The sequence below is a fragment of the Micromonospora sp. CA-249363 genome (genome assembly GCF_050950185.1).
Taxonomy (GTDB): domain Bacteria; phylum Actinomycetota; class Actinomycetes; order Mycobacteriales; family Micromonosporaceae; genus Micromonospora.
Genome location: NZ_CP192020.1, coordinates 6,036,747 through 6,091,143, shown reverse-complemented (window position 1 = coordinate 6,091,143; position 54,397 = coordinate 6,036,747). Strand labels below are relative to the sequence as shown.

Annotated in this window: 59 protein-coding genes and 1 pseudogene (1 of these 60 running past the window's edge); 28 read left to right on the top strand and 32 right to left on the bottom strand. The window is 70.9% G+C overall.

Annotation, left to right across the window (positions count from 1 at the left end; all coding sequences use genetic code 11):
- Positions 1–1,232, bottom strand: partial view of a glycosyltransferase family 2 protein gene (locus ACQPZK_RS27210; RefSeq protein WP_433535662.1) — the 5' portion only. 280 nt of this gene lie to the left of the window's left edge; only the first 1,232 of its 1,512 coding nucleotides appear in the window; its start codon is at positions 1,230–1,232; the stop codon falls past the left edge of the window.
- 250 nt (positions 1,233–1,482) lie between these two features.
- Here ACQPZK_RS27210 and ACQPZK_RS27205 point away from each other — a divergent pair, with 250 nt between their 5' ends.
- The 5 genes from ACQPZK_RS27205 to ACQPZK_RS27185 all read left to right on the top strand — a co-directional run bounded on the left by ACQPZK_RS27205 (position 1,483) and on the right by ACQPZK_RS27185 (position 5,654).
- Complete coding sequence (locus ACQPZK_RS27205) at positions 1,483–2,397, top strand: ABC transporter ATP-binding protein (protein WP_433535661.1); 915 nt, start codon at positions 1,483–1,485, stop codon at positions 2,395–2,397.
- Positions 2,390–3,295, top strand: coding sequence for an ABC transporter permease (locus ACQPZK_RS27200; RefSeq protein ID WP_433535660.1), 906 nt, complete (start codon positions 2,390–2,392; stop codon positions 3,293–3,295). Before ACQPZK_RS27205 ends, ACQPZK_RS27200 begins: the two co-directional genes overlap by 8 nt.
- Positions 3,295–4,209, top strand: a complete 915-nt coding sequence (locus ACQPZK_RS27195) for an ABC transporter ATP-binding protein (protein ID WP_433535659.1) — start codon at positions 3,295–3,297, stop codon at positions 4,207–4,209. Before ACQPZK_RS27200 ends, ACQPZK_RS27195 begins: the two co-directional genes overlap by 1 nt.
- A gap of 4 nt (positions 4,210–4,213) precedes the next feature.
- On the top strand, positions 4,214–4,924 hold the full coding sequence (locus ACQPZK_RS27190) for an ABC transporter permease (protein WP_433535658.1): 711 nt from the start codon (positions 4,214–4,216) through the stop codon (positions 4,922–4,924).
- An 85-nt stretch (positions 4,925–5,009) separates the two neighbouring features.
- Complete coding sequence (locus tag ACQPZK_RS27185; RefSeq protein WP_433535657.1) at positions 5,010–5,654, top strand: hypothetical protein; 645 nt, start codon at positions 5,010–5,012, stop codon at positions 5,652–5,654.
- Between the two features lie 47 nt (positions 5,655–5,701).
- Here the strand turns inward: ACQPZK_RS27185 and valS are convergent, their stop codons facing one another.
- The 5 genes from valS to ACQPZK_RS27160 form a co-directional block, all read right to left on the bottom strand.
- Positions 5,702–8,317: a valine--tRNA ligase gene (valS, locus tag ACQPZK_RS27180; protein ID WP_433535656.1), complete on the bottom strand. Its 2,616-nt coding sequence runs from the start codon at positions 8,315–8,317 to the stop codon at positions 5,702–5,704.
- Positions 8,318–8,396: 79 nt separating this feature from the next.
- Positions 8,397–10,277 (bottom strand): ABC transporter ATP-binding protein, encoded by a 1,881-nt coding sequence (locus ACQPZK_RS27175; RefSeq protein ID WP_433535655.1) that lies wholly within the window; start codon positions 10,275–10,277, stop codon positions 8,397–8,399.
- Positions 10,274–12,256 carry an ABC transporter ATP-binding protein gene (locus ACQPZK_RS27170; RefSeq protein WP_433535654.1) on the bottom strand — a complete coding sequence of 661 codons (1,983 nt, stop codon included), beginning with the start codon at positions 12,254–12,256 and terminating at the stop codon, positions 10,274–10,276. The genes ACQPZK_RS27175 and ACQPZK_RS27170 overlap by 4 nt, the downstream gene beginning before the upstream one ends.
- A gap of 37 nt (positions 12,257–12,293) precedes the next feature.
- Positions 12,294–12,803, bottom strand: coding sequence for a methylated-DNA--[protein]-cysteine S-methyltransferase (locus ACQPZK_RS27165; RefSeq protein ID WP_433535653.1), 510 nt, complete (start codon positions 12,801–12,803; stop codon positions 12,294–12,296).
- Positions 12,800–14,296 (bottom strand): DNA-3-methyladenine glycosylase 2 family protein, encoded by a 1,497-nt coding sequence (locus ACQPZK_RS27160; RefSeq protein WP_433535652.1) that lies wholly within the window; start codon positions 14,294–14,296, stop codon positions 12,800–12,802. The genes ACQPZK_RS27165 and ACQPZK_RS27160 overlap by 4 nt, the downstream gene beginning before the upstream one ends.
- Before the next feature lie 264 nt (positions 14,297–14,560).
- On the opposite strand from ACQPZK_RS27160, the pseudogene ACQPZK_RS27155 reads away from it, so the two are divergent.
- Together ACQPZK_RS27155 and ACQPZK_RS27150 are read left to right on the top strand one after the other, a co-directional pair.
- A pseudogene (locus ACQPZK_RS27155) lies at positions 14,561–15,076 on the top strand (hypothetical protein); the annotation flags it as partial.
- A 332-nt stretch (positions 15,077–15,408) separates the two neighbouring features.
- The gene (locus tag ACQPZK_RS27150) at positions 15,409–16,143 is read left to right on the top strand and encodes a Type 1 glutamine amidotransferase-like domain-containing protein (protein ID WP_433535651.1); all 735 of its coding nucleotides are present in this window, start codon (positions 15,409–15,411) and stop codon (positions 16,141–16,143) included.
- 5 nt (positions 16,144–16,148) lie between these two features.
- On the opposite strand, the gene ACQPZK_RS27145 is transcribed toward ACQPZK_RS27150, so the two are convergent.
- The 6 genes from ACQPZK_RS27145 to ACQPZK_RS27120 are packed head-to-tail and all read right to left on the bottom strand — an operon-like array spanning position 16,149 to position 18,887.
- Positions 16,149–16,496, bottom strand: coding sequence for a hypothetical protein (locus ACQPZK_RS27145; protein WP_433535650.1), 348 nt, complete (start codon positions 16,494–16,496; stop codon positions 16,149–16,151).
- Between the two features lie 29 nt (positions 16,497–16,525).
- On the bottom strand, positions 16,526–17,080 hold the full coding sequence (locus ACQPZK_RS27140; protein WP_433535649.1) for a nucleotidyltransferase domain-containing protein: 555 nt from the start codon (positions 17,078–17,080) through the stop codon (positions 16,526–16,528).
- Positions 17,077–17,646 (bottom strand): exonuclease, encoded by a 570-nt coding sequence (locus tag ACQPZK_RS27135; protein WP_433535648.1) that lies wholly within the window; start codon positions 17,644–17,646, stop codon positions 17,077–17,079. The genes ACQPZK_RS27140 and ACQPZK_RS27135 overlap by 4 nt, the downstream gene beginning before the upstream one ends.
- The gene (locus tag ACQPZK_RS27130; RefSeq protein ID WP_433535647.1) at positions 17,643–18,134 is read right to left on the bottom strand and encodes a hypothetical protein; all 492 of its coding nucleotides are present in this window, start codon (positions 18,132–18,134) and stop codon (positions 17,643–17,645) included. The genes ACQPZK_RS27135 and ACQPZK_RS27130 overlap by 4 nt, the downstream gene beginning before the upstream one ends.
- Before the next feature lie 8 nt (positions 18,135–18,142).
- Positions 18,143–18,460, bottom strand: coding sequence for a hypothetical protein (locus ACQPZK_RS27125; protein WP_433535646.1), 318 nt, complete (start codon positions 18,458–18,460; stop codon positions 18,143–18,145).
- 4 nt (positions 18,461–18,464) lie between these two features.
- Positions 18,465–18,887: a YbaB/EbfC family nucleoid-associated protein gene (locus tag ACQPZK_RS27120; RefSeq protein WP_433535645.1), complete on the bottom strand. Its 423-nt coding sequence runs from the start codon at positions 18,885–18,887 to the stop codon at positions 18,465–18,467.
- 152 nt (positions 18,888–19,039) lie between these two features.
- Here ACQPZK_RS27120 and ychF point away from each other — a divergent pair, with 152 nt between their 5' ends.
- Positions 19,040–20,125 (top strand): redox-regulated ATPase YchF, encoded by a 1,086-nt coding sequence (ychF, locus tag ACQPZK_RS27115; protein WP_433535644.1) that lies wholly within the window; start codon positions 19,040–19,042, stop codon positions 20,123–20,125.
- Between the two features lie 24 nt (positions 20,126–20,149).
- Here the strand turns inward: ychF and ACQPZK_RS27110 are convergent, their stop codons facing one another.
- The 5 genes from ACQPZK_RS27110 to ACQPZK_RS27090 form a co-directional block, all read right to left on the bottom strand.
- Complete coding sequence (locus ACQPZK_RS27110) at positions 20,150–20,536, bottom strand: squamosa promoter-binding protein 15 (protein ID WP_433535643.1); 387 nt, start codon at positions 20,534–20,536, stop codon at positions 20,150–20,152.
- Between the two features lie 100 nt (positions 20,537–20,636).
- The gene (locus ACQPZK_RS27105; protein WP_433535642.1) at positions 20,637–20,810 is read right to left on the bottom strand and encodes a hypothetical protein; all 174 of its coding nucleotides are present in this window, start codon (positions 20,808–20,810) and stop codon (positions 20,637–20,639) included.
- Positions 20,811–20,880: 70 nt separating this feature from the next.
- Complete coding sequence (locus ACQPZK_RS27100; protein ID WP_433535641.1) at positions 20,881–21,282, bottom strand: arsenate reductase ArsC; 402 nt, start codon at positions 21,280–21,282, stop codon at positions 20,881–20,883.
- Entirely contained in the window at positions 21,279–22,016 is a 738-nt protein-coding gene (locus ACQPZK_RS27095; RefSeq protein ID WP_433535640.1) for an aquaporin, read from the bottom strand. Before ACQPZK_RS27095 ends, ACQPZK_RS27100 begins: the two co-directional genes overlap by 4 nt.
- Complete coding sequence (locus tag ACQPZK_RS27090; RefSeq protein WP_433535639.1) at positions 22,013–22,384, bottom strand: ArsR/SmtB family transcription factor; 372 nt, start codon at positions 22,382–22,384, stop codon at positions 22,013–22,015. The genes ACQPZK_RS27095 and ACQPZK_RS27090 overlap by 4 nt, the downstream gene beginning before the upstream one ends.
- A gap of 94 nt (positions 22,385–22,478) precedes the next feature.
- On the opposite strand from ACQPZK_RS27090, the gene ACQPZK_RS27085 reads away from it, so the two are divergent.
- Together ACQPZK_RS27085 and ACQPZK_RS27080 are read left to right on the top strand one after the other, a co-directional pair.
- On the top strand, positions 22,479–22,910 hold the full coding sequence (locus tag ACQPZK_RS27085; protein ID WP_433535638.1) for an ArsI/CadI family heavy metal resistance metalloenzyme: 432 nt from the start codon (positions 22,479–22,481) through the stop codon (positions 22,908–22,910).
- Positions 22,911–23,020: 110 nt separating this feature from the next.
- Positions 23,021–23,791, top strand: a complete 771-nt coding sequence (locus ACQPZK_RS27080; RefSeq protein ID WP_433535637.1) for a class I SAM-dependent methyltransferase — start codon at positions 23,021–23,023, stop codon at positions 23,789–23,791.
- 35 nt (positions 23,792–23,826) lie between these two features.
- Here ACQPZK_RS27080 and ACQPZK_RS27075 read toward each other — a convergent pair whose 3' ends face one another.
- Both ACQPZK_RS27075 and ACQPZK_RS27070 read right to left on the bottom strand, forming a co-directional pair.
- A complete protein-coding gene (locus ACQPZK_RS27075) occupies positions 23,827–24,231 on the bottom strand; it encodes a hypothetical protein (protein WP_433535636.1) in 405 nt (134 codons plus the stop codon).
- Between the two features lie 68 nt (positions 24,232–24,299).
- Complete coding sequence (locus ACQPZK_RS27070) at positions 24,300–24,674, bottom strand: VOC family protein (RefSeq protein WP_433535635.1); 375 nt, start codon at positions 24,672–24,674, stop codon at positions 24,300–24,302.
- Between the two features lie 63 nt (positions 24,675–24,737).
- On the opposite strand from ACQPZK_RS27070, the gene ACQPZK_RS27065 reads away from it, so the two are divergent.
- Positions 24,738–25,238, top strand: a complete 501-nt coding sequence (locus ACQPZK_RS27065) for an SRPBCC family protein (protein ID WP_433535634.1) — start codon at positions 24,738–24,740, stop codon at positions 25,236–25,238.
- Between the two features lie 83 nt (positions 25,239–25,321).
- On the opposite strand, the gene ACQPZK_RS27060 is transcribed toward ACQPZK_RS27065, so the two are convergent.
- From ACQPZK_RS27060 to ACQPZK_RS27050, 3 genes are all read right to left on the bottom strand, one after another.
- Positions 25,322–26,053 carry a class I SAM-dependent methyltransferase gene (locus tag ACQPZK_RS27060; RefSeq protein ID WP_433535633.1) on the bottom strand — a complete coding sequence of 244 codons (732 nt, stop codon included), beginning with the start codon at positions 26,051–26,053 and terminating at the stop codon, positions 25,322–25,324.
- Between the two features lie 220 nt (positions 26,054–26,273).
- The gene (locus tag ACQPZK_RS27055; protein WP_355050625.1) at positions 26,274–26,636 is read right to left on the bottom strand and encodes a PH domain-containing protein; all 363 of its coding nucleotides are present in this window, start codon (positions 26,634–26,636) and stop codon (positions 26,274–26,276) included.
- A 40-nt stretch (positions 26,637–26,676) separates the two neighbouring features.
- Positions 26,677–26,985, bottom strand: a complete 309-nt coding sequence (locus ACQPZK_RS27050) for a 4a-hydroxytetrahydrobiopterin dehydratase (protein ID WP_433535632.1) — start codon at positions 26,983–26,985, stop codon at positions 26,677–26,679.
- Positions 26,986–27,168: 183 nt separating this feature from the next.
- Here ACQPZK_RS27050 and ACQPZK_RS27045 point away from each other — a divergent pair, with 183 nt between their 5' ends.
- Positions 27,169–27,609, top strand: coding sequence for a (deoxy)nucleoside triphosphate pyrophosphohydrolase (locus ACQPZK_RS27045; protein ID WP_433535631.1), 441 nt, complete (start codon positions 27,169–27,171; stop codon positions 27,607–27,609).
- Positions 27,610–28,044: 435 nt separating this feature from the next.
- On the opposite strand, the gene ACQPZK_RS27040 is transcribed toward ACQPZK_RS27045, so the two are convergent.
- From ACQPZK_RS27040 to ACQPZK_RS27020, 5 genes are all read right to left on the bottom strand, one after another.
- Entirely contained in the window at positions 28,045–29,112 is a 1,068-nt protein-coding gene (locus tag ACQPZK_RS27040; protein ID WP_396804774.1) for a succinate dehydrogenase/fumarate reductase iron-sulfur subunit, read from the bottom strand.
- Positions 29,109–31,037, bottom strand: a complete 1,929-nt coding sequence (locus tag ACQPZK_RS27035; RefSeq protein WP_433535630.1) for a fumarate reductase/succinate dehydrogenase flavoprotein subunit — start codon at positions 31,035–31,037, stop codon at positions 29,109–29,111. The genes ACQPZK_RS27040 and ACQPZK_RS27035 overlap by 4 nt, the downstream gene beginning before the upstream one ends.
- Before the next feature lie 12 nt (positions 31,038–31,049).
- A complete protein-coding gene (locus ACQPZK_RS27030) occupies positions 31,050–31,856 on the bottom strand; it encodes a hypothetical protein (RefSeq protein WP_355050620.1) in 807 nt (268 codons plus the stop codon).
- A 232-nt stretch (positions 31,857–32,088) separates the two neighbouring features.
- Positions 32,089–33,495 (bottom strand): TldD/PmbA family protein, encoded by a 1,407-nt coding sequence (locus ACQPZK_RS27025; protein ID WP_433535629.1) that lies wholly within the window; start codon positions 33,493–33,495, stop codon positions 32,089–32,091.
- A 182-nt stretch (positions 33,496–33,677) separates the two neighbouring features.
- Entirely contained in the window at positions 33,678–35,114 is a 1,437-nt protein-coding gene (locus ACQPZK_RS27020) for a TldD/PmbA family protein (RefSeq protein ID WP_433535628.1), read from the bottom strand.
- Between the two features lie 537 nt (positions 35,115–35,651).
- Between ACQPZK_RS27020 and ACQPZK_RS27015 the strand changes: the two genes are divergently transcribed.
- The 8 genes from ACQPZK_RS27015 to ACQPZK_RS26980 all read left to right on the top strand — a co-directional run bounded on the left by ACQPZK_RS27015 (position 35,652) and on the right by ACQPZK_RS26980 (position 43,072).
- Positions 35,652–36,695: an ABC transporter ATP-binding protein gene (locus tag ACQPZK_RS27015; protein WP_433535627.1), complete on the top strand. Its 1,044-nt coding sequence runs from the start codon at positions 35,652–35,654 to the stop codon at positions 36,693–36,695.
- Entirely contained in the window at positions 36,692–37,750 is a 1,059-nt protein-coding gene (locus ACQPZK_RS27010) for an ABC transporter ATP-binding protein (RefSeq protein WP_433535626.1), read from the top strand. Before ACQPZK_RS27015 ends, ACQPZK_RS27010 begins: the two co-directional genes overlap by 4 nt.
- Positions 37,747–38,754: an ABC transporter permease gene (locus ACQPZK_RS27005; protein WP_433535625.1), complete on the top strand. Its 1,008-nt coding sequence runs from the start codon at positions 37,747–37,749 to the stop codon at positions 38,752–38,754. The genes ACQPZK_RS27010 and ACQPZK_RS27005 overlap by 4 nt, the downstream gene beginning before the upstream one ends.
- A gap of 11 nt (positions 38,755–38,765) precedes the next feature.
- Positions 38,766–39,752: an ABC transporter permease gene (locus ACQPZK_RS27000; RefSeq protein ID WP_433535624.1), complete on the top strand. Its 987-nt coding sequence runs from the start codon at positions 38,766–38,768 to the stop codon at positions 39,750–39,752.
- A gap of 146 nt (positions 39,753–39,898) precedes the next feature.
- Positions 39,899–41,641, top strand: a complete 1,743-nt coding sequence (locus tag ACQPZK_RS26995; RefSeq protein WP_433535623.1) for an ABC transporter substrate-binding protein — start codon at positions 39,899–39,901, stop codon at positions 41,639–41,641.
- 102 nt (positions 41,642–41,743) lie between these two features.
- Complete coding sequence (locus tag ACQPZK_RS26990) at positions 41,744–42,031, top strand: hypothetical protein (RefSeq protein WP_433535622.1); 288 nt, start codon at positions 41,744–41,746, stop codon at positions 42,029–42,031.
- A 27-nt stretch (positions 42,032–42,058) separates the two neighbouring features.
- Positions 42,059–42,604, top strand: coding sequence for an ATP-binding protein (locus ACQPZK_RS26985; protein WP_433535621.1), 546 nt, complete (start codon positions 42,059–42,061; stop codon positions 42,602–42,604).
- A gap of 42 nt (positions 42,605–42,646) precedes the next feature.
- A complete protein-coding gene (locus ACQPZK_RS26980) occupies positions 42,647–43,072 on the top strand; it encodes an NUDIX domain-containing protein (RefSeq protein ID WP_433535620.1) in 426 nt (141 codons plus the stop codon).
- A 61-nt stretch (positions 43,073–43,133) separates the two neighbouring features.
- On the opposite strand, the gene ACQPZK_RS26975 is transcribed toward ACQPZK_RS26980, so the two are convergent.
- On the bottom strand, positions 43,134–43,898 hold the full coding sequence (locus tag ACQPZK_RS26975; RefSeq protein WP_433535619.1) for a DUF427 domain-containing protein: 765 nt from the start codon (positions 43,896–43,898) through the stop codon (positions 43,134–43,136).
- A 238-nt stretch (positions 43,899–44,136) separates the two neighbouring features.
- Between ACQPZK_RS26975 and ACQPZK_RS26970 the strand changes: the two genes are divergently transcribed.
- A complete protein-coding gene (locus tag ACQPZK_RS26970; RefSeq protein ID WP_433535618.1) occupies positions 44,137–44,430 on the top strand; it encodes a hypothetical protein in 294 nt (97 codons plus the stop codon).
- A gap of 30 nt (positions 44,431–44,460) precedes the next feature.
- Here ACQPZK_RS26970 and ACQPZK_RS26965 read toward each other — a convergent pair whose 3' ends face one another.
- Positions 44,461–45,204, bottom strand: a complete 744-nt coding sequence (locus ACQPZK_RS26965; protein WP_433535617.1) for a helix-turn-helix domain-containing protein — start codon at positions 45,202–45,204, stop codon at positions 44,461–44,463.
- Between the two features lie 150 nt (positions 45,205–45,354).
- On the opposite strand from ACQPZK_RS26965, the gene ACQPZK_RS26960 reads away from it, so the two are divergent.
- The 4 genes from ACQPZK_RS26960 to ACQPZK_RS26945 all read left to right on the top strand — a co-directional run bounded on the left by ACQPZK_RS26960 (position 45,355) and on the right by ACQPZK_RS26945 (position 47,902).
- Entirely contained in the window at positions 45,355–45,522 is a 168-nt protein-coding gene (locus tag ACQPZK_RS26960; protein WP_433535616.1) for a hypothetical protein, read from the top strand.
- Positions 45,512–46,684 (top strand): helix-turn-helix domain-containing protein, encoded by a 1,173-nt coding sequence (locus ACQPZK_RS26955; RefSeq protein WP_433535615.1) that lies wholly within the window; start codon positions 45,512–45,514, stop codon positions 46,682–46,684. The genes ACQPZK_RS26960 and ACQPZK_RS26955 overlap by 11 nt, the downstream gene beginning before the upstream one ends.
- A gap of 69 nt (positions 46,685–46,753) precedes the next feature.
- Positions 46,754–47,395: a DUF7003 family protein gene (locus tag ACQPZK_RS26950; protein WP_433535614.1), complete on the top strand. Its 642-nt coding sequence runs from the start codon at positions 46,754–46,756 to the stop codon at positions 47,393–47,395.
- Between the two features lie 132 nt (positions 47,396–47,527).
- A complete protein-coding gene (locus ACQPZK_RS26945) occupies positions 47,528–47,902 on the top strand; it encodes a DUF805 domain-containing protein (RefSeq protein ID WP_433535613.1) in 375 nt (124 codons plus the stop codon).
- 100 nt (positions 47,903–48,002) lie between these two features.
- On the opposite strand, the gene ACQPZK_RS26940 is transcribed toward ACQPZK_RS26945, so the two are convergent.
- The gene (locus ACQPZK_RS26940) at positions 48,003–48,836 is read right to left on the bottom strand and encodes a hypothetical protein (protein WP_433535612.1); all 834 of its coding nucleotides are present in this window, start codon (positions 48,834–48,836) and stop codon (positions 48,003–48,005) included.
- Positions 48,837–48,880: 44 nt separating this feature from the next.
- A complete protein-coding gene (locus ACQPZK_RS26935; RefSeq protein ID WP_433535611.1) occupies positions 48,881–51,025 on the bottom strand; it encodes a prolyl oligopeptidase family serine peptidase in 2,145 nt (714 codons plus the stop codon).
- An 86-nt stretch (positions 51,026–51,111) separates the two neighbouring features.
- Here ACQPZK_RS26935 and mshB point away from each other — a divergent pair, with 86 nt between their 5' ends.
- From mshB to ACQPZK_RS26920, 3 genes are all read left to right on the top strand, one after another.
- Positions 51,112–52,038, top strand: a complete 927-nt coding sequence (gene mshB / locus ACQPZK_RS26930; RefSeq protein ID WP_433535610.1) for an N-acetyl-1-D-myo-inositol-2-amino-2-deoxy-alpha-D-glucopyranoside deacetylase — start codon at positions 51,112–51,114, stop codon at positions 52,036–52,038.
- Between the two features lie 17 nt (positions 52,039–52,055).
- Positions 52,056–52,493, top strand: coding sequence for a hypothetical protein (locus ACQPZK_RS26925; RefSeq protein WP_433535609.1), 438 nt, complete (start codon positions 52,056–52,058; stop codon positions 52,491–52,493).
- Between the two features lie 80 nt (positions 52,494–52,573).
- Entirely contained in the window at positions 52,574–53,038 is a 465-nt protein-coding gene (locus ACQPZK_RS26920) for a hypothetical protein (RefSeq protein WP_433535608.1), read from the top strand.
- Between the two features lie 245 nt (positions 53,039–53,283).
- Here the strand turns inward: ACQPZK_RS26920 and ACQPZK_RS26915 are convergent, their stop codons facing one another.
- Positions 53,284–54,327, bottom strand: coding sequence for a GNAT family N-acetyltransferase (locus tag ACQPZK_RS26915; RefSeq protein ID WP_433535607.1), 1,044 nt, complete (start codon positions 54,325–54,327; stop codon positions 53,284–53,286).
- Positions 54,328–54,397 lie beyond the last annotated feature (70 nt).

The window sequence follows — 54,397 nt, the reverse complement described above, 5'->3', positions numbered from 1 at the left end:
GGCAGGAAGATCTCGTCACCGGTCTCCCGGCGGCGGGCGACCACGTCCAGGCGGGCCTTGCGGACCTGCGCGGTGGAGTCGAGCACCTCGGGGGCGATGTCGTCGATCGGGAGCACCAGCACGTCGCGTTCGTCGTCGGCGCGGAAGCCGATCGGCTGGTCCGCGGAGCGCAGCTCGGCGGCCACACTCACCGTGACGGTGTGGTCGTCCGGCTGGAGCGCGTCGATCCTGCCGTGCCCGGCGATGCCCGCCTCCCAGCGGGCCAGCCGCCGCAGGTCCGCGACGCGTCCCCGCTCGACCAGGTACGCCACGGCCCGCTGCAGCGGCGGCAGGCCAGCCGCGACCCCGGGGGCGAACCGCTCCTGGATGATGCTCTGGGCCTCGGCGGCGACCTGCTCCACCCAGTCCTCGGGAGCGTCCAGGAGCCGCTTGCCGCGGAGCCGGTTGAGCATCTCGTTGCGCAGCCACCGTCGGTGCAGCCGGTCGCGCAGTGGCCCCGGCTCGGTGTGGGCGTCGACGACGTCCAGCGCGTCACGCACGCTCGCGAAGTAGCTCGCCGGCTCCAGCCGCGCCGCGGTGACGTTCTTGGCGTCCGGCCGCTGCGTGTGGTGGTAGCAGGTGTAGTCGGACAGCACGCAGGTACGGCGGGACGCGAAGTAGGCGCGTACGACGAGCGAATGGTCCTCGAGTCGCCGTTTGCCGCCCTCCGGGAACCGCAGCTTGTGCTCGTTGAGGAAGGCGCGGCGGAACAGCTTGTGACAGGTCAGGCTGTCGATCAGCGGCGCGTTCTCCAACGTGGCGTCGAAGCGGTTCTTGCGGAACAGCTCCCGGGGCACACCGCGCCCGTGCCCGGCCATCTTCCCGATCACCAGGTCCGCGTCGTACGTCGTGGCGCAGTCGTAGAGCCGTTCCAGCGCCTGGTCGGCGAACCAGTCGTCGTCGTCGGCGAAGAACACGTACTCGCCTCGGGCCCGCTCGATGCCGATGTTGCGCGGGCGCGACGGCCAGCCCGAGTTCTCGATGTGCACGACCTGGATGTGCGGGTGCTCGGCGGCCAGCCGATCCAGCCGTGCGCCGGTGTCGTCGCTGGAACCGTCGTCGACGAAGATCGCCTCGAACTCGTCGGCCGGTAGCGACTGGCGCAGCAGCGAGGCCACCAGCTTCTCGATGTGCGGGCCGGTGTTGTACGCGGGCACCACGACACTCACCTTGGGGACGCCAACCTCGACCATCACGATCCTTCCCGCGTCGGCGGTCGAATATCCCCCGGAACACTGCCCGGTGAACGGGAAGTGAATCGTGCCACCCCGCACCGGACTTTCCGGCGGCGGGGTCTGACCGAGCGTACGACCGGCGCAAACGTCCACACAACCGGCGACGCCCTCATGAAGCAGACCCTAGGGGTCTGCCGAGGCGAGGATCAGGGGAGCGCCGGGGGCGCGCCGGTGTCGGTGGGAGGTATCGACTCCCTACGCTGGCCTGGTGACACTGATCGCGACCCAGTCGCTCACCAAGACGTACGGAGGTCGGGTCACCGCGCTCGCCGACCTCACCGTCGCCGTCGAGCCCGGGATCATCGGCCTGGTGGGGGCGAACGGCGCCGGCAAATCCACCTTGATCAAGATTCTGCTCGGCCTGATCGCCCCGACCAGCGGGCAGGTCAAGGTGCTCGGCATCGACCCGACCACCGAACCGGCGGCGGTCCGCGCCCGCGTCGGCTACATGCCCGAGCACGACTGTCTCCCACCCGACCTGTCCGCCGCCGAGCTGGTCACCCACCTCGGGCGGATCAGTGGCCTGCCGCGCACGGTGGCCCGCGAGCGCGCCTCCGAGGCGCTGCGTCACGTCGGGCTCTACGAGGAGCGCTACCGGCCGGTGGGCGGCTACTCCACCGGCATGAAGCAGCGGGTCAAGCTGGCCCAGGCGCTGGTGCACGACCCCGACCTGTTGTTGCTGGACGAGCCGACCAACGGTCTGGACCCGGCCGGGCGGGACGCCATGCTGGCGCTGGTGCACCGGATCGGCACCGAGTTCGGCATCTCCGTCCTGGTGTGCTCGCACCTGCTGGGCGAGGTGGAGCGGATCTGCGACACGCTGATCGCCATCGACGGCGGCCGGCTGCTGCGCGCCGACCACATCTCCGCGATGACCTCGGCCACCGACGTGCTGGCCGTCGAAGTCAGCGAGGGCACCGAGGAGTTGGCCGCCCGACTCGCCGCGCTCGACCTGCCGGTGGCGCGCGACGGCCGGCTGCTGCTCGTACCGCTCGCCGACGACAGCACGTACGACCTGATCCTCGGCGCGGTCGCCGAGCTGGACCTGCCGCTGCATCGGTTGGATCAGCGCCGGCACCGGGTGGCCGAACTCTTCGCGACGAGGGAGCTCACCCATGCCTGAGCCGTCAGCCGCCGTCCGGTCCGCGCCGGCCGGTGTCATCCACGACATCGGCTACCAGCGCTACGAGGGTCCTCGCCTGGGCCGCCGGCACGTCTTCGGTGCGCTCTACCTGCACGGGCTGCGCACCATCTTCGGGCTCGGGCGCAGCGCCAAGGCCAAGATCTTCCCGTGGCTGGTGATCGGCATCGTCACCCTCGTCGCGGTGGCCCTGGCCGCCGTACGCAGCCAGCTCGGTGAACCGGTCGCCACGTACGCCCAGTTCGCCGACGCGATGAGCTGGCTGGTCCTGTTCTTCGTCGCGGTGGCCGCACCGGAGCTGGTCTCCCGCGACCTGCGCAGCGGTGTGCTGCCGCTGTACTTCTCCCGTCCGCTGCCGCGCGCCGACTACGCGATCGCCAAGCTGCTGGCGCTGGTCACCGGCCTCTGGCTGTTGCTCGGTGGGCCGCAACTGATCATGTTCCTGGGCGCCGCGTTCACCACCAAGGACGGGCTCAAGGGTGTCTGGAACGAACTGCTCGACCTGCTCCCCGGCCTGCTCTACGCCGGGCTGTGGGCGGTGGTGTTCGCCTCGGTGGGGCTGCTCGTCGCGTCGCTGACCGGCAAGCGTGCGTTCGCCGCCGGTGGGGTGGTCGCCGTCTTCCTGATGACCACGCCGATCGTCGGCACGCTGAGCATCCTGCCGTCGCGTACGGCCAACGAACTGGCCGGGCTCGCCTCGCCCACCACGCTGGTCCAGGGGGTGGGCGTCTGGTCGCTCGGTGACCTGCTGGTCCCCGAAAACCAGGACGGCGGCCCGTCGATCGGCGGGTTCGGCCCGGTCTACGCCCTGGTCGCGGTGCTGCTGGTCGCCGGGGCGACCACCCTCCTGCTGGCCCGTTACCGGAAGGTCGCCTCCTGATGAGCAGCACGCTGAGCCTGACCGGGGTGTCCCGGTGGTACGGCAACGTGGTGGCCGTCAACGACATCAGCATGATCCTCGGCCCCGGGGTGACCGGTCTGCTCGGCCCGAACGGCGCCGGCAAGACCACGCTGCTGCACATGATGGCCGGATTCCTCGCCCCGTCGCGTGGCACGGTGACCCTCGACGACGAGCCGACCTGGCGTAATCCCGCCGTCTACCGCCGGCTTGGGCTGGTCAGCGAGCGGGAGGCGGTGCAGAGCTTCCTCACCGCGTACGAGTTCGTGCTCGCCAGCGCCAAGCTGCACCGACTGGCCGATCCGGCGGCGGCGGCCCGACGCGCCATCGACCTGGTCGAGTTGGAGTCGGCGCAGGATCGCCGCATCGGCACGTACTCCAAGGGCATGCGACAGCGCGCGCGGGTGGCCGCGGCGCTGGTGCACGACCCGCAGGTGCTGCTGCTCGACGAGCCGTTCAACGGGATGGACCCGCGCCAGCGGCTGCACATGATGGAGCTGCTGCACTCCCTCGGCGACTCCGGCCGGACGATCCTGTTCAGCTCGCACATCCTGGAGGAGGTCGAGCAGGTCTCCGGCACGGTGCAGGTGATGGTGGCGGGGCGGCTGGCCGCCTCCGGCGACTTCCGGACGATCCGTCGGCTCATGACGAACCGGCCGCACGTCTTCGCGGTGCGCTCCACCGACGACCGGGCGCTGGCCGTCGCCCTGATCGCCGAGCCGTCGGTGAGTGCCGTCGAGCTGGACCGCGCCGGCCTGACCGTGCGCGCCGGCGACTACGGCGCCTTCACCCGGGCGCTGCCCCGGATCGCCCTGCGGCAGGGCATCCGGGTGCGTCAGCTGGTGCCGTCCGACGAGTCCCTGGAGAGCGTCTTCTCCTACCTGGTGGAGGCCTGAGAACATGTCGACCATTACCTGGATCACCGCGCGCGGGCTGTTCGGCCGGCGGCGGTTCCTGCTGCTGCTTCCACTGCCGCTGGTGCTGCTCGGCCTGGCCGTCCTCTGCCGCTCCCTGGGTGTGGACCCACGCCAGTGGGGCCCGCCGGTGCTGGTCGGCCTCGGCTTGGCGGTGGTGCTGCCGGTGGTGGCCCTGATCATCGGCACGGGCGTGCTGGGCGCGGAGATCGACGACGGCACCGTCGTGCACATCCTCACCAAGCCGCTGCCGCGCTGGCAGATCGTGCTGCCGAAGCTCGCGGTCGCCACCGGGGTCACCGCCGCCACCGTCGCGGTGCCGCTCTACGTCGCGGGCGTGCTTGCCGATTCGGTACGCCTCGGACTGGCCCTCGCCGCCGCGTCCGCGCTCGGCGCGCTGGCCTACTCGGCGCTGTTCCTCGCGCTCAGCCTCATCACCCGGCGTCCGGTGCTGCTCGGCCTCGTCTACGTGCTGATCTGGGAGGGGCTGCTGGGGAACTTCGTCAGCGGCACGAAGGTGCTCTCCATCCAGCAGTACGTGATCGCCCTCGCCGACCGGCTCGCGCCCAGCGGGCTGCTGGAGACCAGCGTGTCGGTGCCGGTCGCCACCGTGATGACCGCGCTGGTGAGCGTCGGCTTCACGGTGCTGGCGATCGACCGCCTGCGATCGTTCAGCGTGGCCGGCGAGACGAGCTGAGGCGTGCCGGGTCCGGCCAGCCCTCCGGCGACGGGTAGGGCTGGCCGGATGGACCGGGCGGGTGCCACCGACGAGGCTGGTGGACGTGACTGTCGAAGCGGAGCGCAGACCCTTGGCTGACCCGTACTCCCGGAGCAGCCGGCCGTGGCTGGTCAGCCTGGCCGCTGCCGGCCTTGCGTGCGCGACGGTCGCGACGGCCGCCCAGGGCAGCGGCCGGTTCCACTGGTGGGCGGTGTTCATCCTCGTCCCGGCCGCCCTGATCGCGTCCAGCGGCGGGCCGTTGCTGGCCCGGGGTGGTGGCCGGGCCTTCGGCGGTTACCTGCTCGTGTGCGTCGGCACCCTGGTGTTCGCGGTGGGCGCGCTGCTGATGTTCGGCGTGATGGGGCGGGGCTGGCCGCTGATGGTGGTGCTGCCCTGTCTGGCCGTCGCCGGCACCTACGGCTGGCGGGCGGCCGACCCGCTCGCCCGTGGCCTGCACCGGGCGGTGGCGCTGCTGGCGCTCACCGGTGCGCTGCTCGGTGTGACCCTGCAACTGATCCAGGTGGACCTGATCCAGCCGGAGACCGGCTGGTGGGGTGGGTTCCTGATGCTGGCCGGGGTCATCGTGCTGGGCAACGCGGTCGAGCTGGCCCGGCATCGGATGCCGTACCGGCTCCAGGCGATCACGCTGCTGGTGGGGCCCGCGGTGGTCGCGTTCCTGCTCGGGCTGCGCTTCCTGCGCGGCTGGTGACGGCCGGCCCGCCGCCGCCCCCGGGGGGTGGGCGGCGGCGGACCCGGTCAGAACGCGCAGGCGATCACGAGCTCCGGGGTGCGGTCGGGGAGCAGGTCGAGCTTGCCGATCCGGCCGGCTGCCCGCAGGTCGTCGGCGACCAGGGTGAGCTGCTCCAGCAGCGCCGCCGGGCCCAGTGCCTCGGCCAGCGGCACCTCCGCCTTCATTGACAGCTTCCGCTCCGACTTGGCCCGCCGCACCTGGCCCAACGCGTCCCCGGCCAGCCGCAGCAGCGCGGGCTCGCCCGTTCCCTCGATCGCTCGGGCCACCTCGTAGGTGGTGGGCCAGGGGGCGCGGTGCACCGACCCGTACCGCCACCACGACCAGATCTCCTCGGTGACGTACGGCAGCACGGGGGCGAACAGCCGCAACTGCACCGACAGCGCCGAGGCCAACGCGGCCCGAGCCGAGTCGGCAGCCGCTCCGGTGCCGTACGCCCGCTCCTTCACCAACTCGATGTAGTCGTCGCAGAACCGCCAGAAGAACGCCTCGGTCACCTGGAGGGCGGCCGTGTGGTCGTACCCGTCGAAGGCCGTGCTCGCGGCACTGACCACCGTGCCCAGTTCGGCGAGCATGGCCCGGTCGAGCGGGGCCGTCGCCGACGCGCGCAGCGCGTCCGCGGCGCCCAGGCCGAGCGCGAACTTCGACGCGTTGAGCAGTTTGGTGGCCAGCCGGCGGCCGACCTTGATCTGCGCCGGGTCGAAGGCCAGGTCCATGCCGGGCTTGCCGCTGGCCGCCCAGTAGCGCACGGCGTCCGAACCGTGCTGCTCCAGCAGCGCGAGTGGGGTGACCACGTTCCCCTTGGCCTTGGACATCTTCTTGTGGTCCGGATCGAGGATCCAGCCCGACAGCACGGTGTCCCGCCAGGGCAGCACCCCGTGCTCGAAGTGCGAACGGACCACCGTGTCGAAGAGCCAGGTCCGGATGATCTCCTGCCCCTGCGGGCGGAGGTCCATCGGGAAGACCTGCGCGAACAGCTCCGGGTCGGTCTCCCAGCCGCCGACGATCTGCGGGGTCAACGACGACGTCGCCCAGGTGTCGAGCACGTCCGGGTCGCCGACGAAGCCGCCCGGCCGGCCGCGCTGCGACTCGTCGAAACCGGGCGCCGGGTCACTGGACGGGTCGACCGGCAGCGCCGACTCGTCCGGCGTGAGAGGGTGGGACCAGTCCGGCTCGCCAGTGTCGTCGAGCCGGTACCACAGCGGCACCGGCACTCCGAAGAAGCGCTGCCGGCTGACCAGCCAGTCGCCGTTCAGGCCACCCACCCAGTTGTCGTAGCGGTGTTTCATGTGCGCCGGCACCCAGTTCAGCTCCGCGCCCCGGGCCAGCAGCGTCGCCCGCAGGTCGGCGTCCCGTCCGCCGTTGCGCAGGTACCACTGGCGTGTCGAGACGATCTCCAGTGGCCGGTCACCCCGTTCGTAGAACTTCACCGGGTGGGTCACCGGACGCGGCTCGCCGACCAGGTCACCCGCGTCGGCCAGCATCCCGACGATCTCCCGGCGCGCGCCGTTGACGCTCTGCCCGGCGAGCGCCGCGTACGGGGCCGCGGGCACCCCGGCCGGCGGCTCGGGCAGCAGCCGACCGTCCCGGCCGATCACCACGCGGGTGTCCAGCTGTAGCTCACGCCACCAGGTCACGTCGGCCAGGTCACCGAACGTGCAGACCATCGCGATGCCGGTGCCCTTCGCGGGATCGGCGAGCGGGTGCGCGCGCACCGGCACCTCGACGTCGAACAGCGGGCTGCGCACGGTCGCGTCCACCAGGTCGGCGTACCGCTCGTCGTCGGGGTGGCAGACCAGCGCCACGCAGGCCGGCAGCAGCTCCGGCCGGGTGGTGTCGATGAGCACCTCGCGCCCGCCGGGCCCGGTGAACCGCAGCCGGTGGTACGCGCCGGGACGTTCCCGGTCCTCCAGCTCGGCCTGCGCGACCGCGGTGGCGAAGCCGACATCCCACAGTGTCGGCGCCTCCGCCTGGTACGCCTCACCCCGGCGCAGGTTGCGCACGAATGCCCGCTGGCTGGTGGCGCGGGCCACCCGGCCGATCGTCGTGTACGTCAGGGACCAGTCCACCGAGAGCCCGAGCCGCCGCCAGAGGGCCTCGAAGATCTGCTCGTCGGCGACCGTCAGCCGCTCGCACAGCTCGATGAAGTTGCGCCGCGAGATCGGTGTCGGGTCACGGCGCGCGGCGTCGTCGACCGGGGTGGCCGGGGGCCGCCACACCGGGTCGTACGCCAGGGCCGGGTCGCAGCGCACCCCGTACACGTTCTGCACGCGACGCTCGGTGGGCAGCCCGTTGTCGTCCCAGCCCATCGGGTAGAAGACCGCCTTGCCGCGCATCCGCTGGTAGCGGGCGACGGTGTCGGTGTGCGTGTACGAGAAGACGTGCCCCATGTGCAGCTCGCCCGATACGGTGGGCGGCGGGGTGTCGATGGAGTACACGTCCGCCCTGCGACCATTCCGGCTCGGCGCGTCCGACGCCGCGCCGCGACCCGGAACAGTCGTCTTCGAGCGGTCGAACGCGTACGTGCCCTCCTCCTGCCAGCGCTGCGCCCAGCGCTCCTCGAGCCCGTCCAGACTGGGACGCTCGGGAACGCCGGCGCGGGCCGTCCTCGCCGTATCGGTCATCTGCCGATCGTAGGCATCAGCAGGGTGCCGGGCCACGCAGTTGCCGATCGCCGTCGCGGTGGCCGGCCGGGCGCGTGGCTCAGACGAGCGAGTCGCGCCACTGCCGGTGCAGGGCGGCGTACCGGCCGCCGGACGCGGCGAGCACGGCCGGCGGGCCGTCCTCCACGACCCGACCGCCGTCGAGGACCAGCACCCGGTCCGCCGTCTCCACAGTGGAGAGGCGGTGTGCGATCACCAGCGCCGTCCGGTCCCGCAGGATGGTGCCGAGCGCGTGCTGCACCAGCCGTTCCGTCGGCACGTCCAACGAGGACGTCGCCTCGTCGAGGATCAGCACGGTCGGGTCGGCGAGGAACGCCCGGGCGAACGCGACAAGTTGCCGCTGGCCGGCGGAGAGCCGGCCGCCGCGCCGGTGCACCTGCGTCGCGTACCCGTCGGGCAACGCGGCGATGAACTCGTGCGCGCCGATCGCCTGGGCGGCGGCCCGTACCTCGGCGTCGTCGGCACCCGGCCGGCCGAACCGGATGTTCTCCGCCACCGTGCCGCTGAACAGGTGGTTCTCCTGCGTCACGAGCACCACGGCGCGACGCAGATCGGCGTCGCACACCGCGCGCAGGTCGATCCCGTCCAGCAGGACCGTGCCGGCGTCCGGGTCGTGGAACCGGGCCACGAGCTTGGCGATCGTCGACTTGCCCGCGCCGGTCGGCCCGATCAGCGCGACCGTCTGCCCGGCCGGCACCCGCAGGTCCACGCCGGCGAGGATGGGGGTGTTCGCCCGGTAGCCGAACGAGACGCCCCGGAAGGTCAGCTCGCCGTGACCGGGGCCGCGCGGCAGCGGCACCGGCCGGGCCGGCTCGGCGACGCCGGGCCGTTCGTCGAGCACCCCGGCCAGCTTCTCGAGGGCGGCCGTCGCCGACTGCAACGAGTTGTAGAACTGGCTCAGCTCCTGCATCGGCTCGAAGAAGCGTCTCAGGTAGAGCAGGAACGCGGCGAGCACACCGATCTCGGTCCGCCCGCCGAGCACCCGCCACCCGCCGTAGCAGAGCACGACCGCGACCGTGAGGTTGCCGATCAGCTTGATCGCCGGCGAGTACGTGGCGATCAGCCGGAACGCGTGCAGGCTCGTACGCCGGTAATCGTCCCCGAGGGCCGCGAAGATCCGCTGGTTGCGGGGCTCCCGGCGGAAGGTCTGTACCGCCCGGATGCCCCGCATCGACTCGACGAAGTGCACGATGACCAGCGCGACGGCCTCCCTCGTCCGTCGGTAGGCGGTGGCCGACGCCCGTGCGAACCAGCGGGAGAGCCAGAACAGGAACGGGAACGCGAGCAGCGTCACCGCGGCCAGTGGCAGGTCCAGCCAGAGCAGGATGGCGGCCACCGACAGGATCGACAGCGCGGCGAGCACCAGGCTGTCGATCCCCCCGTCCACCAACTCGGCGATGCTGTCCAGGTCGCTGGTGAGGCGGGACACCATCCGACCCGACGTGTACCGCTCGTGAAAGCCCACCGACAGGCGCAGGAAGTGCCCGAACACCCGCTGCCGCAGGTCCAGCAGGACGGCCTGGCCGATGCGGGCGGAGAGGGTGAGGAAGCCGCGCCGGGCCGCGTACTCCGTCACGGCGGCCACGGCGAACGCCCCCGCGACGGCGACCAGCGGGGTGGCGTTCCCAGCGCGCAGCGGAGCGATGGCCCGGTCGATACCGACCATGACCAGGTAGGGTCCGGCCATCGCGGCGGCGTTCTGCGCCAGCAGCAGCCCGACGGCAGCGGTGAGCCGCCCCCGGTGCGGGCGCAGCAGGTCGGCCAGCAGGGCCCGGCTGTGCCGACGCAGCCGGGCGACGGCCTCCGGAGTGTTCTCCTCGGCTCTGCTCCGGTCGGCCTCCGGGTCGGTGGCCGTCCCCCGCCAGCGGGCCAGCTCCGGCTCCCCGGCGGGAGACGGATCGGCCTGCTCCGGAGACGTCACGAGCGCACCAGCCCCCAGCCGTCCGAGGTGGACGCGCCGGGCCCCGCCGGCCCGACACACCCGGGCTCTGTCCCGGCGGTCCGCACGGCAGCCGGTTGCGCGCCGGCCGGCGGTACGGGTGGTGGCCCGGCGGCTCCCGCATGAGCCGGTGGCTCGGTGGCCCCCGCGTGTGCTGGTGGCTCGGCGGCTCCCGCGCGTGCTGGTGGCTCGGCGGCGAGCAACGCCCGGTAGGCGGGCACGGTGGCGAGCAGTTCCGAGTGCCGGCCGACCGCGGCGATCCGGCCACCGTCGAGCAGGGCAACGCGGTCGGCCAGCGCGATCGTCGACGGCCGGTGCACCACCAGGAGCGCGGTGCTGGCCCGCAGCACCTGCCGTAACGCCGCCTCCACCAGCGCCTCGGTGTGCACGTCGAGGGCGGACAGCGGGTCGTCGAGCACCAGCAGCGCCGGACGACCGAGCACCGCCCGGGCCAGCGCCAACCGCTGCCGCTGACCGCCGGAGAGCGACAACCCCTGCTCACCCACGCGGGTGGCCAGGCCCCACGGCAGGTCGTACGCGAAATCGGCCTGTGCCAGCGCGAGAGCCGCGCGGACCTCGTCGTCGTCGGCGTCCGGGCGGCCCAGGGTGAGGTTCTCCCAGACCGACATGGAGAAGAGGGTGGGTTCCTCGAACGCCACCCCGACCAGCCGGCGCAGCGAGGCCAACCGCAGGTCCCGCAGGTCGTACCCGTCGAGGGTGATCCGGCCGCCGGTCACCTCGTGCAGTCGGGGTACCAGTGAGAGCAGGGTGCTCTTGCCGCAGCCGGTGGCACCGACCAGGGCCAGCGTCTCGCCCGGCTCGATGGTCAGGTCGATGTCGTGCAGGACGCTCGTGGCCGCGCCCGGGTAGCGGAAGGCGACCCGCTCGAAGCGGAGTCGACCCTGGACCGCGTCCCGGCTCAGCGTGAGCGCATGGGGAGCGTCCACGATCTGCGGCGGAGTGTCCAGCACCTCCTGGACACGGTCCGCGGCGGTGGCCGCCTCCTGGCCGTTGGCGATGATCCAGCCCAGCGACTGCACCGGCCAGATGAGCATCAGTTGGAGGCTGGCGAACGCCACCAGCTCACCGAGGGTGAGCACGCCCCGCGCGGCGGCGGCCGCCCCGGCGACCAGCACCACGCCCAGCGTCAGGTTGGGCACCAGGTCGAGCAGCGCCGCGGTGTTCGCCAGCAGCCGGCCCTTGCCCACGCCGGTGTCGTGCAGCGTCCGGGCCCCGTCGGCGAAGCGGGCGGCCAGCTCCGGCCCCCGCCCGTACGCCTTCATGGTGCGCAGGCCCTGCGCGGTCTCCTCGACCAGCGTCGCCACGTCGCCCTGCTGGTCCTGCATCCGCCGGGACGCGGTGTGGTAGTGCCGACCGAACCGGCGGGTGATCAGCAACAGTGGCACGGCGCTGGCCGCGACCAGCAGGCCGAGCGCCACGTGCAGGTGGATCAGCAACAGCACCACCACCACGTAGGTGGTGAGGTTGAGCACCAGGAAGAAGACACCGAACGACAGGAACCGGCGGATCACCGACAGGTCGCTGGTGATCCGGGAGAGCAGTTGGCCGGACTGCCAGCGGTCGTGGAAACTGGCCGGCAGCCGCTGCAGGTGGGCGTAGACGTCGGCGCGCAGCGCCGCCTCCATGCCCACCGCCGAGGACGACTGCACCCACCGGCGGATGAAGATGAGCACCGCCTCGACCACGCCGAGCAGCAGCGCCAGACCACCGAGCTGGAGCAGGCCCGCGGGCTCGTGGCGAGCCACCGGCCCGTCCACCACGCGCTGCACCACCAGGGGTACGGCGATCCCGGCGGCCGTTCCGGCGAGCCCGGCGACCAGCAACCAGACGAACTCGGCGGCGTACGGGCGCAGGTAGCGGCGCAACCGCCAGAGGTTGTGCACGGGGTGGCGGCCCGCGGCGACCGGGGCGGCCCGGTCGCCGTCGCTCTCCACAGGCACTACCCGACGGTAGCGTCATTGGGTGCCCGTGTAGTTGTCAGCTTGCCGTCAACCGCCGCTCATGACCGAGAAGCCACTTCTTCACGTCCAGCCCCCAGCGGTAGCCACCGAGGCTCCCGTCGGTACGCAGCACCCGGTGACAGGGCACGAAGAGTGCCGCGGCGTTACGTGCGCAGGCCGCCGCCGCAGCCCGCACCGCAGGGGGCCGACCGGCCAGCGCCGCGTACCCGGTGTAGGTGACCGGCGCGCCCGGCGGCACGTCCCGCAGCACCTGCCAGGCGTGCGCCATGAACTCGCCGCCGGTGTGCTGCCGTACCGGCACCGAGTCGATGGCGGCGAGATCCCCGTCCAGGTAGGAGCGCACGGCCACGGTGGTCGGGCCGAGGTCGGCGCGCTGTCGTACGGGTGCGCGCAGACTCGGGTGGATCAGGGCCGGCAGTGCCTCCGGATCGGGGGTGAAACCGGCCGCCAGGACCTGACCGTCGCCGTCGGCGAGGATGCTCAGCGGACCGGTCGGGGTGGTCAGGACGGTGCTGTCGATGCTCATGCCGCTCTCCAGAGTCTGATCGTGGCGTAGGACCGCCAGGGGCGCCACCGTTCGGCGTGCGCGTCGAGGGTCGTGTCGGGTAGGCCGAGCGCCACCGCGCCCCGGCGGATCGCGAGGTCGGTGCCGAGGAAGACGTCGGGGTCGCCGAGCGCGCGCATGGCGAGGTAGTCGGCGGTCCACGGCCCGATCCCGGGCAGCGCGAGCAACTGTCGCCTGGTCTCCTGACGGTCGCCCCCCGGCGCCAGGTCGAGACCGCCGTCCACGACGGCGCGGGCAAGCGAGCGAATGGTCTCCAGCCTCCGCAGAGGCATCCCGAACCCCCCATCCGGAATCCCCAATACCTCCTCCGCCGTAAGAAACCCCCGCAGCTCACGCTCGGACTCACCCCGCAGCTCACCCCGTTGATCATGAAGTTGTTGTCGCGACACGCCGTCGTCGGTGGCAACAACTTCATGATCGACACGGGTGGCCAGGAGGCGGGTCAGCGTGGTTCTCGCGGAGCGCACCGAGACCTGCTGGCCGACTATCGCGCGGACGGCCATCTCGAAACCGTCCACCGCGCGGGGGACGCGGATGCCGGGCTCCGCCGACACCGTCGGCGCCAGGGCCGGGTCCGCCGCCAGCGTGGCGTCGACCGCCTCCGGGTCCGCGTCGAGGTCGAGCAGACGTCGGCAGCGGGCCACCGCGGGGGCGAGGTCACGCAGGTCGGTCAGGCGCAGCGACGCCATCACATGCCCGTCCGCCGGGGTCAGGGCCACCTGGCCGGGGCCGTGGGGCAACCGCAACCCCCGGCGGTACGTCCCGTCGCGTACCTCCTCGACCCCGGGAAGCGCGCGCACCGCGAGGAAGTCGAGCAGCGCGGAGGCGTGCAACGGCGGACGGTACGCCAGCCGGAGCGTGATCGTCCCCGCCCCGCTCGCCGCCAGGTGTCGGCCGCGAGCGGTACGCAGCTCCGAGGGGGCGCTCGCGTACACCTCGCGGACCGTGTCGTTGAACTGCCGCACGCTGCCGAAGCCGGCGGCGAACGCGATCTCGGCCATCCCCAGTCCGGTCGTCTCGATGAGGATCCGGGCGGTCTGCGCCCGCTGGGCCCGGGCCAGCGCGAGCGGCCCGGCTCCCATCTCGGCGCGCAGCATCCGGTGCAGGTGCCGTTCGGTGTAGCCCAGGCGGGCGGCCAGCCCCGGTACGCCGTCCCGGTCGACCACCCCGTCGGCGATCAACCGCATCGCCCGGCCCACCACATCTGCGCGGACGTCCCACTGCGGCGAGCCGGGCGCGGCGTCCGGACGGCAGCGACGGCAGGCACGCAACCCGGCGCCCTGCGCGGCGGCGGCCGACGGGAAGAACCGGACGTTCTGCCGCTTCGGGGTGACCGCCGGGCAGGACGGCCGGCAGTAGATCCCGGTCGACGTCACGCCGGTGTAGAACCAGCCGTCGAACCTCTGGTCACGGCTGTCCACCGCCCGGTAGCACCGTTCGAAGTCCATCTCCACGCCACCGATGATGCCCCGCTGCTCAAGCCCTCGGCTGGCGGAAATCAGACCTGACCCTGCCGCCCCACCGGTGGCGTCCCCGGCCGGGATGTCTCCCGGCCGGGGTGTCTCCCGGTGATCAAGAGGTTCGCGTCACGACACGCAGTGTCCCGTGACGCGAACCTCTTGATCACCGGGGGAATGAGGAGGGGTGGGGGATTTCCGCCCGGAAGTGTCGGTCGTGGCGGGTAACGTCCGGCCACCAACTCAAGAAGGGGGGCGGCGATGGCGAGCGTTGCGGGTTGGGTGGCGGCGTCGACACAAGGCTCGATTCCGCCGCTGCCCCGTGCCGTGGTGCAGTCCTTCTACCGCCGGATGCGGGCCGTGGCGCCGGCCGCCGTCGGCGCCATCGAGCGGGACCGGTCCGCCGACCAGGCGGAGCCGTTCGCCGACACCGCCTGCGGCCGGCTGGTCCGGTCGCTCGACGAGGCCGGTCTGCGGGCACTCGGCATGTGGACGCACCACTGGTGCATGCGTTTCTACGACGACGACACCACAGTCGGCCGTCGGCTGATCGGCGAGATCGCCGCTCGCCCGGGGCTGGGCTGGACGGCCGACGAGGTGCGCTGGATGCTGCGCGAGTCGGTTTCCGCAGGCCCGGCGGCAGCGGACCGCTTCACCCTGCCGCGCGCCGCGTCCGCGCAACTGCCCGCGTCCGAGCGACCGTTCGACGACCTGCCCGCCGCCGAGATCGAGCCTCCGGCCGGGGGCGCAGCGGTGAGACGCGTGCCCGATCCGCAGGCGACCTCCTCGGGCGCGTCGAGCACCACCGCCGACCCGGCCAGCGCGCGGCCCGCCCTCATTCCCCGCCAACGCCGCGCCGGCTGAGCGGGGTTGGGCCAACGCCGCGCCGGGTGGGCCAACGCCGGGCCGGTTGGGCCGGCACTGCGCCGGTTGGGCCGGCACTGCGCCGGTTGGGCCAGCACCGCGCCCATTGTGCGGGTTGGGCCGACGCCGCGCCGGCTGATCGACGGAGGTCGGGCAGGTCGACGCGCCCGAACGGTGGTAGCCGCTCGGGCAATGATCGACTACGGCAGGATGGACGCCAGCCCACACCGTCGGAAGGATCGCTCATGCCCGCCAGCGAACCCACCATCCTCGCCACCAGCATGGGCTTCTTCCGTGGTGACCGGGGGCCGTCCGACCTGCGTCCCGGCCCGATCTTCGAGCTGGCCGCCGAGTTGGCCGAGGCCGGCCCGCAGCCACGGATCTGCTACCTCGGGCAGGCCGTCGGTGACCAGCCGACGTCGTTCACCGCCGTCTACGGGGCGTTCGCCGACACGCGGTTCCGCCTGTCGCACCTGGCGCTGTTCCCGATGCCGAACGTGGACGACGTTAGAGCCCACCTGCTCGCACAGGACGTGATCTGGGTCGGCGGCGGCAGCGTCGCCAACCTCGTCGCCGTCTGGCGCGTGCACGGGCTGGACGAGATCCTGCACGAGTGCTGGCAGGCCGGCGTGGTGTTGGCCGGCGTCTCCGCCGGTTCGATCTGCTGGCATGTGGGCGGCGCGACCGACAGTTTCGGCCCCCGACTGCGGGGCTACACCGAGGCGTTGGGTTGGCTGCCGTACGGCAATGGCGTGCACTACGACAGCGAGGGCCAGCGCCGGCCGCTGATGCACGAGCTGGTCGGCGACGGGACGCTGCCGACCAGCCACTGCACCGACGACGGCGTCGGCCTGGTCTACCGGGGGACCCGGCTGGTCGAGGCGGTCGCCGACCGCGAGGGCGTCTCGGCGTACGAGGTGAGCCGTCACGCGGACGGCGGTGTGCGGGAGACGGTCATCGCGCCCCGCCTGCTCCACTGAGAGGGTCAGACCCGATCCTCGAATGCGGCGCACACGGTCGCCCGTACCTGCGGCCCGTCGATCGCCCGCAGCAGCTCACGGGCGAGGGCGATCTGGTGCGACTCGTCGACCGCCCGGTCCATCGGGGTCAGCTCCACCCGCCAGCGGAAGTAGAGGTAGTCGTCCTCGTCGGTGGCGGCCAGCCGCGGGTCGGCGTCCTCGTTCGGGTTGATCTCCAGCAGGTTGCCCCGGACGTCGACCGAGTCCCGGCGGTAGGGCACCGCGTCGGGCAGCCGGGTGCGGATCAGGTCGAGCAGCTCCGCCGCCGTCAGCGGGGCGTCGACCATGATGAGGAACTGCAACGTCGTCTGCACGTCTGCCACCTTGCCAGATGCCGGAGCGCTCAATCGAGCGGGAGGAACGGTCCGTTGTCGAACTTGCCGCCCCGGCGCAGCACGGAGAACTGCACCTTGTGCGGCACGTGCGTGTCCATGAGTTCGCGACGCAGGTGGGTGAAGTCGGTGCCCAGGTCGAAGCTGGCGAGCTGACCGTTCTCGTTGATGCGGCGCAGCATCGTCTTGCGCAGCCGGGTGCCGTCCGGTGCCCGGGCCAGAGAACGTTCGGCCAGGTCGAAGAACGTCTTGTCGTCGACGATGAGCGCCACGTCGATGTCGGAGTCCGGGCGGGCGGTGCCACGTACGCGGCTGCCGTGGGCGACCAGGTCGCCGTCCGGGAGCCCGGCCTGACGTTGGGTCTGCCGGGCGCCTCGGGCGAACCGGGTCCACTGCCGTTCGGTGAAGCCCTGCGGGATCCGCCGCGCCGCCCGGGTGGTCGCCGCCTCGGCCGTCTCGCCCGCCACATCGTCGGCTCGCCGCATCATGCTCCGGGCAGCCTGCGCCACGATGCCCCGGGCGGCGGTGGTGGCGCCGTCCGGTAGGTCCCGCCGACGACCGGTCATTGCGACCCACCCGACTGCCGGCGGCGCAGCACGGCGTCGAAGACCTGGGCCAGCTCCGCGGCGTCCTCGCCCGCGTGGTGGGTGTGCGGCACGTCGTGCAGGCCCAGCTCGTGCTTGATCTTGCCCTTACGCGTCTGGACCCACTCGCTGCCGGTCAGTCCCATCCAGTAGCTGCGCAGGTCGACGCCGGAGCCGGTGGCGCCGAACGGGCTGTGACCGACGAAGCGTACGAAGTACCAGTGCACGAACATGCCGTCCCAGACGGCGGGCGCGGCGAGGAAGACCGGGCGGCCGATCCGGCGCAGCCCGTTGACCCAGGCCGCCGCTGCCGCCATCGCCTCGGGCGCGGTGGGCGCCTCGCGCAGCAGGCGGTCCCGGTCCAGACCCGACACGGCCAGCGCCGCCGGTACGAACTCGTCGGAGATGGGACGCAGCTCGGTGTAGAACGTCAGGTCCGGGCGACCGGCCACGGCCATACCCAGCGAAATCATGCTGTACGGCCCGGGGATCGGCCCGTCCGCCTCCACGTCGACGCCGACGTACAGCTCGGGCAGGGGAGAGGTCATCCCAGGACCACCCCGATGGCCTGGTCGATCAGCATGTTCAGGACGATGTCGGTGAGCTTCTTGAAGACGGGGATCTCCAGCAGGGAGGCGCCGAACGTCGGTGCCGCCGTCGCGATCGCCTGGATGATCTGCACCAGCAGGATGATGAGCTGGACGATCACATTGATCTTCAGGGCGAGGACGATCAGCGCGCACACGAAGAGCGTCGCCGCCACCATCTGCGCGCCGGTGCCGCCGTCCCGCAGCACCGCCATCGCCGAGCCGCTGGCATCCCAGCGCTCCTGGAACGCGGTCAACGCGTCGCCCTGGTTGCCGGTCAGCACCCGCTGCGCGGCCGCCGTACCCTCCGCCGCCGCGTCGTGCAGCGAGTCGGCCATCTCCATCCACATCTGGCCGAGCTCGAACATCTTCGTCTCGTCCGACTTGGGCCAGGTGTAGCCCAGTTCGTTCAGCAGGCCGGCGAGCTCGCCGGGCAGCATGATTCCCATCGACCCGCCTACCAGCTCATCGTCGTGAACTGGGCGTCGTTGTCCTGCTCGACCAGGTCGTACTGGTCGGCCATCAGGCTCAAGCCGTCACCGAAGCCGCGCAGCCCGTCGACCACCGACCCCAGGCACTCCGCCGCGATCTCCTCGGCCACCTGGTACGACATGCCGATCAGGCCGCCCACGTCGTCGTCGCCGAAGATGTCGCCCATCGAGGCCGTCCGCGCGCGCAAGGCCTCCCACTGCGCGGCGAGCTGCTCGGCCACCGTCGTCAGGTGGCCGCCGCCCTGCCGCAGTGCGGGCGGATGCACCTGCAGGTTCTCGGGCATGACATCACCTCGCTGCCTGCTGGATGCGCCGCACGGCATCGGTGAGCGCATCGGTCATCGCTGCCATGCTGCGCACCGACTCGTTCTGCAACTCGTCGAGCTGCTGGCCCAGCGCGATCGGGTCGACCGCCGGCGCGTCGGAGGCATCGCCGGCCGCGAGGCGCAGGTCGTCCAGCGCCGCGTTGACCGCCAGGGTGATCTGCTCGCCGAGCATCTCGGCGCCCATCCGCAGGGCGCGGGGGTCCACCGTCACCGACTCGACGCGCTGGCCGACCGCCACCACCTCGACCTGGCCGCCTGCGGCGGACCCGGTGCCCCGTGCCGGCTCGACGTCCAGGCCATCGGGAACCTCACCGGTCGAACGCATCGACGCCAACGCCTGTCGAGTCTGCTGGAAGAGCCGGTCGAACTCCGTCACCTGGTCCACAACGCCCCCTAACGTCGCACGTGACATCGAGAGGGTAGCAACGGGATTCCAGCACCGGGACCCGCCGAGGCGCGACCAGCGGCAGCGCCCGGCCCGGCCGAATCGGAGCCGCGTGGACCGGCCTGCTCGGCACCGGCGTAAGCTGGCTCGTCGTGAGTCTCACCATCGGCATCGTCGGCCTGCCCAACGTCGGCAAGAGCACGCTTTTCAACGCGTTGACCAAGAACGACGTGCTGGCGGCGAACTACCCGTTCGCCACCATCGAGCCCAACGTCGGCGTGGTCGGGCTGCCCGACGAGCGGCTGGGCAAGCTGGCCGAGATCTTCTCCTCGCAGAAGGTGCTGCCGGCCCCGGTGTCGTTCGTCGACATCGCCGGCCTGGTGCGCGGCGCGTCGAAGGGTCAGGGGCGGGGCAACGCGTTCCTGGCCAACATCCGCGACGCCTCCGCGATCTGCCAGGTGGTCCGGGCCTTCTCCGACCCGAACGTGGTGCACGTCGACGGCAAGGTCTCGCCGGCCGACGACATCGAGACGATCAACACCGAGCTGATCCTCGCCGACCTGCAGACCCTGGACAAGGCGCTGCCCCGGTTGGAGAAGGAGGCCAAGCTCCGCAAGGACCGGGCCGCCGCGGTAGCCGCCGCGAAGCAGGCCATCGAGGTGCTCGACGGCGGCACCACCCTCTACTCCGAGGCCGCCGCCGCGAAGATCGAGCTGGAGCACCTGCGCGAGCTGCACCTGCTCACCACCAAGCCGTTCCTCTACGTCTTCAACGTCGACGAGGCCGAACTCGCCAACGAGGCGTTCCTCGACGAACTGCGTGCCCTGGTCGCCCCCGCCGAGGCCGTCTTCATGGATGCCAAGATCGAATCTGAGCTGGTGGACCTGCCCGAGGACGAGGCCCGCGAGCTGCTGGAGTCGATCGGCCAGAACGAGCCCGGCCTCAACCAGCTCGTCCGCGTCGGCTTCCGCACGCTCGGGCTCCAGACGTACCTCACGGCCGGCCCCAAGGAGGCGCGGGCCTGGACCGTCCCGATCGGCGCGACCGCGCCGGAGGCCGCGGGTGTCATCCACAGCGACTTCCAGCGCGGCTTCATCAAGGCCGAGGTGGTCTCCTACGGCGACCTGGTCGAGGCCGGATCGATGGCGGCGGCCAAGGCGGCGGGCAAGGTCCGCATCGAGGGCAAGGAGTACGTCATGCAGGACGGCGACGTCGTGGAGTTCCGCTTCAACGTCTAGTTCCGGTCCGACGTCTACGGCGACTCACTCGTCCGCGTCGAAGTCCGGGAGAGGCGCGTACTGACGGACCCTTCCGTCCCGGATCATCCATAACCGGAACGCACCCTGCTCCTGGTCCTGAACAAGGAGCTGGACAAGCTGAGGGACGCGCCAGCCGGTAGCGCCGAACTGACGGACGACAGCTTCAACGTCGCCCTTGTTCAACACCCCGGCCCACAGCAACACCTCGGGATTTTTCACGCCGCCCCATGCGTCCGGGCTGTGATGCAGAGCGCGAAGATCACCGACACCCTTGACCTCCGGTTGCTCTTGGCGTGGAGCACGGGTCCGGAGCCATTGATCGAACTCTTCGACCAGCGTGCTGTCCTCGGTCGCGTCCACCGACAGCAGAATGTTGGTAACCCAGCTCACCGCACTCTCTTTCCCCAGTCGAAGTGTTCGGCCCAGCCCGCGATGCGGTGGAATCCCGCTGCAACATCGGCACCTCGGTCGGTCGAGGTCTTGTCCCGTCTCAGTTGAAGGGCAGGTCTGGTGACAGGGACCGGTACCAGAGGCAGGGGGCGCAGCACAGGAGCACGACGAGCGCCACGATGGCGATCAGAGTGATTCCGCTGAGACTGCCGATGGCGAACAGGCTCGTGAGCGCGTTCCTTCCGCGGCTCGCTTCATCGTCGTCTCCGGCCACGACGCCCCCATGATCGGCAGTGCTGGTGGCGACAATCTAGCTGTCGGGCCTTCCTTGCGCGGCGGCGGCGTCAGGGGCGTAGCTCCCGTAGCAGGGCGTCGACGCGACCCTTGATGTCGTCGCGAACCTCGCGGACCACGTCGATGGGCTGCCCGGCCGGGTCGATGAGCTTCCAGTCCTCGTAGCGTTTTCCCGGGAAGACCGGGCACGGGTCGCCGCAGCCCATGGTGACGATGACGTCGCTCGCCTCGGCGGCGTCCCAGGTGAGTCGGACCGGAGTCTGGTCGGTGATGTCGATGCCGACCTCGCGCATGGCGTCGACGGCGACCGCGTTGATCGTCTCGGCGGGTTCGCTGCCGGCGCTGCGGACCTCGACGGTGTCTCCGGCGAGGTGACGGAGCCAGCCGGCGGCCATCTGCGAGCGGCCGGCGTTGTGCACGCAAACGAACAGGACGCTGGGCTTGTCGCTCATCGGGCTTCTGGCTCCTGGGCGAGGTGGGGTACGAGGACTTCGTCAGCGGCGTCTCCTGCTCGGGGGTACCAGGCGGCGAGCGCGGTGACGCCGACCAGACCGCCGATGAACTGGGCGACCACGAAGCCGGGCATCGAGGTGGGGGCGATGCCGGCGAAGGTGTCGGTGAAGGTCCGGCCGACGGTGGCGGCGGGGTTCGCGAACGACGTGGACGAGGTGAACCAGTAGGCCGCGCCGATGTAGGCGCCGACGGCAGCGGGCGCGGTGGCGGTCCGGCCGCTGCGGGCGAGGGCGAAGATCAGGACAACCAGGCCGGCGGTGGCGACGATCTCGGCGAGCCACAGGTTCCCGCCGCTGCGGTCGGTGTGCGACCAGGCGACGCCCGGCAGGTCGAACATCAGGTTCGCCAGCACGGATCCGGCGATCGCGCCGGTGACCTGGGCGGCGATGTAGGCGGCGAGATCGGGGACGGTCAGACCGGCGCCGGCGCGGCGGCCGAGCCACCAGTCGACGGCGGACACGACGGGGTTGAGGTGCGCGCCGGACACCGGCCCGAACACGAGGATCAGCGCCCCCAACGCGAATCCTGTGGCGATCGCGTTCTCCAGCAACTGGAGCCCGACGTCGCCGGGGGAGAGGCGAGCCGCGGCAATCCCGGACCCGACGACGGCGGCTACCAGGAGCGCGGTGCCGGCGAACTCGGCGGAGGCGCGGCGGGTGAGGTCGTGGCTCACGCGGTGGCAGGAGCGGTCGCGGCCGGCAGGTCGAGCAGTACCCCGAGCTGACGGAACGCCTCGGGCCTGGCCCTGTACCACACCCACGTGCCACGGCGGTCGGCGTCGACGAGGCCTGCTTCCCGCAGCACCTTGAGGTGGTGGGAGATGGTCGGCCCGGACAGGTCGAACGCCGGGGTCAGGTCGCAGACGCATATCTCCGGCACCGAGGCGATCATCGACATCAACCGCAGCCGGACCGGGTCGCCGAGGGCCTTGAACATGGGCGCGACCACCGCCGCCTGCTCGGCGTCCATCGGACGGACCGCGAGCGGCACGCAGCAGGCCGCCGCTTGCAGGTCCACGACCGGCAGATTCTGTTTCGACACCCGTCTAGCTTGACAGACGTCGAATCAGGGTGCAACGGTGGGGTTGCTTCGAAATCCGTCTAGGCAGCAGTTCCCCCCCAGCAGGAGGAGTCCCATGTCCCGTGTCCAACTCGCTCTGCGCGTGTCCGATCTCGACGGTTCGGTCGCGTTCTACTCGAAGCTGTTCGGCGTCGACCCGGCCAAGCGCCGGCCCGGCTACGCCAACTTCGCCGTCGAAAACCCTCCGCTGAAGCTCGTCCTCATCGAGGGCGAGGCCGACCAGCCCACCGGGCTGGACCACCTGGGCGTCGAGGTGTTCAGCACCGACGACGTCACCGCCGCCACCACGCGCCTCACCGACTCCGGCCTGATCACGCTGGAGGAGAACGACACCGAGTGCTGCTATGCCCTGCAGGACAAGGTCTGGGTACGCGGCCCCGGTGACGAGCGCTGGGAGGTCTACACCGTCAAGGCCGACGCCGACACGCTCACCGCGGCGACCGACACCGAGCCGGTGGCCAGCGGAGTCGGCGCGAGCTGCTGCTGACAAGGGCAGATCTGCATCTCCAGCTTCCTGGATGTCGGGGTGTCCGGCCGATCGGGACACCCCGACATCCAGGAGCCGAGGGAGGATGTGGACACCAGCAGGAGGGGACGGTGGAAGCGGTGTCACTCAGCTCGTCGTTCGGTTCGGCGGCGTCCGCGTACGCCCGGCATCGCCCGGACTACGCGCAGGCCGCGGCGCGGTGGGCGCTGAAGCTCGCGCCCGGCTCGCGAGTCCTCGACCTCGGCGCCGGCACCGGCAAACTGTCCGCCACGCTGGTCGCGCTCGGTGTCGACGTCGTGGCGGTGGAGCCCGATCCGGCGATGATCGCCGAGCTGGGCCGCACGCTTCCGACCATACGGGCCCTCCCGGGCAGCGCGGAGTCGATTCCCCTGGCGGACGCGTCCGTCGACGCGGTGCTGGCCGGCAACGCTCTGCACTGGTTCGACATGGCCATCGCGGGACCGGAGATCGCCCGGGTTCTGCGATCCGGCGGCATCCTGGCCGGTCTGTGGAACGTCCTGGACGACCGGGTCGACTGGGTCGCTGCCCTCGAAGAGGCCAGCGGGAGCGCGGCCATCGGCCCGCGTGACACGTTGAGCAGTTGGCGCGCGGCGACGGCAGACCTGCTCGGCCCGAGCAACGAGGTTGCCCTCCGGTTCGGTGCGCCCGAGCAGGCCGAGTTTCCGCACGGGCAGCGCCGCAGCGCCGACTCCCTGGTCGCAACGCTCGCCACCCGGGCCGGGCTGCTGGTCATGCCGGAACTGGACCGGACGGCCACGCTGGACCGGATCCGCCACTTCCTCGCAGGTAGGGCCGAGACCGCCGAGGGCGACTTCACCCTGCCGATGCTGACCGGCGTCCTTCGCGCTCGCCGACTCTGACGGCGGTCACGGCCCAGGTTGCCTCCGGCTGCCGGTCAGGCCAGGTAGTACTCGGCCCTCCAGCGGGCTTGTTCGGTCACCGAGAAGCCGTCGAAGTTACCGGCTGCCTCGCACTCCAGCAGGTATCCAAGCGCGTGCGCGGCGTCCGGGGAGCCGTCAGCCTCAAGGTGGGCCCTTGTGGCGGCCAGGCCGGCGCCGCACAGCAGTTGGACGTCGATGGAACAGTGGGCGTCGAAGCTCGACTCCTTGGCCTGCCAGATGAGGAGCACGTCGTCGAGCTGGCCCGCGTTGAACAGTTGCAGGCAGCACAGCTTCATGAGCTCCGTGTCCTGGTCCTGCTGCTCAAGGTCGGCTTCAGCCAGGAGTGCCTTGCGGATCTGCGGCAGGTCCGCCGGGGACGGTCGCAGGCCGTAGCGGCGAAGGCTTTCGTCCTCGTTCACGGCTCTCCCTCACCGGCACAGGCCCATGGTCGACGGCTCAGTCTGCCACCGAGCCTGAGCCCTGCGAGCTACTGCTCGGCCCAGACGCCCAACTCGTTCCCGCTGGGGTCGGTGAAGTGGAACCGGCGGCCTCCGGGGAACTCGTACGGTCCGTCGACCACCTGGCCCCCGGCCTCCTTCACCGCCTGCACGGACCGGTCCAGGTCACTTGAGTAGAGCAGCACCAGTGGGCCGCCCGTCCGCACCTCCTCGTCCAGACGGAGACCACCCACCTCGGGTGCGGCGTCATCGTGCGGGCTGCGGATGCCCGCGTACCCGGGCCCGTAGTCGGTGAACCGCCAGCCGAAGGCGGCGGCGTAGAAGCGCTTGGCCTGGGCGAGGTCGGTGACGGTGAGCTCGATGTAGTCGATGGTGTGGTGCCGCTGCGGAGCTGGCTCAGACATGCGCCGCATTGTGTGCCCTGGGTACGACGGGATCGCGAAAGGCAACCAAAGGTTGCGCGAAGGGTGGTGTTCACCGTACGGTTGTGCAACCAAAGGTTGCAAATCGAGAAGGAGTCTGAAGTGGTGGACATTGTGCATCAGGTCGGCGTCGTCGCCCCAGTCGGCGACGTCTACCGAGCGGTGGCGACCCCCGAGGGCGTTGCAGGCTGGTGGTCGATCGACACGACCGGGAAAGACGAGGTCGGCGCGCAGATGGCCGTCCGGTTCGGTGCCGACGACGGGTTCGATCTGGAGATCCTCGAACTGGACCCGGCCGGACGTGTGCGGTGGCGGGTCGTCGGTGGCCCCGACGAGTGGATCGGCACCGAGGTCGACTGGCGCTTCGACCAACGTGGGGAGTACACGATCGTGGATTTCGCGCACGCGGGTTGGCGCGAGTCGACCGAACTCATGCGCGAGTGCAGCACCAAGTGGGCGATCTTCCTGATGAGTCTCAAGGAACTGGTGGAGACGGGGCGCGGGCGGCCGGCGCCGGACGACGTCCAGATCGGCGATGGGCACTGACCTCAGGTGCGGCGGAACCTGCACCCTCGAACGCGGAGGTCGACTCCGATCCCGTTTCCGAAACCGGAGTCGACCAACCGCCCTTACTCCGCTCGGTAGACGGAGATGTGTGACGGACTCTCCGCCGTGAACGGCTGCCGGTGCCAGTCGGCGTACCGCTCGGTCAGCCGGAGCCCGGCCTGCCGCGCCATCTCGTCGATCTGGTGCGGCCAGGCGTACCGCATGGCGAACGGCTTCAGGTGCACACCGTTGCCGTCGAAGGTGATGGTCTGCCGGATGAAGCGCTGCGCCGGCCGGTCGTACCGGTGCAGCCGGATCGTCGCGGAGTCCTCGGTCACCTCGCGGACCTGCACCCGCTCGTCCGCGTCGAAGCTGCGCGGATCGGGGACGAACGTCTCGATGACGAACGCCCCACCGGGCGACAGCACCCGGGCGACGTTGCGGAACAGGTCCGCCTGCCGCTCGGCGTCCACCAGGTTGAACAGTGTGTTGAAGACCAGGTACGCCAGGCGGAACGGGCCCTGCACGGCCACGTCCGCCATGTCACCGACGACCGTGGGGATCTGGTCGCCACCGGGCTTGGCCCGCATCAGCGCCAGCATCTCCTCGGATGCCTCGATGCCGTGCACGCTGAGGCCGCGCTCGGCCAGTGGTAGGGCGACCCGGCCGGTGCCGATCGCCAGTTCCAGGACCGGACCGCCGTCGGCCAGATCGGCCAGGAAGTTCACGGCGGGGGCCGGATCGGGGTTGCCGGGGCTGTCGTAGCCGGCGGACCACAGCCGGCCGAACAGGCCGGGATCATCGAAGACCGACATCAGCGGCCTCCCGGGTTGTGGTCAGTGACGCGCGTCCTCTGAAGAGCAGTTCTGCTCACGAAGCCTCGTTTCCTCAAGTCGGGTGACGTTCGGTCGGGGGGACTTCGTCGTGTTGGACATGTCGGCTGCTCCCTTCGCGCGGCTGCGCACCGAGGACACCAGAGACCTCGCGAGCCCGGCAAGGCATTAATGCCCGCCGGGCTCACGGTCGAGGGGATCGTCAGGAGATGTGGTGCAAGATCACGTTGTGTACGTGGTGGCTCTTCTGCGCGCCGCGGAACTCCACCTCGTACGTGTGGGTGCCGACGTGGATCGCGATCGCGCCGGTGGAGAAGAACGACCCACCCCAGGACTTGTTGCTGACCACGCTCACGCTGGTGATCTTCGAGTACGGGATGCTGGTGATCGCATACCGCTTACCGACGAACGAGCGGTCCTGGATGATCACGCGCCGGTCGGTCAGCCCGATGAACCCGGTGCCGGTACCGACGGCGTCGTAGACGGCGATGATCTGCTCGCCGTCGAGTAGCCCACTCTCGATCTGCTGGACCTGCTCCTTGCGGTCGTACGCGATGTTCGCCATGCGATCCAGGTTAGGAAACGGGTGCCACCGCGCTGGCTCGTCAGGACTCGGTGACCGCCCGGTAGGCGTCCTCGATGCGGGCGGCCAGCAGGACCTCACCCTCGGTCAAGGGCTCGCCGTTGCCGTGCCCGACCCGGATCAGGGTGCTGTCGGAGCGGCGGCTGATCTCGGGGCGGAGGTGCAGAGCGTCCGCCACGACCTTGACCCGTTCGGTCAGCGCCGCGTGTTGGGTATCGTCGATCACCAGCGTGCGTCGGATCTGCTCACCCTCGCGCGTCCAACCGGATAGCAAGGTCAACGCGTCGGAAAGGTAGTCGTGCTTGGCTCGGCTGCTGAACAGCACGCGCATCACCGCACCTCCCAAGCGCCGTTGCCGGCTTGTGGCCAAATCGTCGCCATCCCGTGTCTTGTCGGTGCCTCCTAGTCTGTCGTCGCTCGGTAGGGGTGTCCACGCCCACACTTCCGTGTTCTATTGGCCTAGCGGACGGTGTCGGTACCCAAACCGCCGATTGATCTGGCACCCTGGACGCCCGTGCAGACCGAACGGGCTAATGGTGGCGGGCAGGCCCAGCGACGGGACCTGAAGGTGATCGTGGGAGCGGCGATCATCAGGGACGGACGGGTGCTCGCCTGTGCGCGCTCCGCCCCGCCGGAGGTGGCCGGCATGTGGGAGTTCCCTGGTGGGAAGGTCGAGCCGGGGGAAGGCGAGACCGAGGCGCTGATCCGCGAGTGCGCCGAGGAGCTGGCCGTACGCGTCGAGATCGGTGCGCGGGTCGGCCGCAACGTCCGGATGGCACACGGCCGCTCGGTGCTCAAGGTGTACGCCGCCCGTCTGCTCCAGGGCGACGAGCCGCAGGCGCTGGAGCACCAGGCGCTGCGCTGGCTGACGGCCGACGAACTGGACTCGGTCACCTGGCTCCCCGCCGACGCCCCCATCGTGGCAGCCCTACGCCCCCACCTGAAAACCCCCTGAACCCACCAGGCCCGCACCGTCCCCTCGGCCCCCGCCCGCGCCCGGGTCTGGCCCGCGCCCGGGTCTGGCCCGCGCCCGGGTCTGGCCCGCGCCCGGGTCTGGCCCGCGCCCGGGTCTGGCCCGCGCCCGGGTCTGGCCCGCGCCCGGGTCTGGCCCGCGCCCGGGTCTGGCCCGCGCCCGGGTCTGGCCCGCGCCCCGGTCCGGCGCCGGCCCAGGCCGCTGCCCGGGTCCGGCGCCGGCCCAGGCCGCTGATCATGAAGTTGTTGTCACGACACGCCGGCGGGCAGGGCAATAACTTCATGATCACCCGGGCCGGCCGGACCCGGGGCGGGGAGGGGAGGGGAGGGGCCGAGGCCCGGCCGGGGAGGGGCAGGTGGGTGGAATGGCGCGGGGGCTGTCGGCATCGCCGACAGCCCCCGTCTCTGGTGGTCCTGCTCAGTGCTTGTCGTCCTGGTCCGGGTGCGCGAAGTTGAGGTGCTCCGGAGGCAGCGGGAAGGTCACGTCGTCGCCGAAGGGCGACGGCGCGGCCGGCCGGTCGAAGGTGAGCTCGGTCAGCGGCAGCCGGCCCCGGTCGTCGACGGCTGGCGCGGTCGGGTGAGGGACCTCGCGATCCCAGTTGACGCCGCTCTGCGCCTGCGCCTCGGCCTGCGGGTCGTGCGAGCCGCCCGCGTGCGAGTGCACGCCGCCCCGACTCGTACCCGGCAGGTTCGCCGAGCCCTGACGGGCGGTGGTCACGCTGGTCTGGGGCGTCTCGCCCCGGCGGAAGATCTTGCTACCAAGCCACACAAGGGGATCGTACCTGCGGTCGACGACGCGTTCCTTCATGGGGATGATCCCGTTGTCGGTGATCTTGATGTGCTCGGGGCAGACCTCGGTGCAGCACTTGGTGATGTTGCAGAAACCGAGGCCCTGTTCGGCCTGTGCGTACTCCTTGCGGTCGGTCCGGGCGTCCAGCGGGTGCATGTCCAGCTCGGCCGCCCGGATGAAGTACCGCGGCCCGGAGAACGCCTGCTTGTTCTCCTCGTGGTCACGGATCACGTGGCAGACCGTCTGGCACAGGAAGCACTCGATGCACTTGCGGAACTCCTGCGAGCGCTCGACGTCGACCTGCTGCATCCGGTAGTCACCGGGCGCCACGTCCGCCGGCGGGGCGAACGCGGGCGTCTCCCGCGCCTTCTCGTAGTTGAACGAGACGTCGGTGACCAGGTCCCGGATGACGGGGAACGTCCGCAGGGGCGTCACCGTGACCGTCTCGTCGTCGCCGAAGGTCGACATCCGCGTCATGCAGCCCAGCCGGGGCTTGCCGTTGATCTCCATCGAGCAGGAGCCGCACTTGCCGGCCTTGCAGTTCCACCGGCAGGCCAGATCGGGCGCGTCGGTCGCCTGCAGGCGGTGGATGACGTCGAGGACGACCTCGCCCTCGTTCACCTCGACCATGTAGTCCTGCAGGTCGCCGCCGGTCTCGTCGCCCCGCCAGATCCGGAACTGACGTTTCGCGCTCATCGGTTGTCCGCCTCTCCAGCGTCGGCGACGAGAGCGTCGAAGTCGGCGAGCTCCTCGTCGGTGAGGTACTTGGCCAGCTCCGCCCGGTCGAAGAGGCCGATCAGCTCCGGCCGCATCTTCGGCAACGGCTTGCGGGTGAGCCGTACGGTGTCGCCGTCCAGGGAGCAGACGAGGTTCACCTGCCGCCACTTCGGCTCCATCGTCGGGTAGTCCTCGCGGGTGTGCCCGCCGCGCGACTCCTGCCGCTCCAGCGCCGCCTTCGCGGTGCACTCCGAGACCACCAGCATGTTGCGCAGGTCCAGGGCGAGGTGCCAGCCCGGGTTGTAGCGTCGGCCGCCGGCCGCGCTCACCTTGGCCACCCGCTCGCGAAGTTCGGCGAGCCGGACGAGCGCGTCGGCCAGCTCGCCTTCGCGCCGGATGATGCCGACCAGATCCCCCATCACCGCCTGGAGGTCCTGCTGAAGGGTGTACGGGCTCTCGCCGGTGTCCCGCTGTAGCGGGGCCAGCGCGGTCTCCACGGCGGCCTCGACGGCGTCCACGGCCACCGTCGGCCGGGCGGACAGCCCGTCGGCGTAGCTGGCCGCGTGCCCGCCCGCCCGCTTGCCGAACACCAGCAGGTCGGACAGGGAGTTGCCGCCGAGGCGGTTGGAGCCGTGCATGCCACCGGACACCTCACCGGCGGCGAACAGCCCGCGTACGTGGCCGAAGGCGGCGCCGGAGTCCGGGTCCACCTCGACGCCACCCATCACGTAGTGGCACGTCGGCCCGACCTCCATCGGCTCGGAGGTGATGTCGACGTCGGCCAGCTCCTTGAACTGGTGGTACATCGAGGGCAGCCGGCGGCGGATCTCGTCGGCCGAGCGCCGGCTCGCGATGTCCAGGAAGACACCACCGGCGGGGGAGCCCCGGCCGGCCTTGACCTCGCTGTTGATCGCGCGGGCCACCTCGTCGCGGGGCAGCAGCTCCGGTGGACGCCGGTTGTTGTCCGGGTCGGTGTACCAGCGGTCCGCCTCCTCCTCGGTCTCCGCGTACTGCTTGCGGAAGACGTCGGGGACGTAGTCGAACATGAACCGCTTGCCCTCGGAGTTCTTGAGGACACCACCGTCGCCACGGACCGACTCGGTGACCAGGATGCCCTTCACCGAGGGCGGCCAGACCATGCCGGTCGGGTGGAACTGGAGGAACTCCATGTTGATCAGGGTCGCCCCGGCGCGCAGCGCCAGCGCGTGGCCGTCCCCGGTGTACTCCCAGGAGTTCGAGGTGACCTTGTAGGAGCGTCCGACACCGCCGGTGGCCAGTACCACCGCCGGCGCCTCGAAGAGGATGAACTCGCCGGACTCGCGGTAGTAGCCGAACGCGCCCGCGACCCGGTCGCCGTCGAGCAACAGCTCGGTGATGGTCGTCTCGGAGAAGACCCTGATCCGGGCGTCGTACGAGCCGAACTCGCGCTTGTCCTCCTGTTGCAGCGAGACGATCTTCTGCTGGAGGGTACGGATCAGTTCCAGGCCGGTCCGGTCGCCCACGTGCGCCAGTCGGGGGTACTCGTGCCCACCGAAGTTGCGCTGGGAGATCTTGCCGTCCTTCGTACGGTCGAAGAGCGCGCCGTACGTCTCCAGCTCCCAGATCCGCTGCGGCGACTCCTTCGCGTGCAGCTCGGCCATCCGGAAGTTGTTGAGGAACTTGCCGCCGCGCATGGTGTCGCGGAAGTGCACCTGCCAGCTGTCGCGGCTGTTCACGTTGCCCATCGCGGCGGCGGCGCCGCCCTCGGCCATCACCGTGTGCGCCTTGCCGAACAGCGACTTCGAGATGATCGCCGTCTTCTTGCCGGCGAGGCGGGCCTCGATGGCCGCGCGCAGACCGGCGCCGCCGGCCCCGATGACGACGACGTCGTAGTGGTGTCGTTCGATACGAGTGGTAGTGGTCATGTCAGGGGCCCTTTAGTTGATGAACCGCAGGTCGTTGAACCAGCCGGCCGACAGCGCCATCACGTAGAAGTCGGTCAGCGCGAGGGTGCCGAGGGTGATCCAGGCGAGCTGCATGTGCCGGACGTTCAACGCCGAGACGAAGGTCCACGCGCGGTAGCGCACCGGGTGCTTGGAGAAGTGCTTGAGCCGGCCGCCGATGATGTGCCGGCAGGAGTGGCAGGAGATCGTGTACGCCCACAGCATCACCACGTTGAGCAGCAGGACGAGGTTGCCCAGCCCGAAGCCGAAGCCCTTGGGTGAGTGGAAGGCGAGGATCGCGTCCCACGTGTTGATCAGCGAGATGATCGCGGCGGCGTAGAAGAAGTAGCGGTGCAGGTTCTGACCGAGCAGCGGGAAACGGGTCTCCCCGCCGTACTCCTTGTGACCGTCCGGGACGGCGCAGGCCGGCGGCGACAGCCAGAACGACCGGTAGTACGCCTTGCGGTAGTAGTAGCAGGTGAGCCGGAACAGCAGCAGGAACGGCAGGGTCAGCGCGGCGTCCGGAATGATCCACCAGCCGGGCAGGAACCGGCCGAAGTGCGAGGCCTGCTCGACACAGCGGTCGGTCACGCACGGGGAGTAGAACGGGGTCAGGTAGTGGAACTGGTCCACCCAGTACCACTTGTGCATGAACACCCGGACCGTCGCGTACGCCACCCAGGCGCCGAGCCCGATCACCGTGATCAGCGGGGCGAACCACCATCGGTCGGTACGCAACGTCTTCGCCGTGATGGCGGCGCGCGCCCGCGCCCCCCGCGGCCTCGTTGCCGTTGAAGTCATTCGAGTCGTCTCCTCGACGGGCCCGTACGGGCGGGCTGCTCTCTCCGGTCGGCACGCGGACCGGCGAACCCGCACCCGCTGCCACGTCATGCGCACACCAACGACCACGTCGGATCGACCGACGCAGCTAAGTGACACACGTTACGCCGATCTTTGCGAGCCGTCCGCGCAAGGGAGTGTCCCGTGTGTCTGGCCTGCGAAAACGCCGCAGGCGCGCCGCCCGTGGCGACGGTCAGCCCGACGCGCCTCCGGTGAAGTGCCAGGACGCCAGCCGCACCGGGGGCGCCGCCCACCAGGCACCGTCCACCCGGTCCGGTTGACGCACGACCCGGGAACCCAGCCCGAGCACCGCGCCCGGCCCGAGCGCCCGGGGGTACGACTCGGTGAACCGCAGGTCGCGGACCGCCCGGACGACCGTGCCGTCCTCGATCAACCACACCCCGTTGCGGGTCAACCCGGTGACGACCAGGCTCTTCGGATCGAGCACACGGGTGTACCAGAGGTCGCTGACCAGCAGCCCCCGTCGTACCCCGGCGACCAGCGCCGCGGTGTCCGCGTCGACCACCGCGCCGGCGGCCGTGCCCGTGGTGTTCCGGCCCACCGCGCTGGCCGGGCCGGCCACCGCCGGCGAGAGTCGCAGGTTGCGGGCCATCGGACCCCACGTGGCGCCGCCCGCGATCGCGTGCCCGGTGGACTCCGCGCCCGCGTCGGCGGCGGTCCGCCGGTCGTGCGCGACGGCCCGCGTGGTGCCCGCCTCGACCAGGGTCACCGCCCGCCGGGCGGTGCCCTCGACGTCGAACGGCAGGCCCGACGCGCCGAGCGGATCGTCGACCAGGGTCACCAGCGGGTCGAACTGGGCCGCCCCCGGCTCGGCGAAGGACTGCCGCTCGGCGTACCGCTTGCCGTTGAAGCCGTACCAGGACAGGTTCTGCAACAGGTCTGCCACGGCGGCCGGTTCGAACACCACCTCGTAGCGGCCCGGCGGCAACTCGGTCGGATCGGCCGCCGCCTGAGCCTTCGCGGCGGCATGCGCGCCCAACTCGGCCCCGTCGAGGTCGGACAGCCGGTCCGCGCTGCGCCGCGCGACGCCGTCCGCGCCGTCGCGGCGGGCGATGCCGTCCATCGCCGCCTCCGCTGAGCTGCCGTACGCGCTGTGCCCCGCCGAGTTGGCGAACGCCGACGAGCGGTGCGCGGTACGGCAGTATCCCGCCGTGCTGAGAGGGCCGGCGGCGGCCACGAACGCGGCCACCCGGTCGGCCCGCTGGTCCGGCTCGGCGTGCGCGGTGGCCTCGTCGACGGGCGGCGCGGCCGGCGCGGGCGTGGGCGGCGTCAGCCCTGGCCAGCCCGGGTCGGGCGGGGCGAGCCGCGAGGCGGCCAGGGTACGTTCGACGAGCGCGCGCAGACCGTCGGTCGTGACCACGCTGCCGCTGCCGGCGGCGGTCCGGCCGTCGACGTGCACCCGCAGCCGGACGCCGACCGTCGACTCGGAGACGTTCTGGTGGATGGCCGAATTGGCGAAGCGGGTGAGCGCCAGATCCGCCCGGGTCGCCACCACCTCCGCCTGCGCGGCCGGGCCACCGAGCCGCCGAACCAGCTCGACGACCTGCCCGGCAAGCTCCAACTCACTGCTCGCGCTCACGCTGGGCCGCCTTTCGTTCGCGACTGCGGGGCTCGCAGACCCGGCTCACTCCTCGCGCTCACGTTGGGCCGCCTTTCGTTCGCGACTGCGGGGCTCGCAGACCCGGCTCACTCCTCGCGCTCACGCTGGGCCGCCTTTCGTTCGCGACTGCGGGGCTCGCAGACCCGGCTCACTGCTCGCGCTCACGCGGACACCCCCACCCGGACGTTCTTGAAGCGGGCCGGCGCGGCCGGGTGGCCGGTGTGCCCGATCTGGCCCGGCTGGCCCTTGCCGCAGTTGGGCGTCCCCCAGGGCACCGTCTCGCCGGAGAGCATGTCCATCGAACGCCAGAACAGCGGCCCGATCCCGGTGTACGTCGGATTGCGCAGCATCCGCCCCCGCCGACCGTTCTTGATCTCCCAGCCGATCTCGCATCCGAACTGGAAGTTGAGCCGCTTGTCGTCGATCGACCACGAGCGGTTGAGGTCCATCAGCACGCCGTCGTCGGTGGCCGCGATGATCTCGTCCAGGGTGTGCGGGCCGGGTTCCAGGCCCACGTTGGTCATCCGCACCATCGGCAGCCGGGCCCACCCGTCGGCGCGTACGCTGCCGCCGTATTCGAGGCCCGCCACGGCCGCGGAGTCGCGACCCGCGAGCACCCCCACCCATCGTCCGTCGCGCACCGCGTCCCGCTTGACGGCGGGAGAGCCCTCGTCGTCGAAGCCGAAGCTACCCAGCGCGCCGGGGATCGTCGGGTCGATGGTGATGTTCATCAGCTCGGAGCCGTAGCGCAGCGAGCCGAGCTGGGCCAGGTCCAGCCAGGACGTACCGGCGAACGCGGCCTCCCAGCCCAGGATCCGGTCCAGTTCGATGGCGTGACCCACCGACTCGTGGATCTGCAGGGCCAACTGCTCGCTGCCGAGGATCAGATCGGTCTCGCCGGCCGGGCACTGCGGCGCGGTGAGCAGCGCTCGCGACTCCTCGGCGACCTGCGCGGCGTGCGCGGCCAGATCGAGCGATTCGACCAGCTCCCAGCCGGTGGTGCCGTACTGCCCCCGGTAACTGGGCCAGGAACGCCGTTGCGTCTCACCGTCGCCGATCGAGGTGGCCGAGATGCCGCCACCGCACTCGCGGATGCGCTGGTCGATGCGGTGACCCTCGCTGGAGACGAACCACTTCGCGGTGTCCCAGATCTGGTACAACCCTTCGGCCACGTCCGCGCCGTGCTCGGCCATGGTGCGCGTCGCGTCGACCAGGAGGTCGCCCTTTTCGGACAGCGCAACGCCGAGCGGGTCGATGCGGCAGTCCGACGACCAGCTCGCCGTCACGGCCTCGACCGTGACCAGGTCGACCGCGGGGCCGGGCACCCGCGCGCTGGCCATCGCGGTCCGGGTCGCGCGCCGGCCGGCGTCCCGGGCGGCGGCGTCCGACAGATCGGGTACGGCGTGAAAGCCCCAACTCGCGCCGACCAGCGCCCGGACGCCGAGCCCGATGCTCTCGTCCTGGGTCAGCTCCTCCACGTCGCCGTTGCGCGCGGTCATCGACTCGTAGCGGCGGTGCATCACCCGCGCGTCGGCGTACCGGGCGCCCGCGTCGAGAGCGGCCTGGACGGCGGCGGTGGCCGCGTCGAACTCGGTCATGCGACGACCCTAGGACAGCCGACCGACACCCGTCAGGAAAGAAGTTCCTCCGGCCGGATCGTGGCCCGCACCGGCTTGTCAAGATCGCGCTCGATCGTGGATGTAGTGGGGTTCCTGGCGCGTCGAGGCCACTAAATCCTGGTTCGAGCACGACCTTGACGACGCTGGGTGGGTCCGTCGTCAAGATCTGCGCAGGATCGGGGATGTTGCTGTCTCCGGGGCGGCTGAGGCAGCAACTTCGGGGATGTTGTGAGGATCTTGGGCGCGGGGCGCGGGGCGCGGGGCGCGGGGCGCGGGGCGCGGGGCGCGGGGCGCGGGGCGCGGGGCGCGGGGCGCGGGGCGCGGGGCGCGGGGCGCGGGGCGCGGGGCGCGGGGCGCGGGGCGCGGGGGCGCGGGGCGCGGGGGCGCGGGGCGCGGGGGCGTGCGGGGCCGATGCGGACTCGTTACGCTCGGGCCCGCTGACACGTGCCGAACTTGTAGCTTATTTTCACCCTCTGGACATTGTTGTAAGTTCTCTTCGTCACTGAGGGAGGTGCCGTGGACAGCTCGGATGCCTACCTGCGGGTGCGAGACCTGCGGGTCCGGTTCGACACCTCCGACGGCGTCGTGCGCGCGGTCGACGGGGTGTCCTTCGCCGTCGAGCGGGGGCGCACGCTCGGCATCGTCGGTGAGTCCGGCTCCGGCAAGAGCGTCACGTCGCTGGCCGTCCTCGGTCTGCACGATCCCAAGCGGGCCACGATCACCGGGGAGATCTCCGTCGGCGGGCGGCAGCTTGTCGGTCTGCCCGACGAGGAGGTACGCCGGCTGCGCGGCCGGGAGATGGCGATGATCTTCCAGGATCCGCTGTCCGCGCTGCACCCGTACTACACCGTCGGCCGGCAGATCGCCGAGGCGTACCGGGTGCACCACCCGAAGGTCGGTCGGCGTGCGGCCCGCCAGCGGGCGGTGGACATGCTGGACCGGGTCGGCATTCCGCAGCCCGCCCGCCGTTTCGATGCGTACCCCCACGAGTTCTCCGGCGGCATGCGCCAGCGGGCGATGATCGCGATGTCCCTGGTCAACGACCCGGCGCTGCTGATCGCCGACGAGCCGACCACCGCGCTGGACGTCACCGTGCAGGCGCAGATCCTCGATCTGCTCGCCGACCTCCAGGCCGAGTTCCACTCCGCGATCATCCTGATCACCCACGACCTCGGTGTGGTGGGCCAGGTCGCCGACGAGGTGCTGGTCATGTACGGCGGGCGGGCCGTGGAGCACGGCAGCGTGGAGCAGGTGCTCCGGTCGCCGCAGCATCCGTACACCTGGGGGTTGCTCTCCAGCGTGCCGTCGCTGCACGGCGACGCGGACGCGGACCTTGTGCCGATCCCCGGCAACCCGCCCAGCCTCATCAACCTGCCGTCCGGGTGCGCCTTCCACCCGCGCTGCCGGTACGACGACCGGGTCGGTGACCGGTCCCGTGTCGAGGTGCCCGAGCTGCGGCCGGCGGGCGGCGACGGCCATCTGGTCGCCTGCCACCTCGGCGCCGAGGAGCGCGCGGCGATCTACGCCGAGAATGTGGCATCCGTGGGGGTGGCCCGATGAGCGACGAAGCACTGCTGCGGGTCCGTGGGCTGACCAAGCACTTTCCGGTACGGCAGGGACTGCGCGCCACCGGCACCGTGCGGGCGGTCGACGGGCTCGACTTCGACGTGCGCCCGGGCGAGACGCTCGGCCTGGTGGGGGAGTCGGGCTGCGGCAAGACGACCACCGGCCGGATGCTGGTGCGGCTGCTCGAGCCGACGAGCGGCAGCATCGAGTTCGCCGGGCGGGACATCACCCATGCCGGCCGGCGCGAGCTGCGTCCGCTGCGGCAGGAACTCCAGATCATCTTCCAGGACCCGTACGCGTCGCTGAACCCCCGGCACACCGTCGGTCGGATCGTGGCGATGCCGTTGCAGGTCAACGGCATCAAGCCGCCCGGCGGGATCAAGGCGCGGGTGCAGGAGCTGCTGGAGCTGGTCGGGTTGAACCCGGAGCACTACAACCGGTACCCGCACGAGTTCTCCGGCGGGCAGCGCCAGCGCGTCGGCATCGCCCGTGCGCTGGCGCTGCGGCCGAAGCTGATCGTCGCCGACGAGCCGGTGAGCGCGCTTGACGTCTCGATCCAGGCGCAGGTCGTCAACCTGCTGCGGGACCTGCAACGAGAACTCGGGCTGGCGTTCGTCTTCATCGCGCACGACCTGGCCGTGGTCCGGCACTTCTGTCAGCGGGTCGCGGTCATGTACCTGGGCCGGATCGTGGAGATCGGTGACCGGGAGGACATCTACGAGCGCCCGCAGCACCCGTACACCCGGGCTCTGCTCTCGGCGATCCCGGACGTCACGCAGCTCGGTCCGGCGGGCCGGATCCGGCTGAGCGGTGACGTGCCCACGCCGCTCGACCCGCCGTCGGGCTGCCGGTTCCGTACCCGCTGCTGGAAGGCGCAGGACGTCTGCGCCACGGAGGAGCCTGCCTTGATCCCGCGCGATGGCGGTGACCAGGCCGCCGCGTGTCACTTCCCCGAATCGGCCGACGCCGGACTGGAGGCGGCGGCCGCCGTTGCCGCCGCGAAGGCGGGTCGCGGCACCGCGGCGACCGTCGAGGAGGTGTCGTCGTGAGCCTGTCCCCGGTGGAGGGTGTGGCGCTGGCCGAGATCGAGTCCGACCCGGACGCGAGCACGCCCGCCGCGAAGGGCGTCGTCGGTCGTTCGCCCGGTCAGCTCGCCTGGATGCGGCTGCGCCGCGACCGTACGGCCGTGGTCAGCGGCGTACTCCTGGTGTTCTTCATGGTCCTGGGGTTGTCCGCCCCGCTGATCGAGATGGTCTACGGCGTCGGCCCGCGCGAGCAGTTCCAGAACCTGCTCGACGGCAACGGCATGCCGCTCGGCTACGTCGGCGGGGTCACCGGCGAGCACTGGTTCGGACTGGAGCCGGGGCTGGGCCGGGACATCTTCATCCGGCTCATCTACGGGCTGCGCACGTCACTGTTCATCGCGTTCGCCGCGGCCCTGATCACGGCGGCGATCGGCATCGCGCTCGGCGCGCTGGCGGGCTACCTGGGCGGCTGGCTCGACGCGGTGATCAACTGGATCACCGACCTGACCCTGGCCATGCCGTTCCTGATCATCGCGTTGGCGCTCACCCCGACGATCACGCTGCGCTTCTACGGCGAGCGGGGGCAGGTGTCGTCCGCGTTCGGGGTGGGTGTGCTGATCGCCGTCTTCGCGATCTTCGGCTGGACCAGCACGGCCCGACTGGTACGCGGACAGGTGATCGCGCTGCGGGAGCGGGAGTTCGTGGAGGCCGCCAAGGCCAGCGGCGCCGGGTTGGGGCACATCATCTTCCGGCAGCTCCTGCCGAACATCTGGGCGCCGATCCTGGTGTCGTTCTCCCTGGCGGTGCCGCAGTTCATCACCAGCGAGGCCGCGCTCTCCTTCATCGGCGTCGGCCTCAGCGACGAGACGCCGAGCTTCGGCCGGATGATCTACCGCAGTCTGGACTACCTCCAGACCGACCCGGCGTACGTGTTCTTCCCGGGCATCACGATCTTCGCGCTGGTGTTCGCCTTCAACCTCTTCGGCGACGCGTTGCGGGACGCGCTCGACCCGAAGTCGTCCCGGTAGGGGGTCACCTCATGGCGCGATTTCTGATCAAGCGACTCTTCTCCGCCACGCTGACCCTGTTCGCGGTGAGCGTGTTGACGTTCCTGATGTTCTTCGCCCTGCCCCGCGACCCGGTGAGCAGCATCTGCTCCAAGAACTGCAACGCGGAGCGGTTGGAACGGGTCCGCGACGACCTGGGCCTCAACGACCCGTTGATCAGCCAGTACGCCGGCTACATGAAGGGCATCGTCACCGGTCGGGACCTGGGCAGCGCCCAGGGCGGCCGGTGCGACGCGCCCTGCCTGGGCTGGTCGTACGTCACAAACGAGGCCGTCTCGGACACCATCGCCCGGGTGTTGCCGGTGACGCTGAGCATCGTGATCCCGGCGGCGATCCTGTGGCTGCTGCTCGGGGTGGGCCTCGGCATGGTCTCGGCGCTGCGCCGGGGCACCTGGCTCGATCGGGCCGCCATCGGCTTCTCGCTGACCGGCGCGTCGTTGCAGCTCTACTTCGTGGGCGCGGTGCTGCTGATGGTCTTCGTCTACAACCTGCGGTGGCTGCCGGTGCCCAGCTACACGTCACTCTTCGACAACCCGGTGAAGTGGGCCAGTGGGCTGGCGCTCGCCTGGGTGTCGTTGGCGTTTCTGTTCTCGGCGATCTACGCCCGGCTGTCGCGGGCGCAGATGCTGGAGACGCTCTCCGAGGACTTCGTCCGGACCGCGCGGGCCAAGGGTCTGGCCAAACCCACGGTGTACGGGCGACACGCGCTGCGCGCGGCGATTACCCCGGTGGTGACCATCGCGGGGCTGGACGTGGGTGGGGCGCTGGGCGGCACGGTGATCACCGAGACGACGTTCGGCATCCAGGGGTTGGGGCGTACGGCGGTGGACGCGGTGAAGTCCGGAGACCTGCCGACGATCATGGCCACCGTGCTGATCGCCGCCGTGTTCGTGGTACTGGCGAACGTGCTGGTGGACCTGCTGTACGCGGCCATCGACCCGAGGGTGCGGCTGCGCTGAGCCGTGTGCCGTCCCGCGCGTGGCCGCTGGCGGAATTTATCGACAACTGTTACACAACTTGTAGGTTTTCTTCCTTACGATCCTCGGGACGTCGGCGGTTCCCGCCCCGACGGAACCGCACGACACATGGGTGAAGGAGGTACTTCATGCGACCACGCGTGGCGGTTGCCGCAGGCGGCGCGATCGCTCTGGTGGTGACGTTGGGTGCGTGCTCGAAGAACACGGGCGAGGGCACCACGGTGGACAACAGCCGGCAGCAGACCGGGGTCATCGCGACCGACCCCAAGGACTCGCAGGGGCCGGCGGCCGAGGTGGACGGCGCCGCGAAGGGCGGCACCTTCACCATCATCCGGGAGTCTCCGATCTCCCACCTCGACCCCCAGCGGACGTACTCGTTCGCCGGTCTCATGACCAACCCGCTCTTCGCGCGCTACCTGACCACCTGGAAGGACGACGGCAAGGGCGGCCTGGTCCTCGTCGGTGACCTCGCCGAGACGCCGGGCAAGAACGTCAACAACGACTGCAAGGTCTGGGAATTCACCGTCAAGGACGGGGTGAAGTTCGAGGACGGCCGACCGATCACCTCCAAGGAGATCGCGTACGGCATCGCCCGCTCCTTCGACCCCGACCTCTCCGGTGGCCCGACCTACATCCAGGAGTGGCTGGCCGACACCCCGCAGTTCGACACCAAGTGGGACTTCAAGAAGAACAAGACGTCCCTGCCGCCCGGCCTGACCACGCCGGACGCGAAGACGCTGCGCTTCGAGTTCGCCAAGCCGCGCTGTGACCTGCCGTTCGCCGTGTCGCTGCCGACCACCGCGCCGCTGCCTCCGGACAAGGACACCGGCATCGACCTGGACAAGCAGCCGTTCTCGTCCGGCCCCTACAAGGTCGCCAAGAACCAGGTCGGCGTGCAGATCACGCTGGACCGCAACACCAACTGGGACCCGAACACCGACCCGGTCCGGCACCAGTACCCGGACCAGTTCGTCTGGAGCTTCGGCCCGACCGCGGACGCCGCCAACAACCGGGTGATCGCCGACAACGGCGCCGACCAGAGCGCGCTCGCCTTCAACGCCGTACCCGCCTCGCTGGTCGCCAAGGTGGCCGGGGACGCCGCGCTGAAGTCGCGCAGCATCCTCTCGCCGACGCCGAGCGCCAACCAGCTCGTCATCAACAACCAGCGGGTCAAGGACCTCAAGGTCCGCCAGGCGCTCAACTACGCCATCGACCGCGAGGGCATGGTCAAGGCACTCGGTGGCCAGAACGTCGCCGCCCCGCTGACCACGCTGATGCCGCCGGCCACGATCGGCTACAAGGCGTACGAGGCGTACCCGGCCGGCCCCAACGGCGACGTCGCCAAGGCCAAGGAACTGCTCGGCGGGCAGACGCCGGAGCTGGTCCTCGGTGTCGCCGACAACTCGACCGAGCAGCAGCAGGGCGCCCAGCTCAAGGCCAACCTGGAGCGCGCGGGCTTCAAGATCACGCTGCGGAACATCTCGGACGACGCCAAGCTCGACGAGATCAAGAAGAAGGACAACCCGTGGGACCTGTACATCGGTAACTGGGCGGCGGACTGGCCGAGCGGCGCGGCGATCCTGCCGGTGCTGTACGACGGCCGCAGCATCAAGGCCGAGGGCAACAGCAACCAGTCCTACTTCAACGACCCGACGATCAACGCCGAGATGGACCGCATCCTGGCGCTCGCCCCGTCCGAGCAGGGCCCGGAGTGGGCCAAGCTGGACGAGCGGATCATGAAGGAGCACGCGCCGGTGGTGCCGATGTACGTCGACGTCGCCTACCACGTGCACGGCTCCAAGGCCGGGGGGATCTTCGTCTCCAGCGTCTTCGGCTACCCGTCGTTCGTCAACGCGTACGTCAAGCCGTAGTCATCCGCAGGCGGGCGCTGCCCTCTCCCGACACCGTGGTCGGGAGAGGGCGGCGTCGTGCCGTGGGTGAGGGCCCGTGCGGGCCCCTCCTACTGTGATGCCATGCAGTGGTACCTGTTGATCGCCGGCGCTGGGCTCGCGACGGGCGGCGGGGTGCTGCTTCTCCGGCGCAGCCGCCGTCGGCCACTCACCGCCGAGGAGAAGGCGGCCGCCGCGCGAGTCGCCATGCAGGCCATCCGACGCTCCTCGCCTCGGGCCGATCGCGACATCTTCCACCGGGGCCGAGGCGTGCCCGACCGGCACTCCGCCGCCATCGCCGAGAACACCGCCTACGGGGACGCGGCAAACTTCGATACCGGCGGTGACGGAGGAGGCGGGGTTTCGGACTGAAGCCCCAGCCAGCACAGTGGGGTGAGGATGACGAGACCAACGCTGTTCCTGACGGTGGGGCTCCCGTGTACCGGAAAGACCACTGCCGCCCGGCAGATCGAGGTCGAGCAGAAGGCACTTCGTCTGACCAAGGACGAGTGGGTGAAGGCTCTCTACGGGGCCGAGAATCCGCCCGCGGCCTCGGACGTGATCGAGGGAAGACTCATCGAGATCGGGCTGCGCGCCCTCGCACTCGGCACCAATGTGGTGATCGACTACGGCCTCTGGAGTCGGGACGAGCGTTCCGCTCTGCGGCAGGCCGCGGCCGACCTCGGCGCGCGGGTGGAACTGCGCTACTTCGAACTCACCCCGGCCGAGCAGCGCGAACAGCTCGATCAGCGCCAGGCGGATGCGCCTCACACGACGTGGCCCATGTCCGACGAGGAACTCGCCGAGTGGGCTGCCCGCATGGACATCCCGACGCCAGGCGAACTCGACGGCTCCGAACCCGTCGACGACCCACCGGCCGGCTTCGCGACCTGGAACCAGTGGCGCGCTGGCCGCTGGCCGCCGAGGCGGCGCGATCTACCCTGATCGACACACCGCCGAGGCTGCGACAGGTGGCAGGATACGGCCGTGTCGAACTCCTCGGACAGCTCTCCCAAGGCACGCATCGTCACCGGCCTGCTGCGCGACGGGAAGCGGGTGCTGCTGTGTCACCGATCTCCGCAGCGGCGGTGGTACCCCGATGTCTGGGACATGCCCGGCGGTCATGTGGAGCCCGGGGAACTGCCTGGCGAGGCGCTTGCCCGGGAGCTTCGGGAGGAGGTGGGCGTCCATGTCACGGCACCCTCGACGCCGCCGGTGCACGAGGTGCACACCGACACGTTCGACATGCAGATCTGGCTGATCGACGCGTGGACGGGATCCCCGGTCAACGCCGCGCCCGACGAACACGATGCCATCGGATGGTTCACCGAGGACGAGCTCGGCGGACTGCGCCTGGCTCACGACAGCTACCCCGCGCTGTTCGCCAGAGCCCTTGCCGAGCGTCGCGCCTGAGCGCCAGAGGGCAGTCCTGTTCGTGTACATGGCGAGGTCAGGTCGTGGCCACCCGGTTGGTTCAGTGGAAGGGCGTTGCCGGCCGGCTCAGTTGCTCGCCGTCGACGAAGAGATCGACTTTCTCGTTGTAGAAGGCGATCAGGCCGGCGATCGGCAGGAGCGCGGCGGTCGGGAAGTCGTACGACCAGGCCAGGTCCGGGTGGATCTGGTCATCGAGACGGATGGACCAGTAGTCGCTGGTCTGGCCCTTGTACGGGCAGGCGGTCCTCGTCGCCGACTCCACGAGGTGCCTGAAGTTCACGTCGGTCCGGTTGAGGTAGTAGCGGGGCGGTAGACCGGTTTCGAAGACCAGCACGGGCGATGTCGACTCGGCCAGGACGACCCCTTCCAGTTCCACCCTGACGCTGCGGGTGGAACGCACCGCGTCCACCCGCGCGAACGGGTTGCGGGGGTGCACGAAGACCTCTTCGTCCTCCTCGAACCAGGCATCCATGGCTGCCCAGTCGAACCGGATCGTGCCTGCCAACCCGGCCAGCGCGTCGTCTCCGTACAACCGCGCGCACGAGGGACGGATCGTCTCGCCAACCTGCAGTCCGTGCAGCCGCGCGGTCCCGCGCCGGGTCGCCTCGGTGCGCTCGCCCTCGATCAACAGGTCGCGATTCAGGTCATCGACCGGGATGTAGTACTGCGGGAAGAACGGCCATTCCCACACGTACAACGCCCGCGTGGTTTCCAGTACCTGCTCGCCGCCGAGGAAGGCCCGGATCCGGCGAGGCACCGGCTCAATGTGGTCGACCGGGACGATCATCTTCGGATAATCCGACACGTAGGCCTCCCCTGATGTGACGGCCGGCTCGGGCAGGCGCCGGCTCAACGATCAGGGCGGCCCCCCGCGTTGTCACATGCGTATGTTGCAGAGACCGTAACCGATGTCGCCTTTCGTGACGAGCCCTTCGCGGCAGCGGTTAGGTGGCGCCGGTCATCGGCAGCACGGCGTGCGGCTCGTCGGGAGGGGCCCTCGCCGTTCCGCCGACGGGTGGTCCCTGCCGCGCGATGATGGCCATGTGAAGCCCATCTACCCCGATGACGGCGATGTCGATCGGAACGCCGTACCCGGCCTGCGCCCCGTACCTACGGACGACGCGACGTCGGTCACGGTTGACGTCGACGGAGAGACATTCGCCCTCCGCCCGAACGAGTGCGACGGCACCGACTACACGTGGCTCACCGGGCCGAACCCCGGCTACGGATTCGGCGTGGGTCCCACTGTCGGCCTGTCGCTCGACGAGCACCGGGAGAACATCCGCGACTTCCTGGCCATGGTCGACCCCACCACCGGGCGCATCGAGGACGACTAGGTCAGAGGCCCGTGTGGCCCGCGCATTCCCCTATTCGGGCGATGTGTTGTACCTGTCGAGTGTCGCCTTTGATGTTGAAGCGTCTCGGAAGGTCAGCTCCCAGGGGCCGGTGTTGACGTCCATGTCCTTGCCGAACCCGACCCATTTTCCGGCCAACCGTCGGCCAGTGGGCTCGGCCAGGAGCTGGATCGCGCCGTGGTACCGAGCGCCCCGGTAATAGCCGGCGGGATCGGTCTGCTCCACCCAGGTGCCGGTGACCACGGCACCATCAACGGTGAGGTCCATTGACAGCGACGACGCCGCCGAGCCGGGCAGGCTACGCACGGTCAGGCGGTCGCCGTGCTGGAGTACGACCACGAAGTGTTGCCCGGCGAACGATTCTCCCCGACCGCTGGAGTGGAACTGGTAGCGGCTGAGCCAGACGCCCTCGTACGACCCGTGGACCACCAGCGGCTTGGGTGTTGGCGTGGCCAGTGTGGACACGGGCGAGGTCAGGTCATGCCCGCCGTGCTGGTCCTCAGCGATGTCGCCATTGGGTATCGCAGCGAAGCCGAGCAACGAGACCGGCAGGCCGGTGACGACTTCCAGGGCGCGGGCATACAGGGGCCGTGGTGCGGCGATCGCGCCGGACTCCCAGCGCTGGACGAGTCTCTTGTTGGCGTCATTGGGCTCGCCAAGGCGGTGGCCAGCGGCTTGGAGTGCGCGGGCGAAGTCGTCCTGGCTCATGCGCATCCCGCTGCGGACCGCGCGTAGGGCGGTGTTCGGGGCACTCATGTTCGTCACAATAGCCGTGCGTCGTCTTTATGTCGCCCCTGCTGTGTCCGTTATGGCGTCTTCTGTGCCGTCGCGCCCCACGACAGCTCGGCGTCATCCTTGACGGCACGCGGCGGTCGACCCTGCCGGTGCGAACGAGCAGCGGAGGTGATGATGTCCAACTCTGACGACGAGCCGGTCAGTCGTGGCGAGCGAATCGACGCCGCTGAACGGGAGGCCGCCAAGCACCGGTTGCTCGCGCAGGCCGAGTCGGAGCGGATACCGGTGGAGGAGACGACTCGGGCGGTGCCGGATCGGCGGTGGCGTCGTGGGCGGTGATCCGCTTCCGATCGGTCGACGGGTCGCCTACCTGCGGGTGCGGCGGAGGTTGTCGCAGCAGTCGTTCGCCGATCGGTTGGGAAAGTCGAAGAGCTGGGTGGACAAGGTTGAGCGAGGGGTTCGCTCGCTGGAGCGGGTGTCGACCATCCGGGAGATCGCTGCGGTGCTGCGGGTCGATCCCGCCGCGCTGCTCGGGCGGGATGCGCAGCCCGCTGGGGTAGCCGAGTGCCGCGAAGGCGTCTCGCGGGTTCGGGCAGCCTTGTCCGCGTACCCCATGGCCTTTCATCGCCCGGCGGACCAGGCGGTGATGTCGCCGGACCGGCTGGCGCGGGAGGTGGAGCAGGCGTGGATGGCCTACCAGTACGCCCGATATCCGCGTCTGGTCGAACTGCTGCCCGCGTTGGTCACCGCGGTTCACCCCGTGGACGCGCAGGAGCCTGCGGCTGGGCGGGAAGCAGTGGTCGAGGTGTACCGGGTGACGGCAGCGCTGCTGGTCAAGCTGGGCGAGGAGAGTCTTGCCTGGTTGGCCGCTGATCGGGCAATGTCCGCCGCCGCCGGCGATCGGGTATTGCTCGCCTGTGCGGCGGTGCAGCTTGGCCAGGTGCTGCGGACCTCGGCGCGAACCAGGCCGGTGTTGCTGGCTGCCGCGTCCCGGATCAACCCGGAAACGCCGCAGGAGTTGTCGTTGTGCGGGTCGCTGCTCGTGCAGGCCGCCCTGACGGCAGCCAGGGCGGGTGACGACCGTGCGGCCGAACACCTGCTGGACGAGGCCGCCGGGCTGGCCGCCCAGGTGGGTGATGGACACGACCATTACCGGACGACGTTCGGGCCGACGGCCGTCGAGTTGGCGCGGGTCACCGCCGCGGTGGAACTGGGCGACGGGCGACAGGCGGTCGCCCGGCATCGGGAGGCGATCGAGCGGGACGGCTGGCGTTGGCTGCCGGTCGAACACCGCGCCGCACACCTCATCGACGCGGCGCGCGCCCACCTTCAGACGAACGACCCCGGCAACGCGGCCCGGCTTCTGGTGCGGGCCGACAACATCGCGCCCGCCGAGATCCGCCACCGGCCGTCGGCGCGAGGCGTCGTCGCCCAGACCGCCCGCCACCCGGACGCCCCGCCAACGATTACCCAGCTCGCCATCAACCTCGGGGTGCTGTGAGCATGGCCGGTCGATGCTGGTGTACGTGGGAGCACTGGTCGTCGGTGGGGCGCACTACAGTGCTCGGCTGTGCGCCCGGCAGACATCCTCGAACAACTCGACGCCGCAGCCGAAGAGTTCCGGTTTCCCGACCTCGACAACGGCTACTACTACGCCGTCGACGCCCGGCTGCATGCATATCGGGACGCGGTGCGGTGGGCTCTCATCGTCGAGACGGTCGGCTACTCGCCACGGGCCGGCAACCTCACCGACGTGCTCTTCGTGTTCGGCAACTGCCTGACCAGCGGCGTACCTGGCACGAACAGTGGCGATTTTCTCGATCGGATCGACAACTGGGACGAGATTGAGGATCCGGACGAACCGGAGACGTACCGGGGAGGCCCCTTGGTGCTTCGCGGTCAGAACATCACCGTTGCCGGCGAATCAGGTGAGGATCTGATCGACGTGCTGCGTCGGCTTGTTCCGCGTCACCGCGAGCTTCTCCTGGCAGACGAACGGGAACTGCGACGCCGAATCCCCGTCGACCTGCCCGAGGTTCTGCGGCTGGACGAATGGCACCACCCTGACCTGGCCGGTGGCGCACGTCCAAGCCAGTCCGAGACGTTCCGCCAGATTGCCGATGTCCTGGCGAGCGGCGATCTGAGGCTCTACGCGCCCCGAGCGTGGCCGAACACGCACTGGTCCCACTGGCCGGAGTCGGGGAGCCTGTAGCCGCCGAGATCGTCGACAGTCCGGCGCTGTGGCCAGGGTGCCTGAGCCGCTCGGCCGTTGATTCCGCCACATCGGTCTGCTTGGCTGCCCCCGCGATGACCTTGAAGGCCCCTCACACAACGGGAGATAGCCATGTCCTTCGTGACCGCCGTCAAATCGGTGCTCAGCCAGTACGTCGGCTTCACGGGTCGGGCGCGCCGCTCTGAGTACTGGTGGTTCGCCCTGTTCACCGTCCTTGTCAGCATCGTTGCCTCCGTGCTGGACAACGCGCTGGGACTGACCTTCGTGGACGGTTCGTCGAACGGTTTCATCGGCCTTGTCGTATCGCTGGCGCTGCTGCTCCCGACGCTGGCTGTCGCGGTGCGACGCCTGCACGACACCGACAAGACGGGGTGGTGGCTGCTGATCGGCCTGGTGCCGATCGTGGGGGCCATCGTCCTGATCGTGTTCTTCGTCATCGACGGCACGCCGGGAGCGAACCGTTTCGGCCCCAGCCCCAAGGGCTGACCTGCTCGCGACACCAAGAGGCCCCCGTTCCGGCAGCGTTGTCGGAAACGGGGGCCCCTTCGTCTGACCCTGCTCCGGCCGGGCCGCCCCACCAGGCGCGTCACGCATGAGTGAGCGCGGCCAGCCACTTCTTCGGGTGCGGCCTCTGGTTGGACAGATTCCGGATCAACGTCGCCAGCGTCTCGGGGCGCCGACCGAGGGCCACCAGGGCGACGGCCTCTGCCAGGGCGTACCGAACGACGCTGTCGCGTCGGGTGTCCACCCTCTCGCGAAGGCTCGGACCGAAGCTACCGGTCAGCTTCTCCTGCCGGTTCGCCAGGTAGGAGTACACCGAGGGATCCATCGACACGTTGCTGACGGCTCCGGATGGCAACTGCGCGGTCCATCCGGCGTGCTGCTGCCAACGTCGCGTCTTCGGACTCGTCTCACGCCGATCGACGATCCCGATGAAGCGGATCTTTCGGCGTACGACGTCCCACGGTTCCCGCTGCTCGTCGACCCAACCGCGAAGCAGCGAGTAAAGGCTCTCGAATGTCCCGCCGGTGGAAACGATGTCGACGAACGAGACCGGGTCGCTGGTGCGGGCCAGGCGGAACGGTGTCACGCCGCAGCGGGTCAGGATGACCCGAGCCTGCTCGCGCCATTCGTCATGCGGCACCCAGCCCTCCGACAGATTGCTGAACGGCAACCGCATCAACCTCGGGTCGTCGGCCAGCACGCCGGTGAGCAGGTCGTACATCGAGTCCATCGAGCGTCCGACGAAGTGCAGCGCGCCGCCCCCGGAGCGGCCCAACACCTTGGCCGAGCACTCGACCAGTTCCGCCGCGAACCACAGATCAGGATGGTGATCACCGTCCAGGAGTGAACCCAGCCGGTCCGGCGTCACCAGATTCCAGCGGAACGGCAAAGTCGTCCTCGGATCGTCGGCCCACATGGCGGACGATGGTGCCACGAGCCTCGCCCCTGCGCGCCGGAAATTCACCCGAGGTGCGTACGCAGGAATTCCAGTTCCAGCGGGAGCAGGCGCTCGGCGGTGCCGTTGGCGGCCATGTGGGTGGCGCCGGTCAGTGGCAGCACGGCGTGCGGGCGGCCGGTCGACAGCAGCGCCGCCGACAGCCGGAGCGTGTGCGCGGCCACCACGTTGTCGTCGGCCAGGCCGTGTACGAGCAGCAGCGGGCGGGCCTGGTCGGAGCCGGTGACCGGCTCGGCGGCCAACTCGATGAGCGAGTGGTGCGCGTACACGTCCATGCCGTCCTCCGGCAGGCCGAGATACCGCTCGGTGTAGGCGGTGTCGTACAGCGTCCAGTCGGTCACCGGTGCGCCGGCGATGCCGCACTTGAACAGCTCGGGGTGGCGCAGCACGGCCAACCCGGCCAGCCACCCGCCGAACGACCACCCGCGTACGGCGACCCGACCGAGGTCCAGGTCCGGGTGCTTGCCGGCGAGCGCGGTCAACGCGTCGATCTGGTCGGTCAGGATGACGTCGGCCAGTCGCCGGTGGATCGCCTTCTCGAACGAGGGGGCCACTCCCGGCGTACCCCGGTTGTCGATCGTGACCACCGCGAACCCGGCGTCGGCCCACCACTGCCGCTCCAACCACGCGGCCCGCGCCGCCACCACCTCCTGGTGGCCGGGACCGCCGTAGATGTCCAGCAGCACCGGCAGCCGCCGGCCCGTCACGTGATTGTCCGGGTAGAGCACCGCCGCCGGCAGGCGACGGTCGGTCACCCGTTCCAGCAGCGGCAGTGGCGAGTACGGCGGCTCGGCGGCGAGTGAGCGCAACTCCGCCACCTCCTGACCGCCGCGGGACACGGTCCAGCGCGTCCCGGCGTGGTCCAGCGATGCCGTCCCGACCACCAGCACGTCCCCGCCGACGGCCGCCGTGTGCCAGCCCGAGTCGGTGGTGAGACGCCGGGCGTCCACCCCACCGCCGATCGTCGTGCGGACCCGGAACAGGTGCCGCTCGCTGGGCTCGCCGTCGCTCGCCTCCACCAGCAGGTCGGCGGGACCGCTGACGGCCGGCAGCCGACCGACGACCCGTCGCACGTACAGCGAGGGTGGGGTGAGCAGCGTGCCGTCGGCGAACAGGCAGCGCGCGTCGTACCCGTCGTGGGCCAGCTCGCCGCCGACCAGCACCCGGCCGTCGGGCAGGTGTGCCGGGGTACCGGCGATCGGCTCCACCCAGCGCGGGTCGGCCAGCTCGGCGTGGACCTGCGTCTCACCGGTGCGCGGGTCCACCGCGAGGACCAGCCCGTGCTGCTGCGAGCGGCGCAGCACGGTGATCAGCGGGCTGCCCTCGACCCAGCTCACCCCGGTCAGGTACGGGTAGGTCTCGCGGTCCCAGTGCACGTCGACCCAGCCGTCGTCGAGGTCCAGCAGGTGCAGGCTCACCTCGGCGTTGGGACCGCCGGCCCGGGGGTACGCGACGGCGGTCGGCGGGCTGCCCGGCTCGGCCGGGTCGTGCAGGTGCCAGCGCTCAAGCCGGGACTCGTCGACCCGGGCGGCGAGCACCGTACGCCCGTCCGGGGCCCACCAGTAGCCCCGGTACCGGCCGAACTCCTCGGCCGCGATGTGCTCGGCCAACCCCCAGCTCACGCCCGCGTCCTCGCCGGCCAGCAGGGTGTCGGTGCCGTCGGCGTCGATGACCCGCAGCTCACCCCGGCGTACGCCCTCGGCCGCGTCGGTCACGTACGCGAGGCGTTCGCCGGTCGGGTCCGGCCGAGGGTCCAGCACCGGGCCGACGGCGGCCACCTCCACCACGTCGCCGTGCACCAGGTCGGCCCGGAACAGGCGGCCGGCCAGCGCGAACACGGCCACCCGGCCGGCCGCGTCCAAGGCGTACGAGCCGATGCCGGCGGCGCTGAGCCGGAGCCGCTCCCGCAGCGCCCGCTCACCGGGGGCGAGCGCCCGGACGTCGCCGTCGTCGCCCAGCAGGGCCGCCGGATCGGCCACCAGCTGTTCCTCGCCGGTCGCCACGTTCAGCAGCCACAGCGCGTCCGCCGGATCCTCCGGACCGGCCGAGCGCAGGAAGATCACCCGGGAGCCGTCCGCGGCCACGGAGACAGCCCGTGGCGCGCCGTGGCTGAACCGGCGGGTGCGGGCGGCCAGCTCCGGAAAGTCCACAGGCCAAATCGTAGAGCCGCGCCGGGCGTGATGTGGCCGACCTGGGCGGACGCGTCCAACGACTCCGGGCCGGGCCGCCGGTTAGAGTGACCGTCGTGACGACGCTGCCCGACCGCCGCCTGCTGCTGGTCCACGCGCACCCTGACGACGAGTCGATCGGCACCGGCTCGACCATGGCCCACTACGCCGCCGCCGGCGCACACGTCACGTTGGTGACCTGCACGCTCGGCGAGGAGGGCGAGATCTACGTGCCGGCGCTCGCGCAGCTCGCCGCCGCCGAGGCCGACCAGCTCGGCGGGTACCGGATCGCGGAGCTGGCCGCCGCCTGCGCGGCGCTCGGCGTCGCCGACCACCGCTTCCTGGGCGGCGCCGGTCGCTACCGCGACTCGGGGATGATGGGTCTCGCGACGAACGAGCACCCCCGGGCCTTCTGGCAGGCCGACCTCGACGAGGCCGCCGGGCACCTGGTGGAGATCATGCGAGAGGTACGCCCGCAGGTGCTCATCACGTACGACCCGAACGGCTTCTACGGCCACCCCGACCACATCCAGGCGCACCGGGTGGCGATGCGCGCCGTCGAGCTGGCCGCCGTCGAGGGCTGCGCGCCGGCCAAGGTCTACTGGACGGCCATGCCGCTCAGCGTGCTGGAGGCCGGCATGTCGCACTTCGCCGAATCTTCCGACAATCCGTTCGGCGGTATCCAGGACCTGGCCGAGCTGCCCTTCGGGACCCCGGATGAGCAGATCGCCGCCCGCATCGACGGCACCGACCAGCACACCGCCAAGGAGGCGGCGATGCGGGCGCACGCCACCCAGATCCCGGCCACCTCGTGGCTCTACTCCATCGCGGGCAACTTCGGCGGCGAGTTCATGGGCGTCGAGTTCTTCACCCTCGCCGTCGGTACGAAGGGGCCGGGCTTCGGCCCGTACGGCTGGGAGGACGACCTCTTCGCCGGGCTGACCGGAGAGGCCGACGCGGACCGCTCCCCGGTCGCGGCGGCCGGTCTCCGGTGACGCTGCCCGCCGCGCCGATGTCGGTCGTGAACGACCAGGACGCCCCGCCGCCGGCGGGGCCGCCGCCGCGACTGCTGGACCTGGGTCTACGGGTGGCCGGTGGGGTCGTCGTGGTGGTGGCCGGCGTGGTGACGGGAGTGTTGGAGCTGCTGCTCGCCACCGTCCGGGTCGGCGGGCAGCTCATCGGCGTCTCGGCGCTGCTCGCCGTCGGCGCGAACATCCTGCTGAGCTGGTTCGCGTACGAGGTGGTCGGCCGTCGCTGGGCGGTGGCGCTGCCGGCGGTGCCGTGGTTCGCCCTGATGGCGGTGGCGGCCATCCGCACCACCGAGGGTGACCTGCTGCTGGCCGGCGACAACTGGGTCGGCCTGGCGATGATCGTGGCCGGCGCGATGACGTTCGCCGTGATGGGTTTCCGGCAGATCCTCGCTCCGCCGTCCACGCTCGGCGGCTGGTGACGTCACACAGCTACGAGTGGTAGATATTCCTGCCAGGGAAGTGGCCCCGCGAAAAGGGGCGTACGGCAGGAGGTCGTGCGATGGACAGACGATGGCGGACCATCGGGGTGCTCGCGGGAGGGCTCTTCGCGGTCAACGTGGTCGCCCGCCTCATCACCCGTTTCGGTTTCGACAGCGACGACGCTGCGGCCGACCGGGTCTCACTGGCGATGTTCGTGGTGATCGGGTTGGCCCTGGCCGTGGTCGCCTTCCGCTGGGGACGCGTCCGGCCGCTGGCCGTCTGGGCGGCCGACGTGACCGTCGTGGTGCTCATCGCCATGGCCCTGACCGTGCTGGTCGGGCCGCTGGTCGTCGGGCACAGCCCCTTCGCCGGTGGCGCGGGCACGTTCTTCGCCCAGATCTGGCTCTACCTGCTGGCCACCGGCCTCGGGACGCTGGGCGGCTACCTGGTGGCGACCGCCCTCGGTCTCGACTACCGCTCGCAGCAGCTCAAGCGGTACGCCGAGGTCAAGTCCGCAAAACCCCGCCGGGTAGTCCGCCGCTGACCCCGCCCGCAAGCCCGTGAGAAACCTCGCGCGAGCCAGAACCTCGCGCGAGCCAGAACCTCGCGCGAGCCAGAACCTCGCGCGGGCCAGAGCCTCGCGTCGATCTTGCACTTTCGGTTGTCGATATGAGCGGTATTGCCCCTCTATGTCGCCGCACAAAGTGCAAGATCGACGAGCGAGGGCGGGGAGGGGCGGGGCGGGGCGGGGCGGGGCGGGCGCGGGGAAGGGACGGGGCGGGGCGGGGGTCAGGTTGGGGCTACTCGGGTCAGGTAGGTGTGGTGGGTCGTGAAGTTGAGCGTTCGGTAGAGGGCGATGGCTGGGGTGTTGCGCTGTTCCACCTGGAGAAACACGTGTGTCGCGCCGGTCGACACGCCCCAGGCGGCCAGCGCGCCGATCACGCGCCGGGCCAGACCCTGACGGCGAGCGTGCGGTACCACCTCGATCAGGCTGAGGCCCAACCATCGGCCCTGGCCGGTCACCGTCGCCCGGCCGATGGCCGCCAGCGCGCCGTCGACGTACCCGTGGGCGAAGCGGACCTGGTCCACGGCGGTGAGCACGTGCCGGGCGGCGTCCGGTAGGCCGCCCTTGCGGCCGGCCGCGATGGTGAGCCAATCCGCGCTCGGCGCGGTCACCACCTCGACGACGGCCGCGCCCGGCTCGCCGAGCCCGACGGCGGCGCCCGGCTCGCCGAGCCCGACGGCCGCGCTCGGCCCGCCGAGCCCGACGGCCGCGCCCGGCTCGCCGAGCCCGACGGCGGCGATCGGTAGGGGCAGGGGTGCGGTCTGGACGAGGGTCGGTGGGCGGGTGGTCCAGCCGCGCTCGTCCAGCTCGGCGCCGACCGGGGCGGCGAGCGGCAGCGGCGTGTTGATGATCGCGGGCTGACCCCGTTCGGCGTACCAGCGCTCGACCGCGTCCACGGCCGCCGGCAACGGTCGGTCGGGATCGCCGATCGGCAGCGCCGAATTGGCCCGGCCGGTCCAGCCCTCGGCCGAGCGCAGCAGCCAGTCGCCGAGTCGGCCGCGGGTCGGTGCCGGCCATGCCTCGTCGGCGGCCCGCTCGAGCGCCACGACCGCCGCAGCCGTCGGTCGACGGGTCGGCGGTACCCGCTTGGCCCGGTGCACCTGCGCCACCGGGACGCGTAGGGGGCCCTGCGCCGTGGCGAGGGTGAGATGAGTCTCGCTCAGCTCGACCAACTCGCCGAGGGCGTCCGAGAACAGCGGTCGGCCTTCGCGAATCCCCACAATCCGGCGGACCACGATCCGATGTCCCACATCCTGCTGTCGGAGCACGATCGACCCCCTCCCCGGCGAGATACTAGGCTCTTACCGTCGCGGGAGATCGCGGCGCGTCTTGCGGAGG

Excerpts from the sequence above, each read along its gene's own strand:
- ACQPZK_RS27200 (WP_433535660.1), top strand. The coding sequence starts at position 2,390 with ATGCCTGAGCCGTCAGCCGCCGTCCGGTCCGCGCCGGCCGGTGTCATC.
- ACQPZK_RS27195 (WP_433535659.1), top strand. The coding sequence starts at position 3,295 with ATGAGCAGCACGCTGAGCCTGACCGGGGTGTCCCGGTGGTACGGCAAC.
- ACQPZK_RS27190 (WP_433535658.1), top strand. The coding sequence starts at position 4,214 with ATGTCGACCATTACCTGGATCACCGCGCGCGGGCTGTTCGGCCGGCGG.
- valS (WP_433535656.1), bottom strand. The coding sequence starts at position 8,317 with ATGACCGATACGGCGAGGACGGCCCGCGCCGGCGTTCCCGAGCGTCCC.
- ACQPZK_RS27165 (WP_433535653.1), bottom strand. The coding sequence starts at position 12,803 with ATGAGCATCGACAGCACCGTCCTGACCACCCCGACCGGTCCGCTGAGC.
- ACQPZK_RS27150 (WP_433535651.1), top strand. The coding sequence starts at position 15,409 with ATGCCCGCCAGCGAACCCACCATCCTCGCCACCAGCATGGGCTTCTTC.
- ACQPZK_RS27140 (WP_433535649.1), bottom strand. The coding sequence starts at position 17,080 with ATGACCGGTCGTCGGCGGGACCTACCGGACGGCGCCACCACCGCCGCC.
- ACQPZK_RS27135 (WP_433535648.1), bottom strand. The coding sequence starts at position 17,646 with ATGACCTCTCCCCTGCCCGAGCTGTACGTCGGCGTCGACGTGGAGGCG.
- ACQPZK_RS27130 (WP_433535647.1), bottom strand. The coding sequence starts at position 18,134 with ATGGGAATCATGCTGCCCGGCGAGCTCGCCGGCCTGCTGAACGAACTG.
- ACQPZK_RS27125 (WP_433535646.1), bottom strand. The coding sequence starts at position 18,460 with ATGCCCGAGAACCTGCAGGTGCATCCGCCCGCACTGCGGCAGGGCGGC.
- ACQPZK_RS27100 (WP_433535641.1), bottom strand. The coding sequence starts at position 21,282 with ATGAGCGACAAGCCCAGCGTCCTGTTCGTTTGCGTGCACAACGCCGGC.
- ACQPZK_RS27085 (WP_433535638.1), top strand. The coding sequence starts at position 22,479 with ATGTCCCGTGTCCAACTCGCTCTGCGCGTGTCCGATCTCGACGGTTCG.
- ACQPZK_RS27070 (WP_433535635.1), bottom strand. The coding sequence starts at position 24,674 with ATGTCTGAGCCAGCTCCGCAGCGGCACCACACCATCGACTACATCGAG.
- ACQPZK_RS27060 (WP_433535633.1), bottom strand. The coding sequence starts at position 26,053 with ATGTCGGTCTTCGATGATCCCGGCCTGTTCGGCCGGCTGTGGTCCGCC.
- ACQPZK_RS27055 (WP_355050625.1), bottom strand. The coding sequence starts at position 26,636 with ATGGCGAACATCGCGTACGACCGCAAGGAGCAGGTCCAGCAGATCGAG.
- ACQPZK_RS27050 (WP_433535632.1), bottom strand. The coding sequence starts at position 26,985 with ATGCGCGTGCTGTTCAGCAGCCGAGCCAAGCACGACTACCTTTCCGAC.
- ACQPZK_RS27040 (WP_396804774.1), bottom strand. The coding sequence starts at position 29,112 with ATGAGCGCGAAACGTCAGTTCCGGATCTGGCGGGGCGACGAGACCGGC.
- ACQPZK_RS27035 (WP_433535630.1), bottom strand. The coding sequence starts at position 31,037 with ATGACCACTACCACTCGTATCGAACGACACCACTACGACGTCGTCGTC.
- ACQPZK_RS27030 (WP_355050620.1), bottom strand. The coding sequence starts at position 31,856 with ATGACTTCAACGGCAACGAGGCCGCGGGGGGCGCGGGCGCGCGCCGCC.
- ACQPZK_RS27020 (WP_433535628.1), bottom strand. The coding sequence starts at position 35,114 with ATGACCGAGTTCGACGCGGCCACCGCCGCCGTCCAGGCCGCTCTCGAC.
- ACQPZK_RS27010 (WP_433535626.1), top strand. The coding sequence starts at position 36,692 with ATGAGCGACGAAGCACTGCTGCGGGTCCGTGGGCTGACCAAGCACTTT.
- ACQPZK_RS27000 (WP_433535624.1), top strand. The coding sequence starts at position 38,766 with ATGGCGCGATTTCTGATCAAGCGACTCTTCTCCGCCACGCTGACCCTG.
- ACQPZK_RS26995 (WP_433535623.1), top strand. The coding sequence starts at position 39,899 with ATGCGACCACGCGTGGCGGTTGCCGCAGGCGGCGCGATCGCTCTGGTG.
- ACQPZK_RS26990 (WP_433535622.1), top strand. The coding sequence starts at position 41,744 with ATGCAGTGGTACCTGTTGATCGCCGGCGCTGGGCTCGCGACGGGCGGC.
- ACQPZK_RS26985 (WP_433535621.1), top strand. The coding sequence starts at position 42,059 with ATGACGAGACCAACGCTGTTCCTGACGGTGGGGCTCCCGTGTACCGGA.
- ACQPZK_RS26965 (WP_433535617.1), bottom strand. The coding sequence starts at position 45,204 with ATGAGTGCCCCGAACACCGCCCTACGCGCGGTCCGCAGCGGGATGCGC.
- ACQPZK_RS26960 (WP_433535616.1), top strand. The coding sequence starts at position 45,355 with ATGATGTCCAACTCTGACGACGAGCCGGTCAGTCGTGGCGAGCGAATC.
- ACQPZK_RS26945 (WP_433535613.1), top strand. The coding sequence starts at position 47,528 with ATGTCCTTCGTGACCGCCGTCAAATCGGTGCTCAGCCAGTACGTCGGC.
- ACQPZK_RS26940 (WP_433535612.1), bottom strand. The coding sequence starts at position 48,836 with ATGTGGGCCGACGATCCGAGGACGACTTTGCCGTTCCGCTGGAATCTG.
- ACQPZK_RS26925 (WP_433535609.1), top strand. The coding sequence starts at position 52,056 with ATGTCGGTCGTGAACGACCAGGACGCCCCGCCGCCGGCGGGGCCGCCG.
- ACQPZK_RS26920 (WP_433535608.1), top strand. The coding sequence starts at position 52,574 with ATGGACAGACGATGGCGGACCATCGGGGTGCTCGCGGGAGGGCTCTTC.